The organism is Prescottella equi (assembly GCF_020171745.1).
Lineage (GTDB): Bacteria > Actinomycetota > Actinomycetes > Mycobacteriales > Mycobacteriaceae > Prescottella > Prescottella equi_A.
Window position 1 is genome coordinate 1 of record NZ_JAIVAH010000007.1, and the last position, 57,671, is coordinate 57,671.

Here is a 57,671-nt window from a genome sequence, read left to right on the forward strand (position 1 = left end):
GTTTTGCGCACTTATCGCGCGTCCCGGCCCCTCCGGGCCGCGATAAGTGCGCAAAACGCGGGGGGACCGAGGTTCCCGACGGGCGTGAACCGATTCGCGCCATACCCGGCGCAGACCAGCCGGTTGTGTTTGGCTTGACGGGTCGATCCCGCCGCCGAACCGAGGTTGGTGAGCCGCTGTGACCAGCATGGACGAACACGCCGGGTTCTCGGAGCCCGTCAGTCCCGCACTCGCCGTGCGCGCGGACGGGCTTACCCGCAGCGGTTCCCTGGGGCCGGTCTTCGGCCCCGTCGACCTGCGCATCCCGTTCGGCGGCCTCGCGGTGGTCCAGGGATTCGCCGGATCGGGCCGGACGTCGCTGCTGCTGACGCTGAGCGGGAGGATGCGGCCGTCGTCGGGCAAGCTACGGGTGCTCGGACGCACCAAACCGGCCGCGATCCGCGCCGTCTCCGCGATCGCCGGATTCGCGGGCATCGACACGATCTCCGAATCGGTGACCGTGCGCGACCTCATCACCGAGCAGATCCGGTGGGACGCCACGTGGTACCTGCTGATCCGCCGGGCCGGACAGCGTGAACTCGAGCAGGTGTGCGCGCCGGTCTTCGGAAACCGCCCGCTGCCGAAGCTGACCGACTACGTCAGTGATCTCGGTGAACTCGACAGCATGCTGCTGCGCATCGCCGTCGCGAACACGAAGGTGCCGCCGCTGCTGCTGATCGACGACCTCGAGCAGGTCCGTGAGGAGCAGGATCGGGCGCGACTCGTCGAACACCTCGCCATGCTCGGGGCACGGCAGACGGTGATCGCGTCCGCCGTCAATCCGCTGCCGCCGAATTCGCCTGCCCACGAATTCCACCCGCTCTCGGACGTCGCACCGGAAGGCGAGGAGTAGCCATGCTCGCAGGGATGTCGCTCGGCACCGAACTCAAGCGGTTCTCGCGCGGTCTGATGCCGCGGGTCGCGCTGGTGACGATCGTGCTGATGCCGCTGCTGTACGGCGCGCTGTACCTGTGGGCGTTCTGGGATCCGTTCAGTGCGGCGAACAAGATCCCCGTCGCCCTGGTCAACAGCGACCACGGCACCGTCGTCGACGGCAAACCCCTGAACGCCGGCGACCAGGTGGCGCAGGGCCTGATGGACTCCGGGGAACTCGACTTCCACGAGGTCACCGCGTACGAGGCGTCCACGGGCGTCGCGGACGGGCGTTACTACTTCTCGGTGACCCTGCCCGGCGACTTCAGCCAATCCGTGGCCTCCCCCACCGGGCCGGACCCGCAGAAGGCCCGAATCATCTTCACGTACAACGACGCCAACAACTACCTCGGCACGATCATCGGACAGAACGCCGCCCAGCAGATCCTCAACGTGGTGGGCGCGCAGATCGGCGAACAGTCGGTGGACCAGGTGCTCGTCGGACTCGGGGCGGCCGGCGACGGCCTGCGCAAGGCCGCCGACGGCGCCGGACAGCTCTCCACCGGCGCGCAGGCCGCCGATGCCGGTGCCCAGCAACTCGCGGGCGGATCCCGCACCCTCGCCGACGGCCTCGGGACCGCGAAGGCCGGTTCTACCGCCCTCGCCGACGGCACCGCGCAGCTGTCGGCGGGCATCGACACCGCATCCGGCGGCGCGTCAGCGCTCGCCGGTGGCCTCGACCAGCTCTCCGGGGCGACCACCCAACTCGGGGACGGGGCGGGGCAGGTCAGCGCCGGGGTGAACCAGCTCGTCGACCAGGTGACCGGCGCGCTCGGCGCGGTGCTCGACCCGGCCACCCGGGCGCAGCTCACCCAATTGCGGGACGGCGCCCAGCAACTCGCCTTCCAGCTCGGGGACCCGTCGAGCCCGTACCGGGCCGGGATGACGCAGGCCGTCGGCGGCGCCGGACAACTGCGCGACGGACTGACCCAGCTGCAGGGAGGCGGCCAGCAGGCGGCGTCCGGCGCCCGCACCCTCGACGACGGCCTGGGCCAGTTGTCGAGCGGCGGTGAGACGCTGGCGCAGGGCGCCGGGCAGCTCGCCGACGGTACGACCCAGCTGAAGGACGGCTCGGGAGAACTGGCGTCGCAGTTGAAGGAGGGCAGCGAGCAGGTGCCGCAGTGGGATCCGCAACAGCGCACCGCCGTCGCGCAGACACTGGCGGCGCCCGTCGCACTGGATCAGCAGCACGACAACCGCGCCAAGACGTTCGGGACCGGGTTCGCGCCGTTCTTCCTCCCGCTGGCCCTGTTCGTCGGCGGCATCATCACCTGGATGCTGTTGCGGCCCATCCAGAACCGCCCGATCTCGACCGGGCTGGGCGCGCTGCGGGTGGTGCTCGCGTCGTACTGGCCGGCCGCGCTCATCGCGATCGCGCAGGTGCTGGTGATGTACGTCGTGGTGCACTTCGGCGTCGGCCTGGTCCCGGTCTACGTGTTCGGCACCATCGCCTTCCTCGGCCTTGTGGGCCTCACTTACATGGCGCTGATCCAGGCATTCAACGCGATCTTCGGCCCCGCCGTGGGCCGCGTCGTGACGCTCGCGTTCCTGATGCTGCAACTGGTGTCGGCGGGCGGCATCTACCCCGTGGAGACCACCGCGAAACCGTTCCAGATCCTGCACCCGTTCGACCCGATGACCTACGCCGTCAACGGACTACGACAGCTCACCGTCGGCGGCATCGACTCGCGGCTGTGGGTCTCGATCGCGGTGCTGCTGGGCCTGCTGCTCGCATCCCTGGGCGCGAGCGCCCTCGCGGTGCGGCGGGACCGGACCTGGACACTGATCCGGTTGCACCCGCCGATCGAGGTGTGACCGGGGACGCTACCCGCCGGGGGTGGGCGACGGCGGCGTGCTCGCGCCCTCCGACGGCTTGGGCGCCGGTTCGTTCGACACGCACTTGACGATCGGCACCGGGTCGTAGCGGACGGTCCGGGTGTTGCGGGAGATCTCCGCGCCGGTGTTCGCGTCGGTGATGATCCGGGTGTCACTCGTGGTGAATCCCGGTGCGCCGCTGGACGGCACGCAGTGCGGCCCGGCCGGCAGCGTGATCGTGTTGGGAGAGGTCTGGTTGCTCCGGCCACCGGTGACGGATTCGACGTCGACGGTCTTGGTGCCCCAGACGCGCACCGTGATGTTGGAGTTCGTGCCGATGGTCTGGATCATGACGCCCGTCTTCGACGGGTTCTTGAACTTGAGGTCGATCGCGCCCTCGAACACCGTCGCCTCGCGCGCTGCCGGGTAGCGCGAGATGTAGTAGCTGTGCTCGGTGTGCTCGACGTCCTCCATGCCCGCGAAGTACGTCGCGTTGTAGAGGGTGGTCGCGAGCTGGCTGATGCCGCCGCCGACCGCCTTGTCCGGACGGCCGTTGTTGATGATGCCCGAGTCGACGTAGCCCTGCGCCGAGCCGCGGGGTCCGGTCTCGGCATCGAACGAGAACGTCTCCCCCGGCTTGACGATGACGCCGTTGATCGCGCTCGCCGCGAGCCGGATGTTCACGCCCGACGCGTATTCGAAGCCGCCGGTGGTGAACTCGCCGATCACCTCGCGGATGCCGAGCGCCTTCGCGCCGTCGGTCGTGAGCGCGGGCTCGGCCGGCTCGTAGATCGCGGGCGTGGTCCGCGGCCCCGACGCCGCCAACAGCGTGGGCAGCGGCTCGAGGGTCTTGGGCCACTGCACCATCTCACCGGTGACCGACGGGATCACCTCGGGCGACCCACTCGCCACGCTGATCTGGGCATCCTTGGGCTTGGTCTCGGTGCTCGCGAGCTGCGGCGACAGGATCGCGGTGGCCGCCTCGACGTTGTACTGCGGCGTCAGTCCGCCGCTGCCGTCGGGCACGAAGCTCAGGACCTTGCCGACCTGGTCGCGCGGCAGCGTCGCGACGACACCGTTCTTGCCGGTCACCTCGACGTTCGCCGACACGGCGGGCGTCGCGACGTCGCGGACCGCGGTGTCGACGCCGGCCTGTGTCACGGTGACGTCGACGACGTCCACCGGCAGATCGACCGTGGTGCCGTTGGCCCAGTCCGCGACGAAGGTGTCCTTGGCGGGCTCCACCTGTAGGTTCTGCCCGGGCTGCGGCGCGATCGGCACCACCTCGGTGCCCTCGAACACGACGTTGCCCTCGCGCGGCGCGCGATCGGACTGCTGCTGCACGCCGACGATCGCGCCCGTCAGCGCGGCATCGTCGACCGTGGACACCACACCGATCTCCTGGTTGGTGAACAGCGACGACAACCGGGTGAACGGGTTGATCGGCTGCTCGCCCGCGCGCTCGACGGTCGCGGACCAGTCGATGCCCACGCCGGCCTGCGCCGGAACGATCGAACTGTCGGTGGTCCCGGCGCGCACCGGTACCGGCTGATCGACGCGGGGACCGAGCGCCGCCCGCAGCGTCGCCTCGGCGTCCTGCGGATCCTGCCCACCGATCTCGACACCGGCGACGGTGACCCCGCGGGGCACCCGATCCGACGACACCGCGAAGTCGACGGCGTACGCGACGACCGCCACGGCCGCGACACCGCCCGCGACGGCGGCGTACTTCACCCAGCGTCGCCCACCGGACGCATCCGGGGAAGCACCCGCCTCGGCTCCCGCTTCCGGCGCCGACTCGGGTTCCGGCTCGTCAGCGGCGAGAGGTGCCGGCTCGTCACCGGCGGGAGGTTCCGGGTCGGTGGGGGTGGCCGCGAAGACCTCGGTGGGCGCGTCGGAAGAGTCCGCAGAGGCGTCGTCCGATGCGTCGTCCGATGCCGCCGCGGGCACCGCGGGGAGGATCTCGGTGGGGTTGTCGTCGGGCTGGGGGCCGTTCGGACCGTTCTCCCGGCCGTCTCCCTGGTCGTTGACGCGGTCGCGCTCGTCGCTCATGAAGGGCCCTCCTGCCGAACCGACACCGTGCTGGGCCGTCGCATTACGTGTTCTCCCGTGAGGATAGTCGCGGTGACACGAACGCCCGGTCGGGATTTCCACCTGACGGCGGCGGAAGAATCATTCCACGTGGTCTGCCGACCCTCGAACGCAGAGTGGCTCCGCGTCGTTGCCAGGTCGGGGGTCAGGCAACAACGCGGAGCCAACTGGATTATCGAACCCGTACCGGGAGCGTTACAACTCACTTTGCGAGTCGTTCGGTTTCCCGGACGAACGCGGCGGTCAGACCTCGACGATGGCCGTGACGCCCTGACCACCGGCCGCGCAGATGGAGATCAGGCCGCGGCCCGAACCCTTCTCTGCCAGCATCTTCGCGAGCGAGGCGACGATCCGGCCGCCCGTGGCCGCGAACGGGTGCCCGGCCGCGAGCGACGACCCGTTGACGTTGAGCTTGGACCGGTCGATCGACCCGAGGGCGCCGTCGAGACCCAGGCGCTCCTTGCAGTACTCGTCGGACTCGAACGCCTGCAGCGTCGCGAGCACGACGGAGGCGAACGCCTCGTGGAACTCGTAGAAGTCGAAGTCCTGCAGAGTGAGACCGTTGCGCTCGAGCAGGCGCGGGATCGCATACGTCGGCGCCATCAGCAGGCCGTCGCCGCCGTGGATGTAGTCGACGGCCGCGGTCTCGGAGTCGACGAGATGCGCGAGCACCGGCAGGTTCCGCTCGGCCGCCCACTCGTCGGTGGACAGCAGCACCGCGGACGCGCCGTCGGTCAGCGGCGTCGAGTTGCCGGCCGTCATGGTCGCGTCGCCCAGCTTGGTGCCGAACACCGGCTTGAGCGTCGCCAGCTTGTCGACGTTCGAATCGGGACGCAGGTTGTCGTCGCGGGTCAGCCCCAGGAACGGGGTGACGAGGTCGTCGAAGAAGCCCCGGTCGTAGGCGGCGGCCATGTTGCGGTGGCTCGCGGCGGCCAATTCGTCCTGGTCCTCGCGGCGGACACCGAACTCCTTCGCGGTGATCGCGGCATGATCGCCCATCGACAGCCCGGTGCGCGGCTCCCCGTTGCGCGGGATCTCGATACCGAGCATCGACGGGCGCACCTGGCCGAGCAGCTTCACGCGGTCCGCCGCGGTCCGGGCGCGGTTCATCGACAGCAGGAACTCGCGCAGTTCGTTGTTCACGCCGATCGGCGCGTCCGACGTGGTGTCCACGCCGCCACCGACGCCCGCGTCGATCCGCCCGGACGCGATGGCGTCACCGACCGCGATGATCGACTGCAGGCCGGTGCCGCACGCCTGCTGCAGGTCGTAGGCCGGGGTGTAGGGGCTCAGCGCGCTGCCGAGGACACACTCGCGCATGAGGTTGAAATCGCGGCTGTGCTTGAGGACGGCGCCGCCGACGACCATGCCGAGCCGCTCGTCCTGCAGCCCGAAGCGGCTGACCAGCCCGTCGAGCGTCGCCGTGAACATGTCCTGGTTGGACGCGTGGGCGTAGGCCCGGTCCGAACGCGCGAACGGAATGCGGTTGCCGCCGACGATGGCGACGGGGCGAAGCTGCCGACCACCGGACTGCGGTGCGGATGCCGGCTTGGCGTTGCGGTTACGGGCTCTGCTGGTCACGTCGGTCTCCATGTAGCTGGGGGATCTGCTCGAGATCCGCATGTCGATCCGCCTCGGCGGTGGTTCCTACACTCGACATCTAACTTACTGCAGAGTAAGTTCAATGTCGACACCGCACCCGGATGCACGGGTGCCCGATTGCGACAAAGAAGGTGGACCGTGGCAGCCAGCAAGGGCGCTCCCGACCTCTACTCACAGTTCCTCTCGTCCGCGCCGGGCGCGTTCATCGCCAAGCAGGCCGGGTTGCCGCAGCCGGAGAAGCTGCGCCGCTACAAGGCCGGCGAGCCCGCACTGGCCGGCCCGATCCTCATCGGCGGCAAGGGCCGCCTGGTGGAGCCGATCCGGGAACTGCTGTCGGACTACCCTGCCGCGCAGCCGCACGACGACCGCTACGGCGCACTCGTGTTCGACGCGACCGGCATCGGCCAGGTCACCGAACTGGTGCAGCTGTTCGAGTTCTTCCAGCCCGTCATCCGCAATCTCGCGTCGTGCGCCCGCGTCGTCGTGCTCGGTACCACCCCCGAGCTGACGTCCGGCGTCGACGAGCAGATCGCCCAGCGCGCGCTCGAGGGCTTCACCCGCAGCGTCGGCAAGGAGATCAAGCGCGGATCGACCGCTCAGCTGGTCTACGTCTCCCCCGACGCCGCACCGGGCCTGTCCGGCCTCGAGTCGACGCTGCGCTTCCTGCTGTCCGCCAAGTCCGCGTTCGTCGACGCCCAGGTCATCCGCGTCGGCGCCGACGACTCCGTCGCCCCCGCCAGCTGGGACCGCCCGCTCGAGGGCAAGGTCGCGGTCGTGACCGGCGCCGCCCGCGGCATCGGCGCCACCATCGCCGAGGTGCTCTCCCGCGACGGCGCGCACGTCGTGTGCGCCGACATCCCGGCCGCCGGCCAGGCGCTGTCGGAGACCGCGAACAGGGTCGGCGGCACGTCGCTGGCCCTCGACGTCACCGCCCCCGACGCGGCCGACAAGCTGGCCGAGCACCTCACCGAGCGCCACGGCGGCGTCGACATCATCGTGCACAACGCCGGCATCACCCGCGACAAGACGCTCGCCAACATGGACGAGGCCCGCTGGAACAGCGTCCTCGGCGTCAATCTCCTTGCCCCGCAGAAGATCACCGACGCCCTCGTCGCCAAGGGCCTGCTGCGCGAGGGCGGCCGCGTGATCGACGTGTCGTCCATCGCCGGCATCGCGGGCAACCGCGGCCAGACCAACTACGGCACCTCGAAGGCCGGCGTCATCGGCCTGGTCCAGGCCACCGCGCCGGTGCTCGCCGAGAAGAAGATCACCATCAACGCCGTCGCCCCGGGCTTCATCGAGACCGCGATGACCGCCGCCATCCCGTTCGCGACCCGCGAGGCCGGACGCCGGATGAGCTCGCTGCTGCAGGGCGGCCAGACGGTGGACGTCGCCGAACTGGTGTCGTACTTCGCGAGCCCCGCCTCCAACGCCGTCACCGGCCAGATCGTCCGGGTGTGCGGCCAGTCCCTGCTGGGCGCGTGATGGCGGGCCGCAAGAGCACCCTCGTGCAGCTGCGCGAGCAGCCCGGCGCCCTCGACAACTACGCCCGCGCCGCCCTCGGTGCGCTGCCGTTCGTCAAGCCGTCCGGGCGGCGCAGCCTGCCGCAGGAGACGCTGGCACTGTCGGGTCTGCGCGTCGACCCGGACAACCTGGCCGCGTACGCGAAGGTGTGCGGGCTGCGGTTCGGCGACACCCTGCCGATCACGTACCCGTTCACGCTCGTGTTCCCGACCGTGATGCGTCTACTCACTGCACGCGAGTTCCCCTTCCCGGCAATCGGTTCCGTGCACACCGACAACGTGATCGAGCAGCTGCGCCCGATCTCGGTGAGCGAGCCACTGGACCTGAAGGTCCGCGCCGAGAACCTGCGCCCGCACACCAAGGGCACGCAGGTGGATTTCGTCAGCGAGATCTCGGTGGGCCGCGAACTCGTGTGGCGTCAGGTCAGCACGTTCCTCAAGATGCACCCCACGGGCGCGCCGAAGGAACCCCGGACCGAGCACAAGGCCGAGGTGCCGCCTCCGCCGACCCGCACCCTGCGGGTGGACCAGAAGACCATCAGCCGGTACGCGGCGGTGTCGGGCGACCGTAACCCGATCCACGTCTCGTCGCTGGGGGCCAAGGCATTCGGCTTCCCCGGCACGATCGCGCACGGCATGTGGAGCGCCGCCGCGGCACTGCAGCCGCTCGAGGGCCGAGTGCCCGACGCGGTCACCTACAGCGTCCGCTTCGGCAAGCCGATCGTGCTGCCGGCCACGGTGAACGTGTACGCCGACCGGACCGCCGACGGCTGGGATCTGGCACTGAAGAACCCCAAGAAGGGCTACCCGCACCTGAGCGCGACCCTGCGCTGACACAGCCGACGCCCGGGCGCCCCCGCATCACCGCGAGGGCACCCGGGCGTCGTCGTTCCCACTGCCCGATTTGCGCTACTGCCCGAGTTCCGTTCGCAGACGCTCGTTCTCGGTGGCCAGTTCCGCGTTGGCCGCCTCCAGGTCGAGGATCTGCCGGATACCCGTGAGATTGACGCCCGCCTCGACCAGTTCCGACACCCGGGACAGCCGGTAGATGTCGTCCTCGCTGTAGCGTCGCGTGCCACCGCCGGTGCGCGACGGGTTGATCAGCCCACGCCGCTCGTACAACCGGAGAGTCTGCGGACCGATTCCGGTCAGTTCCGAGGTGACCGAAATTCCGTAGACTCCGCGGGTCGAGCGGGGCGGAGACTGTTGCGTCATCGTGGCCTTCATATCGCGTCGAGTTCGGTCGCGCGGGAACGCGCGTGCGGGCAGTTCACCCAGCCCTGTCCAGAAATCCAGGGCCTCGTCTTCGCACCGTCCGCGAGCTTGTGCTGACAACTCACCGTAGCACCGACCCCGCATCTAATGTGCGGCGGTGGACGAAGATTCCCTGTGCTGCGGATTAGGGGGAACCGGCGTCGGGAATCACACGTCGTTCGGGGTGCTCAGCTCGCCGAGTTCCATGTCCGCCTCGATCCGATTGCCGGTGCGGCCGAGTTCGGCGATCGCCCGGTCGAAGGCGTCCACCAACCACTGATGCTCCGCCGAGACGAGCTCGTCGGCACCGCCGTCCGCGACCGCCTGGAAGAACCGCACGGTCCAGTGATCGGCGGCGGCGTGGTCGTCCGAAAGCCCGTCGACCTCGTGATTGGTCGCCAGCAGGAAGCGGTTGTACTCGAAATCCACGCGGATCGCGTAGCCGGCGCCGGTGTTGACCACGCTCGCGGGACGATGCGTCGCCGCCGCGAGCACGGTGAGCGCGTCGGCGTAGTGATCGGCGTGTTCGCGGGTTCGTGGCACTTCTGTCACCTCTGTCGGAAAGACCACCGCAAGGGATGCGGCGGCTGGGGACGAGGTACCGCGGCCCGAAAGCCCTCGCGATCACATCCCCGCAACGAACGTTACGCGTCCACCGGACCGCAACGGTGCGCCAGCCGTCGCAAATCTCGCCGATCCGACACGCGCGAACAATCCCCTCCCACCAGCGACGAAGATCCGATCCACGCGTTGTTTCAATTAATCTGCTTTGACGGACACAGATTTTGTTGTACGGTTCAGGAGTCAAAGCTTCCAGATGCAAGCGAAGAAGAGTGAGACGGAGCTGTCAGACCAGGCCGCACCAGCGGCGGACGGATGCACTCCCCCCACCGGTCTTCCGAACCCGGGCAGCGAGCCGAGAGGCCTCGCCCCCACACCGGGTGGGCCGTATCAGAAGAAAGGATGACCACACGTGAGTGCACACCGCTCGGCCGCCGCAGGCCGCTCCTCGGCGACCTGGTCGCTCAGCACCGAGGAACTCAAGCGTCGACTCGACAGCATGTTCGCCGACGTCCCCCACATGGACGACACACCCGAACTCAGCGCCGCCTGACGGCACCAGACGCGATCGACAGTCCACGAAGAATCACGAGGAGCATTCGATGACCGGAATCAGCCCGAACCTCGCACCCCTGGCCGACACCTGGGAATGGCAGCAGAACGGCAACTGCCAGGGCATGGACGAATCGATCTTCTTCCCCCCGACCGGCGAGCGCGGCAACGCCCGCATGATGCGTGAGCGGCGCGCGAAGGCGATCTGCGCGACCTGCCCCGTCATGAAGGCCTGCCTCGAGCACTCGCTCACCCTCCCCGAACCGTTCGGCGTGTGGGGCGGCATGGGCGAGTCCGAGCGCGCTATCGCCCTGCGCGGACGGCGCATCCGGCAGCGCCCCGCGGCCTGACCGGCATCGAGCTTCTCCCCTACCGAAAGAACGCCCCCTACCAGAGCAACGTCCCCTACCAGAGCACCGCTCCCCTACCGAAAGCGCAAGGTACGCAACATGATCACTCTCGGCATCATCCTGCTCGTCATCGGCCTGCTCATCAAGATCCCGATCCTGTGGACGCTGGGCGTCATCGCACTCGTCGTCGGCGCGGTACTACTGATCCTGGGTGCCGCGGGCCGCGCGGTCGGTGGCCGCAAACACTGGTACTGATCGAGAGAAACGAGTGGCCCCGGGCAGCAAGCCCGGGGCCACTCGCACGTTCGGCAGGTTCTACTTCTTCTTGGTCGGGCCCGCCAGACCACGCCACGCGAGACTGTCGAGCAGGTCGACGGCCGCGTCCACGTCGATCTCACCACCGGCCACCCGGTCCGCGACCGCCTCGCCGGCGCCGACCAGTGCGACCGCCATGATGGAGAAGTCCGTCCCGGCGTCGGGATCCTTGGTGCTCGACTCGAGCAACTTCGCCGTCAGTTCGATCAACCGATCGCGACTGCTCCCGACCTGCGACGCGAACGTCTGCTGACCGATCGCCTGCCGGTACAGCACCATCCACGAGCGCCGGTTCGCGTCGACGAAGCCGAGGAAGCCGGTGAGCGCGGCGCGCAACTGTTCGCGCGGGGGAAGGTTGGGATCGCCCGCCGGCGAGATGGCCTCGACGAACCGCACACCCTCACGATGGATGCACGCGGCGAACAACTCGTCCTTGGACCCGTAGTAGAGGTACAGCATCGGCTTCGAGATGTTCGCCTTGGCGGCGATCGCATCCATCGAGGCGTCGTGGAAGCCGTTGTCGGAGAAGACCTCGATCGCAGCGTCGAGCATCTGCTGCTCGCGCACAGCCCTCGGCAGCCGCTTGGTGCCTCCAGCCATCATTCCTCCAACCACAGGTAAGAGATGCCATCTTACTCTAGGGTAAGAAGATCAACGGTCACCCCATTGTGACCCAGGCGATCCTCAGCAGCTCACAGCGCCCTTCGCGCGCGCGACGGTGAGTACCGACGCGTCCACCTGAGACTGCGGCAGCCGTCCCTTCGCGACCGCGTCCTCGAGATGGTCCAGTACCCGGGGGACGTCGTTCGTCGTGAGCCACAGCGCCGACGTAACGCCGGACTTCAGTGCCTGCTCCACCGCGTCGGCGATGTCGAACCGATCGGTGATCGCCTTCATGCCGCTCAGATCATCGGTGAAGATCACGCCGGTGAACGGCGGCGCGTCATAGCCGGTCCCTTCGCGGAGCAGTTCGACGGCCTGCGGGCTCAGGCTCGCGGGTAGCCCGTCGGTGGTCAGACCCGGAACACTGAGGTGCCCCAGCATCACACCGACCTCGGTGTCCACCAGATTCCGGAACGGCACCAGGTCGGTGTCCTGCAACTGGTCGAGCGGCGGGGTGGTGACGGCACCGGTGTGCGAGTCCCCGGACGCCGACCCGTGACCCGGGAAGTGCTTGAGCACGGGCAGGATTCCGGCGTCCCGCATGCCACGTGCGTAGGCGTCGGCGTACTTCGTCACCACGTCGGGGTCGTCCGAGAACGACCGGTCGCCGATCACCGAATCGTCCGGCTGGCTGCTGACGTCGACGTCGGGGGCGAAGTTGACGGTGATCCCGACGCTGCGCAGCTGACGGCCCCGTTCGAGCGCCATCTCGTAGGTCTGGTCCGTGGTCATGGTGCGCGCGACCTCGCGGGCCGACGGGTCCGGCCCGAACAACTGGTCCACGCGGGACACCCGGCCGCCCTCCTCGTCGATCGTGACCATCAGCGGCACCGCGCTGGCGTCCGCGACCTGCGCGACCTCACCGTTCGCGAGCATCGACTCGTCGGTCCAGCTGCCGATGAAGATGCCGCCGATGCCCTCGGACTTCACGACGTCCAGGGCGTCCGCGGTGCCCGTGACGCCCACCGTGAGCAACTGCGCGAGCTTCTGCCGCTCGGTCAGCGACTTCACGAAGGCCGGGCCGCACACCGCCGAGCCGAACGGCCCCGGCGCGGGAGGCGCCTGCCAGGTCGACGTCGCGGAAGTCGTCGCAGTCTCGGACGACGGCTGGGACGTCGCGGTGGTGTCGGTGCCGTTCCCCGACGAGCACCCGGCTGCGAGGCCGGCGCACAGGACGAGGGCGAACGCATGTCGGATTCGCATGGTTCCGACCGTAGTCGAGATCGATCCGCGCTGTTTCCGAGCCGCGCGGCAGGGGTAATGGCAAGGTAATCTTCAAGAACGGAAGCCGAAGGCCGCCACCGGCGGTCGACCCCGATTCCAGGAGGTCACAGTGCCTGCAGATCTCATGCTCATCGCTTACGACGGCTCCGACAACGCCAAGCGGGCGATCCAGTACGCCGGCCGATTCCTGGCCGCCGATCGCGCCGTGGTGGTCACCGCGTGGGAACCGATGGTCCGCCAGGCGGCGCGGATGTCCGGGCTGTCCGGGGTCATGCAGCCCGAGTGGGTGCCGGACGAGCAGTCCGAGGACGTCGCCCTCATCGACGCGCGCACCACCAACGACGAGGGCCTGGACCTCGCGCTGGCCGCCGGACTCAACGCGGAGGGCCGCTGTTGCGAGTCGTCGACCGCGATCTGGGCCGCGATCGTCGAATGCGCCGACGAACTGAACGCCGACATCATCGTCACCGGCACGCGCGGCACCACCGGGCTGCGCTCGCTGCTGCAGAGCAGCTGTGCCGACCACGTGCTGCGGCACAGTCACCGGCCCGTGCTCATCGTTCCGCCGGGTAAGTAGCGGCGCGAACCTGCGGGCGGCCGTCCCCGGTGCCCCGACTATCGTCGGCTGCATCATGGACGGCTTCCTGCTCTCGCGTTCCGATCGGACTCTCCGCACCGCCGGGACGCGCGACCACTTCGGCACCGTCGACGCCGCGGCCGCCGCGCTCGCCGACGGTCGCGCCGCGCTGGTGGTGGGCGCGCTGCCGTTCGATCCGTCCGCACCCGCCGCCCTCACGGCACCGGTGACCGCGTCGTGGACCGACGGGCCGTGGCGTCCGGACGCGGTCGCACCGCTGCCCCGGGTGACCATCGCCGGCGAGGTCCCGAGCCCGGCCGAGCACGTCGTCCGCGTGCGTCGGCTCGTCGAGCGGCTCCGCGGCGGCGAGTTCGACAAGGTCGTGGCGGCGCGGGCCGTGCGTCTGGTCGCCGACGCCCCGATCGACCCCGAGGCGCTCGCGGCCCGGATGATCGGGCGCCACGCCTCCGCCAACGGGTTCGCCGTCGACCTCTCCGCGGCAGGTGAGTCCTACCGCGGTCACACCCTCGTCGGGGCCAGCCCCGAGATCCTGCTCAGCCGCCGCGGCGACGTAGTGACGTGCCGGCCGCTCGCGGGTTCCGCGCCGCGCCGCGCCGACCCGGACGCCGACCGCGCGGAGGGCGCGGACCTGCTGGCGTCGGCGAAGAATCTCGCCGAACACGCGTACGTCGTCGAGTGGATCCGCGCCGTGCTCGCCCCGCTGTGCGCGGAGCTCGACGTGCCGGCCACCCCGGAACTGACCCGCACCGGCGAACTGTGGCACCTGGCCAGCCCGATCCGCGGACGGCTGCTCGACGCGTCGGTGACGGCGCTCGACCTGGCGCGGCGTCTGCATCCCACGCCAGCGGTGTGCGGCACCCCCACCGACCGGGCGCTGGACGCGATCCGGGACGTCGAGGGCGACCGCCGCTTCTACGGCGGCGCCGTGGGCTGGTGCGACGCCGCCGGCGACGGCGACTGGGTGGTCGCGATCCGCTGCGCCGAGATCGACGCCGACGGCACGTCGGCCCTCGCGTGGGCCGGCGGTGGGATCGTCGCGGCGTCGGATCCCGACACCGAACTCGACGAGACCACCACGAAACTCGGCACCCTGCTCGGGGCGCTCGGCGTGGACGCCCACGCCGCCGCCCCCGCAGGTGATACCTTGACCCGGACATCACGTACGCACGAGTAGTACTCGCGTACCCGGCGGCTTGACCATGGGAGATCCGAGATGGCGAAGTTCCTTGTCCCCGGCGTTGCCAGCGCTGTGATCGGCGCAGTCGTCGGCGCCGGTGCCGTTCTCGGGGTCACCGCGGCCGCCCAGGACAACACGCTCCCGGACATCGACCGCACCGGAAACGCCAACTCGTCGATCCTCAACCAGGTTGAGTACGGCAGCCGCTGAGCCCGCAGGCATCGCGCGTTCCCGCACGTCCCCCTCGTCCGGCGGTCCCGCCGACGGGGGGCTTTCCGTCGAACCCTCGACTGAACCACTGACCCGGCGCTGGCTCTACGGCGCCGGGTTCGTCGCGTCGATCCTGAGCCTGCTGCAGTCGCCGGGCCTGGTCGTCGCCGACACCAAGTACGACCTCACCGAGAATCCCATCGGATTCCTCACCCGCGCCGCCCACCAGTGGAGCAGCATCGCCCCGCTCGGCCAGGTGCAGAACCAGGCCTACGGCTACTTCTTCCCGCACGGCGCCTTCTTCGCGTTCGGCGAGTTCCTGCACATCCCGCCCTGGATCACGCAACGCGTGTGGTGGGCCCTGCTGATCGTCGCCGGATTCTGGGGTGTCATCCGCGTCGCCGAGGCTCTCGGGATCGGCAGCCGGTCGTCCCGCATCGTCGCGGCCGTCGCGTTCGCGCTGTCGCCGCGGGTGCTCACCACGATCGGCTCCATCTCGTCCGAGTCGCTGCCGATGATGCTGGCGCCGTGGGTGCTGCTGCCGGTGATCCTCGCGACCTCCCCGACCTGGCGCGCCGACCGGACGCACAGCCTGGGCCGGCTCGCCGCGCAGTCCGCGCTCGCGGTCGCCCTCATGGGCGCGGTCAACGCCGTCGCCACCGCGGCCGCCTGCCTGGTCGCCGGCCTGTGGTGGATCGCCCACCGGCCCAACCGGCGCTGGTGGGTGTTCACGGCGTGGTGGATCCCGTCGCTGCTGCTGGCGACGCTGTGGTGGATCGTCCCGTTGCTGCTGCTCGGCCGGGTGAGCCCACCGTTCCTCGACTACATCGAATCGTCCGGCGTCACGACGCAGTGGACGTCGCTGACCGAGGTGCTGCGCGGCACCGACAGCTGGACGCCGTTCGTCTCCCCCGAACGCGTCGCCGGCACGGTCCTGGTGACGCAGCCCGTCGCGGTCGTCGCCACCGGCCTGATCGCCGCGGCCGGCCTGGCCGGGCTGTGCATGCGCCGGATGCCCGCGAAGGGACGGTTGACGCTGATCCTGCTGGTCGGCATCGCCGGACTCGGCGCCGGCTACATCGGCGAGCTGGGATCCCCGATCGCCGACCAGGTCCGGGCGTTCCTCGACGGCACCGGCGCCCCGCTGCGCAACGTGCACAAGCTCGAGCCGCTGGTCCGGCTGCCGCTGGTCCTGGGACTGGCGCACCTGCTCGCGAAGGTGCCGCTGCCCGGATCGGTGCCGGTGCGCCGCTGGCGCAGCGCGTTCGCGCACCCCGAACGCGAACCGATGGTCGCGGTGACGACGCTGCTGCTCGTCGCGCTCACCCTCACGACGTCGCTCGCGTGGTCCGGCCGGCTCGCCCCCCGCGGCGCATACGACGAGGTGCCGTCGTACTGGCACGACGCCGCACAGTGGCTGGCCGACAACGCCGCCGGAACCGGCACCGGCGCGGACGCCGAACGCGCGCTCGTGGTGCCCGGCGCCCCGTTCGGCGCACAGGTGTGGGGCCTCACCCGCGACGAACCGCTGCAGGCCCTCGCCTCCACACCGTGGGCGGTGCGCGACGCCGTCCCGCTCGTGCCGCCCGGCGCGATCCGCGCACTCGACTCGGTGCAGCGGATCATCTCCGACGGCCGGCCCTCCGCCGGGCTCGCCGACACCCTGCTCGGGCAGGGCATCCGCTACGTCGTCGTGCGCAACGACCTGGACCCCGAGACGTCCCGGTCGGCGCGCCCACTGCTGGTCCACCAGACCGTCGACGGATCGCCCGGTCTCGAGAAGGTGGCCGAGTTCGGCGACGAGATCGTCCCGGACACCGTCGACGACGTCGTGATCGACAGCGACCTGCGCCCCGGCTACCCGGCCATCGAGATCTACCGCGTCACCTCGCCCGACGGCACGACGCCGGCCGCCGGACCGTACGCCGTCGACCTGGACCGGGTGCCCGTCGTGCAGGGCGGCTCGGAGTCGCTGCTGCGGCTCGCCGAGAACGGCACCGTGACCGGGCCGGCGCTGCTCGCGTCGGATGCGGCGCGCGCCGGCATCGACGCCGGATCGGTGACGGTCACCGACACCCCCACGAACCGGGAGACCGACTTCGGGCAGGTCGACAACCACAGTTCCGCGCTGCGCGGCCCCGACGACGAGCGCCGCACCTACAACGCGGTGCCCGACTACCCGGTCCCGGGCGCCGCGCTGGTGCAGGGCGAATGGTCCGGCGCGACGATCAGCGTGTCGAGCGCCGCGTCCGACGCCACCCAGTTGGGCGGCACCGCCCCCGGCAGCGGACCCGCGGCGACCGTGGACGGCGACCCGGCGACGGCGTGGCTGAGCAACGGCCTCGAGACCGCCCGCGGGCAGTGGCTGCGCCTCGACTTCGACACCCCGATCACGCGCGGCATGCTGCACCTGACCACCAGTCCCGCCGCGTTCGGCCCGCCCGTCAAGTGGATCCGGGTGGAGACCCCCAACGGCTCGACGTCGGTCCGAGTCGACGAGCCCGGCAAGCCCGTCGACGTGTCGCTGCCGTCGGGCACGACGCCGTGGCTGCGGATCCTGGCGACCTACACCGAGGACGGCTCCCCCGGCTACCAGTTCGGCCTCAGCGAGATCTCCGTCGACGACTATTCCACCGGCACCGCGCTGCCCGTCCCGATCGTCCACCGCACCGTGCTGCCGGCGACGCCGGCGGGTGCGCAGGTGCGTGGCTGGGACCTGGGACAGGAACTGCCCGGACGCGCGGGCTGCGCCGACGGCCCGGACCGCGTGCACTGCAGCGGCTCGCTGGTCCTGCCGCCCGAGGAGCCCGGCACCTTCAGCCGGACCCTGTCGGTGCCCGAATCGACCACCGTCGCACCGCAACTGACCCTGCGTCCGCGCCCCGGCGCCGCCCTCGAGGGCCTCGTCACCGACCCGGCCGCGGTGTCCGCGACCGGTGCCGCCGACGGCGTCGAACTGCGCGGCACCGCCGCCGCGGCCGTCGACGGGGACGTCGCGACGTCGTGGACGGCGCCCACCGACAGCGCCCAGCGCAAGGGCGGGCTGCCGACGCTGACGATCCGGCTGCCGCAACCCCGGTTGGTGACCGGGCTGCGGCTCACCCCCAGTCCCGGCAGCCTGCCCGCCGCGCCCAGCCGGGTCGCGGTCAACCTCGGCAACGGACCGCAGACCCGCGACCTCGACACCGAAGACGGTGCGCCGCAGACCGTCTCGCTCGAGCCGCACGTCACCGACACGATCGTGCTGAGCCTCGTGCGATGGGACGACGTCCTCGACCGCACCGGGCTCGGCTTCCTGCAACTCCAGCCGCCCGGACTGTCCGAGGCGGTCGTGCTCGGCGATGGCGGCCAGCCGGTGCCGGGGAGCGCGACCGCGCCGTCCACCCGCACCGTCACCGTCGGCTGCGACGTCGGCCCGACGATCTCCGTCGGCGGCACCCTCGTCCGGATGTCCGTCACCGCGACCGCGCAGCAGCTGGCGTCGGGACAGCCGGTGACCGCGACCGTGTGCGACCCGGCGCCCGTCCCCCTGGCGGCGGGCCGTCAGGACGTCGTGGTGGCGCCCGGCCCCGCGTTCACCGTCGACAACCTGCGTCTCGATGCGGCGCCCGCGCCCCCGGCCGCCCCGGTGTCGTCGCCGGCCGTCGGCCGCTGGACCGAGAACCTGCGCGAACTCGACGTCGCGGCCTCCGGCACCGATCAACTGCTGGTGGTGCCCGAGAGCACCAACATCGGCTGGGTGGCGACGGCGCCGGACGGCACCGAACTGCAACCCGTCGTCGTCGGTGGCTGGCAGCAGGGCTGGATCGTGCCCGCCGGCACCGACGGAGTCGTGACGCTGACGTTCCCGTCGGACCGCTGGTACCGCGCGGGCATCGCGTTCGGCCTGCTGCTGTTGATCCCGCTCGCGCTGCTGGCGCTGGTGCCGCGACGCCGGGAGCGTGACAGCGGACCTGCGCCGCGCCCGTGGCACAGCGTGGTCGCGGCATTCGTCGGCGTGACCGCGGTGGCGACCCTCGTCGCGGGACTGGTCGGGACGGGTGTCACGGTGCTGATCGCCGCGGCATCGTTCGGGCTGGCCCGGTGGCGCGGCGACGCCTTCGCGGCCCGGTTCCTCGTCGGAACCGCCGGGGTGTCACTCGTGATCGCAGCGGCGCTGCTGTCCACCGGGCCGTGGCGCGCCGCCGACGGCTATGTCGGGCACTCGTTCCTGATTCAGCTGTTCGCGCTGATCGGCGTCGTCTGTGTCGGCGTCGCCGCGTTGCCGCTGACCCGCTCACCGATGTGGCGGCGCTTCTCCCAGCGGTGGACGGCCCGTCGGGCCGGTTCCTCGACCAGCGCGTAGCTGGCCGACGCCACCGCGATGCTCAGCACCGTGGTGACGGCGAGGACGAACCAGAAGTTCCCGTTGAACGGCGCGATACCGAACATCGGGAACACGATCGTCAGCACCGCGAGGTGCCAGATGAACAGGCTGTACGACCAGCGTCCGACGGCCAGCGCCACCGGGCTCGCGAGGATCCGGTGCCGGTGACCGGCGAGGACCAGCGGCGCCAGCAGCGCGAAACTCATCACCGCACCGAGCGCGATCTTGGTGGCGTACTGCCACGGCTCGGCGCGGACGAGCCCCTCCGGGCCGGCCAGCCACGTCGTCGACAACCCGAACGCCACCACCGCGATCGCACCCATCCACACCCGGCGCTCGGCCAGGCGGTGCACCCATGTCCCGCCCACCATCGCGAGTTCGGCGAGCAGCATGCCGACGGCGAACCATGGGATGTAGCCGGGCAACCAGTTGTCGTGGTGGATGCCGTCCGGCGCCGGGACCGGCAGGAACGCCCAGGTGAGACTGATGATCGCCAGGGCCAGGAGAACTGGGACCCGGAACCGGGCGCTGCCGCCCCGCAGCTTGACCAACGCCAGCGCGATGATCGGCAGCAGCAGGTAGAACGCCACCTCGACCGACAGACTCCACATCTGCGTCAGGCCCTCGGTGAGCGTGAGCGGGACGAACACCTGGAGCAGCGCCAGGTTCGACATCCACACCTTCCAGCCGCCGCCGGCCGCGGGCAGGAACGCCAGCACCAGGACCACCAGCACCCAGTACGCGGGCAGGATGCGCGCCGCCCTGTTGAGCCAGTACCTGGCGATGCCCGGGGGTTGCCCGAGACCGCGGGCCGCGGCGGCGTGCGGGCGCCACAGCAGGAAGCCGGAGAGCGCGAAGAATACCGCGACCGCCAGATCGAACCGCCCCCAGATCCGGCCGATCACCAGATCACCGGTGGCACCGGTCTGGAACGCGACGTGCGTGACGAGCACACCGAGAGCGGCGAACCCGCGCATCCCCTCGAGCGCCGGAACGAACGCCCGCGGATTGCCGACGGGCGCGGGCGTGGCGAGGTGTGCGCTGTTCATCGCCGTCAAGTGTGCCCGGGTCGTTGCGGAACCGAAAGAGCGACGTGAACGTTCCAGAACCCCGGTGCTGACGCAAATGGGACAACGAGACTGTTAGTGTCTGGGCTCACGTGGTGTCGCGAAACGTCAGGCACCGTGCGACCCGTGCAGCGGGCACGCTGCCGGTGGGGGTATCTCAATTCAAGAACATTGAGTTAGGAGACAGCATGGCCGAGCGCTCAGGCCCGAGCCGGATACTCGCGTGCATTCTGGTGGGCCTCGGGACCTTCCTGCTCGCCGTAGCGGTCCTCATTCCCGCGTACACCGTCGACAAGCTCAAGAAGACGCCGCTGGATCTCGAGGTCACCACCGTCGCCACCGGTAACGGCGACGTTCTCGACTCCAAGGCGCTGCTCGCGGGCAAGGCCGAGGTCAACACCAACGTGCCGATCGTCGCGCAGCGGTACGTCATCACCGAGCAGCCGTCCGACGCCGAGGTCATCTCGCTGCAGGCCGGCCAGACGCTGATCCGCACCGACAAGCAGGGCGAGAGCGGCCTGCTGACCGCGACCGTGGACCGGCTCACCGCCGACCGCGTCAGCTCGATGCCGGTGGAGCCGCCCGTCGGCACCATCCAGACGTCGTCGACCGAGCCGGCCGAAGAGGTCTCGCACACCGGCCTGCAGTACAAGTGGCCGTTCGATGCGGAGAAGAAGAGCTACCCCTACTTCGACCTGAACTCGCGCACCACGCAGGACATCAATTTCGTTGAGGAAACCGAGATCAACGGAATGAAGGTGTACCACTACAACCAGAAGATCGAGCCGGTCGACCTGTCGAAGGTCGTGCCGTCGGCGCCCACCAACAAGCTGACGCTGCCCGCCAAGACGTGGGGCGTGCCCGGTGAGGACCAGCCGGTCACGATGATCCGCTGGTACACCAACGAGCGCGACGTCTGGGTCGACCCGGTCACCGGTGTCGTCATCAAGGGCCAGGAGAAGCTGTACCAGTACTACGCCCGCGACAAGGCCAAGCCCGAGGTCACCGTCCTCAAGGCCACGCTGCCGTTCGACGAGAACACCATCGAGTACCAGATCGGCCAGGCCAAGGACGGCCAGGACAAGCTGTCGCTGTTCGGCCGCACCCTGCCGATCGTCGCCGGCATCCTCGGCGTGATCTCGCTGATCGCCGGCATCTTCCTCGGCCTGCGCGGTGGACGCGGCAACAAGGGCGCGACCGCCGGTGGCCCGGCGAACCCGCCCGCCGGATCCGGTAGCAACGACTGGACCTCCGACAAGACCGAGGAATTCCCCACGGTCAACATGGACAAGGGTGGTTTCACCGAACCGCCGCGCCAGCAGTAGTCGGCGCAGCCCGACGCTCTGACAGACCACGAACCCCCGCACGGATCACCGTGCGGGGGTTCGTCGTTGTGGGTGGGGTCGGTCGCACCGCGGCCCCCTCCCCTCTCGCGTTTCGCGCACTTATCGCGGGATTCCGGGCCGCCCCTCGCGCTTTGCGCACTTATCGCGAGGGGTGGGACCTCAGGCGCCGCGCTTTGCGCACTTATCGCGAACTAGGCCGACGAGGGAGCCCCCGCCGTGCGCTGCGTCCACACCTTCCACAGCGCGTACGTCCCGGCGAGGCTGATCAGTACGAACGGCGCGCCGAAGACGACCTCGCCTGCGGCCGACAGCCGCGGCGCCCACGACGTGCCGTCGTCGGGCCACTCCGGGCGGTCGGTGATCTCGGCGACCGCGAAGTCGGCGGCGCCGAGGAGGCCGGGCGCCGCCAGCACGACGAGCCCGACCGTCGCGACGATCTGGCCGAATCGTGTCGGCTGGGGAAGGCAGTATCCGCCGTACGCGGCGAGCATCATCGCGGGCACGAGCGCGACCGAGCCGAAGGCCAGCACGAGCATCCAGTTGGCCGCGACGTCGTAGAGATGGTGGCTCGAGTCCGCGAGGGCCTCGATGCTGATCACCGCGACGACGAACAACACCAACGGGGCCGCCGCCACCCCGTAGGTCCATCGCTGGGCAGTGCGCATCCGCCCAGCGTCACACGGGATTCACAGCAACCGGGACAACTCGCCCACAACGGCGATCCCTACCCTCGCGCTTTGCGCACTTATCGCGGGATTCCGGGCCCACCCCTCGCGTTTCGCGCACTTATCGCGAGGGGTGGGACCTCAGCGGCGCGAGTTGCGCACTTATCGCGCGACGGGGGCCGAGCGGGTGCTGCGGACGGCCAGCACCGCGGCCGTCGCGGCGGTCACCGTGGCCACGCACATCGCGACGGTGACGAACTCGCGGACCGTGTCGGCGACGGTGAAGAACAGCACCACCTCGACGACGAGACCCACCCACGCGACGATCGCGAGATGCGTGCGTTCCCCCGCGATCGCGGACAGCAACGCGCCCTGCAGCACCGCGAGCGCGGCGCCGTTCCACGCGAACATCCACAGCATCCCCTGGACGGACGCGTAGTCGTCACCGAACAGGATCGGCGCGAGCGGGGCCGCCAGGGCCGCACCGACGACGAGCACAGCGCCGAGTGCGACCAGCACACCGAGCGCCGACCGGACGGCCGCGGCCGAGTGCTCCGGGTTCGCCATCTTGGGATAGAGCACGACGCCGATCGCCTGCGGGAGCCAGAACGCGGCCTTCGTCGCGACGGCCCCCGCCGCGTACAGGCCGGCGTCGTGGGAGTCGAGCACCATGCGGGCAACCACGAGGTCCACCGACGTCAGCGCGATGAGCGCCAACTGCACCTGCGACGCCCGCAGGACCGTCGCGACCCCGATCGTCGTCGCGTCCGACGGCTCGCCGGCGCCGGACGGTCGTCGGCTCGCGATCAGGTGCGCCACGAACGCCATCACCCCGGTGCCGGCCGCGCCCGCCAACAGCGTCGGGCCCGGCCCGCCGCCCACGGCCAGCACCGCGACGGCGGGTGCCACCCGCACGACGCCGGCGCCCGCCAACACCACGCTCAGTTCCGCGAACCGCCCGGCGCCCTGCAGCAGTCCCTGTTCGGTGCCGAGCAGCACCAGCAGCGGCGCCGCGACGAGTGCCGACGCCGTCGCGGCGAGGCTCGTGTCGAGCGCCCACGACATGACCGGGACGAGCGCGAGTGCCACCACCGCGACGATCGCGGCGCAGCGGTAGCCGAGCGCCCGCAGGACCGGAACCGGCTTGCCGTGCACCACTTCCCGGGCCACTACGGTCTGCAACGCCAGCGCCGGCACCGCGAGCACCAACTGGGCCGCGAGCAGCGCCGCGAACTCGCCGTATCCGGCGGGGCCGAGCCACCGCACGGCGGGCAGCGCAAGCAGGTAGGCCGCGATGTTCGCCGTCATCGACCCGGCGGTCACCATCGTCATCCCGGCGACCGTGGAACCGGTCAGCGATTGGCGTGGCATCCGCTCATGATGCACCACGTAAGGTGCCGCTCATGACGCCACGGCACCCGAGTCTCGCGCGCGCCGCGCCGTCGTTGTACAGCCTGGTGCTGACCACGCTGATCCTCGGCCCGCTGCTCGGCCCCGGCTATCTGCTGCTCCGCGACGCGGTGAGCACGCCGCGGTCGTACGTCACCGACTCCGCGCTGGGGCTCACCGACGCCGCGGCCCGCGCGGTGCCGCAGGACTGGTTGATCGCGGTGCTCAGTTCCGGCGTCGACGGCGGGGTCGTGGTGAAGGCGATCCTGGTCGCGGCGCTGTGGCTGGCCGGGTGGGGAGCTGCCCGCATGGTCGCGGCCCTGCTGCCCGGCGTCGGGCTGGGGCCGCAGCTGGTGGCATCGACGGTGATGCTGTGGAACCCGTACGTCGCCGAACGTCTGCTGCAAGGACATTGGAGCCTGCTCACCGGGTACGCGGCACTGCCGTGGGTCGCGTGCGCGGCCGTCGCGATCCGGCGCGGACGCCCGGGCGGCTGGGCGACGCTGACGCTGTGCCTCGCGGCCGCGGGTCTGACGCCGACCGGCGCGATCCTGGCGGCCGTCGTCGCCCTCGCAATCTTGGCGTGCCCCGGCGGGCACGGCGCGGTCGCGACCCGACTGCTCGGGACCGTCGCGCTGTTCCTGGCCGCGTCGGCGCCGTGGCTGACGGCGACCGCGCTGTCCGGGGGCGGCGGGACGTCGGACCCTGCGGGCGTCGCGGCGTTCGCGGCCCGCGCCGAGCCCGGGCTCGGCACCATCGGCAGCCTCGCCGGATTGGGCGGGGTGTGGAACTCCACCGCGGTCCCGGGATCGCGGACGTCGCTGTGGGCACTGGCCGGCACAGTACTGCTGCTCGCCGTCGTCGCGTGCGGGCTGCCCGCGCTGTGGCGCCGACGCCGCCACCCGGTAATCGCCGCGCTCGTGGTCCTCGCCGGGCTCGCGGTGCTGCTGCCCGCGCTCGGCGCGACCGGGTGGGGGCTGGCGGCCGGCGAATGGGCCGTCGTGCACGTGCCCGGCGCCGGGCTGCTGCGCGACAGCCAGAAGTGGGTGGCCCTCGCCGCGCCGCTGTACGCACTGGCCGCGGCCGCCGGGGTGCGGGCGTTGTCGAAGCGGGTGTCGTTGCCGGGTGCGGTTCCGGTCGCGGCGATCGTCGCGGTCGTGCTGGCGCTGCCGGACCTGGTGTGGGGCGTCGGCGGCGCGCTGAAGCCCGTGCAGTACCCGGCGGCCTGGCAGCAGGTCGCGCAGCATCTGGCGCTGTCGAAGGAGGCGGGCGACGTCGCGGTGCTGCCCGCCGGCATGTTCCGCAAGTTCCCGTACAGCGGCGACGCGCCCGTTCTGGACCCCGCGCCGCGGATGTTGCCGCGGGACGTGCTGCAGACCGGGCAGCTCGTCGTCGGGCAGGCGGCGACCGTCGGCGGTGAGGGGGCGCGCGCGACCCGCGTCGAGAACCTGCTGCTGTCGGGCAGTGACCCGCGGTCGCTCGTCGACGAACACGTGCGCTGGGTGCTCGTCGAGCGCACCACCCCGGGCCCGCTCGGGGATTCGCAGCGCACCCTCGACCAGCTCGAGCCGGTCTACGCGGACAATGAACTGGCGCTGTACCGGGTGCCGGGGGGCATACCGCCGGATCTCCGCGAAGGGCGGGGCGAGGCCATCGCGGCGCACCTGCTGTGGGCGGCGCTGCTGGTGGGCGGCGGGTCAGGCGTCCTGCAGGCCCGGCGACGGGGTCGCCGCGGCTTCGGCGCCGGAGATCAGCCCCGACACGTGCCGTCCCGCGGCTGACGACGCCAGCACCGCGTGCACGCCGGCCGCGGTCTGCTCCCACGAGAACTCGTTGGCCCGCAGCCGCGCCTTGCGGCCGAGGTCGGCGCGCAGATCGGCGTCGAGCAGCAGCGATTCGACGGCCGACGCCAGCGCCGGGACCGCGGCGGCCTGGTCGGCGACGGCCTCGCCACCGACCAGCAGCCCGGTCACCCCGTCGATGATCGAATCGGTGAGGCCCTTGGAGCTGCGGTAGCCGACGGTGGGGACGCCGTGCTGCGCGGCCTCGATGACCGCGAGCCCCCAGCCCTCCTTGCGGGACGGCATCACGTGCACCCAGGACCGGGCGAGCAGTTCGTGCTTACGGTCCTCCGGGACGTGGCCGTGGAAGGTGACCGCGTCGCCGATGCCGAGTTCGTGGGCACGCTCGCGCAGGTTCTGCTCCCACCAGCCGCCACCGATGACGTCGAGGTGCAGTTCGGGGATGGTCCGGCGCAGCTGCGCGACGGCGGCGAGGGCGTCCTCGATCTGCTTGTGCGGCACCAGCCGCGACAGCACGCACACGCTCGGGTGCGTCGTGCGGGTCGCGTCGTCGCCGGGCTCGACACCGGCCGGGATCGCGTCGGCACCGTTGCGCACCACGGCAATCCGGTCCCGTTCGACGCCGAGGTCGGTGAGTTCGTCGGCCGACGGCAACGACACCGTCAGGTACTGGCTCTCGCGATGCACGCGCGGCGACAGCCACGATTCGATCCACCAGCCGACGTGCCCCATCAGCCGGCCGGCGACCGGCCACTGCTCGCGGTGGCAGTGGTGGACCAGCACCGTGACCGGCGCACCCGCGACCGTGCGGGAGAAGAACGGGATGCCGTTCTGGGTGTCGATGACGGCGTCGGGGCGCAGTCCGGCGAGCGGGCCCAACCCGAGCCGTCCGGCGACGATCGCACCGAGCGCCCGCGGATACACCGTGAGCCGGCCGCCGCCGCGCACGATCCGGATGCCGTCGACCGTCTCCTCGCGCGGGGCGCCGGGATACCCGGCGGTGCGGAGGGTGACCTTGATGCCGCGACGTGCGAGACCGGCCCCGACTTCCTCGAGGTACCGCTCGCTGCCGCCGCCTTGGGGATGACCCGTGTCGCGCCAGCACAGCAGGAGAACCTCTCGCACGTGCGTGCCCCCTCACTGGCTCGGCTCGGACGGTCGCCTGCGACACACCTTATCGGCTGGGCCCGCCGCGCCCTACCGTCAAGTAGCGGAAACCGGCGAACGCGGCCGCGATATGTCCGATCGCTAAGGTTCCTCCCGTGACCAGCGCCCGATCACCCCGCGTGACCCGCTACTTCGCCCGCCGCGCGACCCTGAAACGGTCGGTCGGACTCCTGAGCGACTTCCGGTACGAGCAGACCGACCCCGACCTGTTCTACGGCGCGCTCGCCCGCGACTCCGTCGAGCTGATCGGCGACCTGTACCGCGGGCACACCGAGCGGGATCTCACCGGCACCACGGTCCTCGACGTCGGCGGCGGCCCCGGCTACTTCGCCGACGCGTTCTCCCGCGCGGGCGCCCGATACGTCCCCGTCGAACCGGACCCGTCGGAGATGCACGCGGCCGGACTGAGCGTCGGCGACTCGATCCGCGGATCCGGGCTGGCGCTGCCGATCCGCTCCGACGCCGTGGACGTGTGCTTCTCGTCGAACGTCGCCGAGCACGTCGCGCAGCCGTGGGTGATGGCCGAGGAGATGCTGCGGGTGACCAAGCCCGGCGGGCTGATGGTGCTGTCGTACACGCTGTGGTGGGGCCCGTTCGGCGGCCACGAGACCGGGCCGTGGCACTACCTCGGCGGCGAGTACGCGGCCCGCCGCTACAAGCGCAAGCTCGGGAAGGAGCCGAAGAACCGGTTCGGCGTCTCCCTTTTCGACATCGGCGCGAAGGACGGTCTGCGCTGGGCGAAGGCGCAGACCGGCGGCGACGTCCTCGCCGCGTTCCCCCGCTACCACCCGCGCTGGGCGTGGTGGATGGTGAAGATCCCGGTGCTGAGGGAACTACTGGTCAGCAACCTCGTCCTGGTAGTCCGCAAGCGCTGAGCGCGTCGGCGAGCGCGACGGCACCGGCCTCGCTGTCGTCTGCCTCGACGTGTTCACTCGGCGAGTGGGAAATCCCCGTGGGGTTGCGGACGAAGAGCATCGCGGTGGGGACGTGGTCCTTGAGCACACCCGCATCGTGGCCCGCGCCGGTGCCCAGCACCGGGGCATCCGACAGGGTGGCTGCCAGGACGTCCCGGAGTGCGGGGTCGAAGTCGACGGTCGGGCTGAACGACTCCTCGACCAGCACCGCGTCGCAGCCTTCCTCCGCGGCGAGCAGAACCGCCGCCTGACGGATCTGCTCCACCAGGACGGTCGTGACGGTGTCGTCGGGATGGCGCACGTCGACCCACAGGTCCACGCGGGAGGCGATGACATTGGTTCCGCCCGGCGTGGGCACCAGCCGGCCGACCGTCGCCCGGGCAGCGGACTGCCCACGAGCAAGATCCCGGATCCGTGACACCAGCCGGCCGGCCGCCACCATCGGATCACTGCGATCACACATCAGCGTGGTCCCGGCATGGTTGCCCTCACCGGCGATCGTCACCCGCCACCGGCCGTGACCGAGGATCGACGACGCCACTGCGATCGGCCGGTCCAGGTCGATCAGACCGCGCCCCTGCTCCACATGCAGTTCCACGAACACCGACATCCGCGCCAGCGCCTCGGGGTCGGGGCCGAGGTGGGCCGGATCGAGCCCGCCGCGGGCGACGATGTCCGCGAAGGTGTTTCCGTCGACGTCGGTCAGTGCCCGGGCCCGATCGGGGTCGATCGCGCCGGTCATCAACCGGGATCCGAGGCAGGCCACCCCGAATCGCGACCCTTCCTCCTCGGGAAACACCACGATGGCGAGCGGCCGCGACCCCAGCGTGCCGCGGTCGCGGAGCACGTCGAACGCCACCAGTGCCGACGCGACCCCGAGTGGTCCGTCGAACGCGCCGCCGCCGGGCACCGAGTCCAGGTGGCTGCCGGTCACGACCGCATCGTCGCGGGACCCGTCGGGTGCGTGCCAGGCCCAGATCGCGCCGTTGCGATCGACCTCCACCTCCAGGCCACGCTTCTCCGCGTGCGCGATGAACCACTCCCGCAGTTCGTGTTCGGCCGACGAGTGCACCGGTCGGGAGTAGCCGCCACGCTGCGGGTCCCGTCCGATGTCCTCGATCTCCGCCAGCAGACCGGAGACCGTGTCGCCCTCGACCGCTGCAACCTTGTCGCTCATCGCATCTCACCCGCGCCCACGTACGGGTGCAGGCTGGACAGCGGCCGCCCCTCGGCGAACCGTTCGAGCCGGAAGTCCGTCGCCGGGACGTCCGGGTCCCGGCTGTCGCCGTCGACGATCAGGTCGGCCATCAGATCGCCTACGGCAGGGCTGATCTTGAATCCGTGACCGCTGAACCCGGCGGCAAGGAACAGTCCGTCGATCGCGACGGGGGCGATGACGGGATTCCAGTCCGGGGTGATGTCGTAGCAGCCCGCGTAGGTGTGTGCCACCGATGCGTCCGGGAAGTCGAAGCGGTGCAACATCTTTGTTGCCGCCCTTTCGATCCCCGCATCACTGGCCTGGTTGGAGTACGCGTCCGGGTCGGCGAACTTGGGCGTGCTGTGGTCGCTGTTGCCGACCAGCAACTGGCCGGAGCCTTCGATTCGCACGTACTGCAGGCTCACCAGATCCGACAGCGCAGGCAGGTCGTGTAGCGGTTCACCGGCGTCGACCATCAGCAGTTCCGAGCGCAGCGAGTCGATCGGCAGGTCCAGTCCGACGTCCGCCATCAATTCGCCGGACCACCAACCGGCAGCGACGACGACGGTGTCCGCCTCGAGGATCTCGCCGCTCGCCAGCTCCACGCCAGTGGCGCGGCCACCGGAGGTCAGCACCCGCGCGACAGGGGTGTTCTGCCGAACCTTCGCGCCTGCCGAACGCGCCACCGCCCCGAAGTGCAGGGCCAGCTGTGACGCGTCCGCGTACCCACCGCGAGCCTCGTAGGAGAGGGCCGCGATGTCCTCGAGGTTGAGATGGGGCCACAGGGCAGCCGCCCGATCGTGGTCGATCATCTCCGCGTCGATGCCCAGCGACCGGTGCACTGCGGTGTTGGCGCGCAACGCATCCTCGTTCTCGGCCCCGACGGCGACCATGTAACCCACCTGGCGGAAGCCGACGTCGTCGCCCAGACGCTCGAACGTCGGCAGACTCCGCCACGCCATCGCCGCGATCGACGGAACGCCGTAGTGGCAACGCACGATCCCACTCGACTTTCCGGTCCCCCCGCCGGCGAGGCTGTTGCGTTCGAGCACCAGCACCTCGCTGACGCCTCGTTCGGTGAGGGCGCGGGCGATCGAGAGTCCGATCAACCCACCTCCCACCACGATCACACGCCGACCGGTCATGACAGGGCTCCTTCGGGTGATGCTGAACCGGCGGCACTCGCCGGTGCGGATCGGTCGCCGGGGTTCGGCGTCCGGGAAACGAGGTCGCGGACGTCGCCGGCGAGGTACACGAGCGGTTCGCGATCCGTGTCCACGTCGAGCCCGAGCACCCGGAGCAGGACGATGGTGTGATCACCTGCGGGCAGCAGGGTCTGGACCTCGCACTCGAGCCACACGCCGGCACCGCGCACGAACACCGCGCCCTCCGGCGTCACCGCCGTGTCGATGCCCGCGAACCGATCCACTCGCCTCGCACCGATGGCGCCGCACACCGCCCCCTGGTCCGCCGCCAGCACGCTGACGCCGAGCCGCGGCGCATGCTGCAGGCGCCGCCAGGTCCGCGAGCCGTTCATCACGCACACCGACACGAGCGGCGGATCGAGCGACACCGCGGTGAACGAGCTCACGGCCATGCCGACCACCTCCCCGTCCAGCTCCGCGCACACGGCCGTCACCCCGGAGGGGAAGTTCGCGAACGCGGCCTTGAGTATCGTGGGGTCGGTGCCGGTCGTCATCGATTGCATGAGCGTGCTCCCGTGGTCGTCATGGGCCGAATGTGGTGGTGCGGACGAGTGGTCAGGTCCGGGCGGCGATCAGACCTCGGCGGGCGTCAGGCCGCCGTTGCCGTTGACCGAGAACCCCTCGGCGAGCAGAGTCGCCCCGAGGTTGCGGGTGTAGTTGTCCACCCGGTAGTGCAGCGAGAATGCGCGGGTGTCGCGGTAGAAGCGCTCGAGCGGGTAGGTCTTGAACATCGAGCGCGAACCGCAGACGTCGAGGCAGCGCCCGGTGACCTCGAGGGCGACCTGCTTCGCGACCGTGAGGGCATGGACTCCGCGGAACTCGCCCTCCGACCGGCGGCCCGCATCCCACACCGCGGCGGCGTCGAACAGTCCCGCGCGGGCCGACGAGAGCTTGGCCGCCAGCTCGCCCAGCTGGAACTGGATCAGTTCGCTGGCGGCCAGCTCCGGCCGCGCGCGCACCCAGTCCACCGTGAAGTCGAAGGCTCCCCGAGCGGCCCCGAGATGGTTGGCCGCGAACGCCAGCGTGAACGTGCGGGTGTCGTCGGTCTCCCACCAACCCGGCTCGCCGAAGATCGCGTCGTCGGGCAGCACGTAGTCGGTGACCTTCACGGCCCAGCTCACCGTGGAACGCATGCCGAGCACGTCCCAGTTGTCGATCAACTCGACCTCGGGGACGTCGCGCGGCACGAGCACGGCGACGGTGCGGTGGTCGTAGTGTTCGGTGCCCGGCAGCGCCAACCAGATGATGTAGTGCGACGCGCCGGGGCCGAGGGAGGCAAAGTGCTTGGTGCAGTTGAGCACCCACTGGCCCTGTTCGTTGCGGACCAGCTGGCTGCTGGAGGTGCCGACGTTGGTCTTGCCGGGCGTCGCCTCGCTGCCCACCGAGGCGACCAGCTCGCCGGCCTTGGCGATCGGGACGACGTACTTCTCCATCTGCGCATCGGTGGCCGCGTGCGACAACATGCCGAGAGCGTGGGAGTGAACCTGGAACAGCTGCGCCGTCGGAGCGTCGACGGCCGCGAGATGCTCGATGAGCGCGTAGTACTCGGCGAAGCCGCCCTCACTCCACAGACCGGCGCCGCCCCACTTCTCGGGGAGTGTCAGCGCAAGGAGGTCCGCCTCGTACAGTTCGGCGAAGTTCTCGGTCGGAAAGATCGCCTCGTCGTCGTAGCGACGGGCGCGGTCGCGGAAGCCCTGGGCGAGGGCGTCGATGGCTGCGAGGCGCTTGGTCTGCTCGGGGGAGTTCATGTTTTCTCCTTGGGTGGTGGAAAGCGGATAAGTCAACGCGGACAGTGGATCTACGGCAGTGAGGTCGCGGGTCGAAGAAGTCAGGGGCTCGGCGTCGAAGGCGGCCCAGTGTTCGTCGGGGACGGCGGGGAACTTGGCGCGCACCACATCCTCCCAGTGCGGATCGTCCGCGTTCCCGGCCGCGGTGCACGGCCCGCTGTCGATCGTGCGGCCGTCGGCGAGCGTCACCGTGAGCCTGCTGCGGCGGACCGCGGGGAACCCGGCCTCGAAGTCGGGATCGACGACTACCTCGACGAGGCCCGCCATCCGCGCGATCACTGGATCGCCGAGATCGCTTGTGACGGAATCGAGTCCGAAACCGCCCGAGGTCAGGTAAGCGGCCAGCGGCCAGAGCAGATTGAACTGCGCCTCCTCGCTGGTGGACGGCACCATCCGCGCCAGGTCGGCCGCGGCCTGGAAGGTGCGCACCCGCACGCCCGTCACCTCGGCAGGATCGAGCCGCTCGCGGCCGAGGGTGCGCAGCACCTGCTCGGCGCCGGCCAGGGCCGGATGCACCCAGCGACAGCACGGGAAGGGCTTGACGTACGTGTGCATCACCTGCCACTCGGCGCCCAGGTCCGCGGCGCCGTGGCGCAGCCGGTCGGCGACGAACTCGGAGCGGTGAGCAGTGAAGCCCGCCGCGGCGAGCTGGGCGCTGGTGACACCGACGTGCGCGCCCCAGCCCATCGCGTCCTTGGCCATGGTGGGCTCGGCTACCGCCCGCATGATCAGGTCGACCGGCGCGTGGTACTCCGCCAGCCCGATCGCGGCGTCCACCTGCTCGGGGGACAGCTTCAGCAGCCTGGCGCTCGCGGCGGCGGCGCCGACGGCACCCCAGGTGCCGCTGCTGTGGAAGAGCGGCCAGCGGTCGTGCTGCGCCATCCCGGCACGGATACCCACCTCGTAGCCGATGAGCATGGCCAGGAGGAACTCCTCGTGGCTTGCGCCCGTCGCCTCGGCCACCGCGAGCGCAGCCGGGATGATCACCGCTCCCGGGTGCCCCTTGGCCAAGGGGTGCCCGTCGTCGTAGTCGACGGCGTTCATCACGGTGCCGTTCGCGAGCGCGGCACCGGGTGCCGAGACGCGGCGCCCGTCGAGCACGCAGGTGGCCTCGTCGCCACTCATCGCGGTGGCGACATAGTCGGTCATGATGCGCGCCGAGCTCAGAAGAGTTCCGGCGCGGGCCGCGACCGAGGCATCGAGCGTCAGCATGCCCAGGCGGCGTCGCACCTCGGACGGCACCTGCTGCCATGTGAGTCCCACGACGAACTTCAGGACGTCGCCGACCTGACTAGTTGCGTTATCCACAACTGGCGTCGTCATATTTGCAACACCCGGAAGACAAGTGGGTGCGTCGAGCGTCATCGATGGTCCTCCTGGTTCGGCAGGTGAGCGGAAAGCCGGCCGGCATGGCCGATCAGGGCGGCGAGCAGCGCCGTGCGCGGGACGACCGAGTCGCGCTCCACCGTCTCGGCGCGGCTGCACTGATCGAAGGCAGTGGGTCCCAGACCGTCGAGGACGAACGGCGCGAACTGTCCGACGAGGCTGGCGTCCGAGCCGCCCATCTCGTCGATCCGGCGCATCGCCAGTCCGGCCGGGGCCGCCAGGTCCTCGGCGAGTGTGTAGACAGGATCGGTGACCGCCCGCGGGAGCGCGGGCCTGGTGATGCCGCCGGAGATCTCGACGGTGACGCCGCCTCCTGCCCGCGCCTCCGCGCGTCGACGGACCTCGGCCACCAGCGCCGCACCCGCCTCGTCGTCCGGGGCCCGCAAGTCGACGTGGATCTCCGCACGGTCGGGGACCACTTGACGCGCCGTGCCGCCACGCAGAATGCCGACGCTGCACAGCGTGCGGCGTGCACGGTCGGTGAGCGACTCGAGTTCCTCGACGAGCGGTGCGAGCGCATGCAGGGCACTCGCACCGGTGTCGTCGGTGCAGTGCGCCGTGCGCCCGCGCGCTGTGATGATCATGGCCCCGACCGCGCCGCGGGACACGATCACTCCCCCGCCCGCCAGTCCTGCTTCGAGCGCGAGGCACACGTCCGTGCGCCGCCCCAGGTCCGCCAGCCAGTCGCGGCTGCCGACGCTGCCCAGTTCCTCGTCCGGCACCAGCGCGTAGGTGATCGACTCGACGCCCGGTACCGAGGTCTCGAGCGCGGCCTCGATCGCGTGGACCGCCATGGACAGAGCGCATTTCATGTCACCGAGACCGGGCCCGGACATGATCGGCTCCTCGGTCACGATCGGCCAGTCTGCGGACGTTCCCTCGGGCCACACCGTGTCTGCGTGACCGAGCACGAGGAGGCGGAGCCCGGGTTCGCCGGTCTCGAGCGTCGCCTCGAACGCCTGGCCCCGGCACGAGGCGATCGGGTGCCGGCGTGAGGTGAATCCCAGCGCTTCGAGCCGCTCGGCAATCAGGTCATTCACTCGGTCGACGCCCGCGGGAAGGAATGATCCGCTCTCGACCTCGGTGAGTCGGGTGGCCAGGTCGAGAATGCTCGGCAGCCGCGGCTCGAGCATCGCGCTGAGTTCGACGACGGAGGCAGGTGCGGGTGTCAGCTCAGACATCGACTTCCTCCCCTCCGGGAGCCACACCGCGTGCGCTTTCGGGATCGATTGCACGGCTGACGTACTCACCGGCGGACGGACCGTACAGATTCCACAGCCGACGGAGCTCGCGCAGCGGTTCCGGATGCTCGTCGACGCGCAGGTCGACGAGAGGGAACTGCTCGCTGCCGTGCACGCGCAGACAGGCCGACCGGAGCGGGTCCGGCTCGCCGCCGGCTCTCAGACCTGCCTCCAGCGCGCGGACCAGCCGCTCGCCCAGCTCGAGTCCGGCGCTGCCGTCGAAGGCCACGCTCGCAGCCTTGCCGACGACGTCGCCGACGAGGATGTTGCCGGCGACGACGTGGTCGGCGGCAGTGACGACGGACACCCCGGACGGGTCGACATACGCACCCGTCCAAGCGATTCCGGGTCCCGTGATACCGACGGCCGCGAGCTGACGCCAGTCCGCGTGGACGCTGGAGTGGCGCACTCCGTGGACGGCCTCGGTCGCGGTTGCTCCGCGGGCCATCAGGTCGAGCATCCGGGGCCCGAGGCGGGGATCGGTGCGATGCTGGGTGACGACGGCGCCGACCCCGGTGCGCAACCACGGCACCCTGGCTCCCACGGCGACGTCGGAGGTGGCGGTCGCGACCCCGAGCTGACCGGTGCGCTCGCACCGGGCGACGATGGAATAGGTCATCGGGTCACCACCCACATGTCGGTACTGCGCCACGAAACTCGGCACGGCGCACCGACGGTGACGTCGGCGGGCAGTGTGCGACTGGCAAGATCGGCGGTGATCACACGGCCGTCGGCAAGCTCGACCCGCACCGAGGTGCGCGCGCCGAGGAAGGCGATGTCCCGCGCGATACCCGCTACCGAGAAATCTGCGGCCGCAACACCCTTTTCGGACTGGAGGCCGACCACCTCCGGGCGCAGGATCAGCGTGACGTTCTTGTCGGCCGGCACCTCACCGACCCCGTCGACGCGGCCCTCGCCGACGCCGGGCACCACCACGTCGTACCAACCCGGGCCGGTTCCGGTCACGACGCCGTCCAAACTGTTGGAGGCGCCGACGAATCCGGCGGCGAAGCGGGTCGCCGGCTGGTGGTAGACCTCGGCGGGCGTCGCCACCTGCACCAGGTCACCGTTCTGCATGAGACCGACCCGGTCCGACATCGCGAACGCCTCCTCCTGGTCGTGGGTGACGTAGACGAAGGTGATGCCCAGTTCGTGCTGCACCGACTTGAGCAGTACCTGCATCTGGCGGCGCATCCGCAGATCCAGCGCGCCGAGCGGCTCGTCCAGCAGAAGGACCCGGGGACCGAGAACGAGGGACCTCGCCAACGCGACGCGCTGCTGCATGCCACCGCTGAGCTGGCGCGGCCGGTGATTCTCCTTTCCACTCAACTCGACCAGGTCGAGGAAACGGGACACCTTCTCCGCGACGACCTGCTTGCTCTCCTTGCGCTCACGGAGCCCGAAGGCGACGTTCTCGAAGACCGTCAGGTGCGGGAACAGCGCGTAGTTCTGGAAAACGGTGTGCACCGGCCGCTTGTGCGGCGGCACACCCTGGATCTCCTTGTCGTCCACGAGAATACGACCCGCGTTGGACTGCTCGAGACCGGCGATCATTCGCAGCGTGGTCGTCTTGCCGCAGCCGCTGGGGCCGAGGAGCGAGAAGAACTCGCCACCCTTGATGTCGAGGTCGATGCCCTTGACGACGTGGTGGTCGCCGAAGGAACACGCGAGGTTCTCGAGTCTGAGCGAGGCGGGGCTGTAACCCGGTTCGGCGGTGGTTGTCATGACAGTTCTTCTTCCGAGGTGACGCGACGCGCCTGCTTCGAAGGCCAGAGGGAGGCCAACGCGACCAGACACATCAGGACGAGCGAGACGAACATGAAGGCCACGGCGATCGCGTTGATCTCCGGCGACGTGCCGTGCCGCGACAGGCTGAGGATGAGCACCGGCAGCGTCTCGGTCTCCGGCCCGGCCAGGAAGACGGTGCTGACGACGTCGTCGAAGGAGAACGTGAAGGACAGCAGCGCCGCGATGACGACCGCAGGCATCATCATCGGCCACAGGACCCGCAGGAATACCCGACGCGGCGGAGCACCCAGGTCTGCGGCGGCCTCGTCGTACGTACCCGTCAAGGTCGCGAAGCGGGACTGGAGCACCAATGTCGCGTAGGCGGAACAGAAGACGATGTGCCCGGCCACGACCGACCAGGTACCGGTACTGAGCCCGAGACGCTGGATGACCACCAGGATGCCCGCGGCGATCACGACCTCGGGGATCATCAACCGGGCATACGTGAGGGTCTGCAACACCGCGCCGGCCCGCTTGGGCAGGCGGGAGACCGCCATCACCGCAGCCAACGACAACGCGACCGCGACCACGGTGGACAACAACGCGATCAGACAACTGGTGAGGAAGTCCTGACGAACCCGTTCGTCGGCGAACGCGCCGGTGATCCACTCGAGCGTCGCGCCGCCCCAGCCGACGAGGCTCTCGTCGGCGTTGAACGCGTTGACGATCACCATGCCGATAGGCAGGTAGAGGAAGGCGAGGACGGCAACTGTCACAGCCGCCGCGGGACTGATCCGGCGCTTCATGTGATGTCCCCCAATCGATCCAAGCGCTTGCGTGAGGCGAACAGCACGGCGAGCATGACGACCATCAGCGTCGTAGCGATGGCGGCACCGAACGGATAGTTGCCGGTCGCGAGGAACTGCTCGGCCTCGACGTTGCCGACCATGAGGGTCTTGGAACCGCCGAGGATGGCCGGGATGGTGTATTCCCCGGTCGCCGGGATCCCTACCAGCAGCACGCCCGCGATACTGCCGGGCATGGCCAGCTTCACGGTGATCTTCCAGAACGCCCGGCGCCGGCTGAGCCCCATGTCTGCGGCCGCTTCCTGCAGCGCCGGGTCGATCCGGTCCAGCGCCATGAACATCGGCAGGATCATCAGCGGCAGGTAGCCGGCAACCATCCCGACGCCGATCGCGAAGGTGGAGTAGCCGAGTTGGGTGCCCTCCGGAACGACTCCGAAGAACGCAGCCACCTTCGAGACGAAGCCGGTCGGCGACAGCAGTTCGAGCCAGGCGTAGGTGCGCACGACGAAGCTGATCCAGTACGGCACGATCACCGCGACCAGGAGCAGGGCCTTGACCCGGCCACTGGCGCGGGCGATGGTGAGCGCGACCGGGAATCCGAGGACCACGCACACCGCGGTCATGACGACCGTCATTGCCAGCGACCGCAACACTGCGCCGACGTAGGTGCCGCTGAAGAGCTCTCGGTAGTTCTCGAGAGTGAACCCCGACCGCACCTGGAAGGTGAGTAGATCGAATTTCATGACGCTGTACACCGCGAGGAGCACGAGCGGGGCGACGAAGAAGACCACGACGTAGGCCGTCATCGGCGCCGCGAGCAGGATCCCGGACCAGCGCCGGCCGCGTCGGGCCACGCCTCGGTCATTCGATGCGGGCTCCGCCCCCTCGCTCCGGCGTACCGGAGCGTCTGGGCGGGCCACTGGTGGTGCCTGGGTCATCAGGAGGCCTTGATCCGGTTCCACATCTTGGCCCGCGCCTCGGTCGCCTCAGCCGACAGGAATCTCTCGGCCACGAACTGCGACCCGGTGTTCTGCTGGAGCGCAGGGTTTTCCAGGAGTCTGGGCTCGATGAACTGCTCGGCCGACGGCATCAGGTAGGAGGCACCGGTGTTGTTGATGAACCCGCCGTAGGTCTGCGGTTCGAGGCGGAAGTCGAGGAACTTCAGCGCTTCCTCGGTGTGCTTGCTCCCAGGCAGGAGCGCGACACCCTCGATGTAGCCCGGCGTGCCCTCCGTCGGCGACACCCATCCCAGCGAGGTGTCGTCCGCGCCCGTGAAGGCGTAGTCGTAGCCGACCGCGATGAGTGCCGAGCCGTCGGTCACCGATTTCGCCTGGCCCGTGCGCTGGAACGCGAGCAGGTGCGGCTTGATCTCCTTGATCTTCGCCTCGGCCTCGTCGAGTTCGCCGCCGTCGGTGGTGTTGATGTCGTAGCCGAGTGCCAGCAGTGCGATCGCCTGGACGTCGAGGTCGTAGTCCGGCAGCACGATCTTGCCCGTCCACTGGTCGGCGTTGTCGAAGAGTTCCTTCCACGACGTCGGCGGATTCGGGACCTTCTCCTTGTCGTAGATGATCCCGACCTTGCCGAGGTCGGTGGGGATCCCCCACGGGAACTCGTCGCGGTACTCCTGCGGCATGTTCGCCAGGTTCGGGACCGATGCGGGGTCGAAGTCGGCGAGCAGATTGCCCGCCTCCAGTCGGGCCGCCGTGGCGTTGCCCACCGCGACGAGGTCGTACACGCCCTTGTCCTTGGCCAACTGGGCCGCCAGGGCCGACGAGCCACCGTCCGGCAGAGCGAACTGCTCGATCTCGATCCCGGGGTTGGCGGCCTCGAAATCCGCGATCTCCGTTTCCCCGACCCAGTCGCCGTAATTGAGGAACTTCAGGGTCACGGTGCCGGAATCGCCGGATCCTCCACCACACGCCGACAGTGCGGCCCCGAGCACCACACACGCGCCGGCAGCGGAAAGTACTCGCCAGGTCTTGCCACGCATGACCCCTCATCTCTGTTGTCATTATCGCAACCACAGTTGCCGTATGGACACTTGAAGTATTCGGCGGCGGTATGCCCGACCGGTGTCGTCACCGTTACAAGTTCGTTTCCTATGTTGCGAATAAGCCAATTCATGTTGTGCTCACTGCAATTCATGACCGAAGCTCGTGGCATGCCACCCACACGCGACACCAGCATTCGCCGGGGTCTGGAAGTCCTGATGACCCTCCAGACCCGCCGCGCCCGCGAGAGCGGCGGACTCGGCGTCACCCAACTCGCCGAGATCCTCGACATGGACAAGAGTCAGATCTCCCGCAGCCTCAAGGTCCTCACCGAGTACGGCATGGTCGACCGGGACCCCAAGACACGCGCCTTCCGCCTCGGATGGCGAATCTTCAACATGGCGCAGGTCAGCGGCGACCAGCGCCTGCTGGAGTGCGCGGGCGGGGTCCTCGATGGGTTGCTCAACCGGTTGAACGAATCGGTGTACCTCTCGGTGCGTTCCGGCTACGACGCGCTGACCGTGGCCGAGCGGACCGCCAACCACTCGATCCAGGCGATGCCGGCGCACTGGTCGCTGTACTCGACATCGGTGGGTCGCGTTCTCCTCACCGACAAGACATCCGCCGAGATCCGCGAGATGTACGCCGGCCAGAAGCTCAGCAGTGCGCGTGTGGGCGGCGTCGGGTCCGTCGACGACCTGGTGGAGTCCGTCGCCCGAACCCGGGAGGACGGGCACTCCATCGTCGTGGACGAGTTCGAGGTGGGACTGGCTGCCGTCGGTGTGCCGGTGCGTGACTATCGCGGCGTCCTCATCGCCGCCCTCGGGGTCTCGGGCCCCACCTTCCGCCTGGAACCCAAGATCGATCAGTCGGTGTCCGACCTGAAGGAAGCCGCGCACGAACTCGAGGACCTCCTCGCCCTCCGCAACGGTGAGCGCTTCCCCCTCGGGCGGGACGCATGACCGAGCAGGCGCACGTGGTCGTGGCCCAACTGGATCCCCGACTTCTCGACTTCGACGCCAACGCCGAAATGACTTCGACCGCAATCACATCTGCGCGGTCCAGCGGAGCCGACATCATCGTCCTGCCCGAGTTGTGCCTGAGCGGCTACATGTTCGAGACAGTCGACGAAGCCCGTTCCTGCGCAGTCACACCCACGCATCCGATCTTCTCGGAGTGGGCGCATGCGCTCGGCGGTTCGTCCGGTCTCGTCGTGGGCGGCTTCGCGGAACGCTCGGGTCCCGACCTGTACATCAGCGCAGCCATGGTCGGCGCCCAGGGAATCCGAGCCGTCTACCGCAAGACCCATCTCTGGAACAGGGAGAAGCGCTTCTTCACCCCGGGCAGCGACGCGCCTCCGGTGGTCGACACCGCATTCGGGAGGGTGGGCGCGCTGATCTGCTACGACCTGGAATTCCCGGAGATGGCGCGCAGTCTGGCGATGCGGGGCGCCGACCTGATCGCCGTACCGACTAACTGGGCTCTCGATCCTCGCCCGTACGGGGACGAACCCCCACAGGTCATGCTGGCGCGCGCCGCCGCACGGGCCAACCACGTCCATGTCGCGTGCGCGGACCGCTCAGGAGTGGAACGGGACCAGGAGTTCACGGGCGGCTCGGCAATCATCGACACGGCCGGGTGGGTGCTCGACTTGCCCGACGCCGACGGGGTCGTGCACGCCACCCTGACCCTGTCGTCGGCGCGCGATCGGCAGATCTCCGACGTCAACCACGTCTTCGGGGACCGCCGTCCCGAGCTGTACACCGGCATGTTCGAGGTCGCGGGCACGGTGTGAGCTCACCGCTTCGTCGACGCGGACGGCAACCGGCATCGACATGACGAGGTTGCGACGAGCCGGACCCGTCACGGAGGCGGCCACTAACCTCGAACCATGACCGCACTCGCGCTCGACGTCGGCGGCACCAAGATGGCGTCGTCGCTCGTCGGCGACGACGGCCGACCCCGGGGCGCGGTGACCGTCCAGACACCCGAGTCGGGCGTGTGGGACGCGTGCTCGGCGCTGCTGCTCGAGGTCGCCGGCGATGCGACGGTGACCAGCATCGGCATCGCCTCGGCCGGCCCGGTCGACACCACCACGGGCACGGCCGCCCCGGTCAACATCGGCGAGTGGCGCGGCGGCTTCCCCATCGTCGACGCGGTCCGCTCGCTGTTCCCGTCGGCGACCGTGCACCTCGCCCTGGACGGCGCGGCGGCCGCCTTCGCCGAACACCGCCTGGGCGCGGGTCGCGGGGTCCCCGACCTGCTGGGCGCCGTGGTGTCGACCGGCGTGGGCGGCGGACTGATCCGCGGCGGCCGCATCGTGGGCGGACGCACCGGCAATGCGGGCCACATCGGGCACATGGTGGTCGCGGGCGCCGACGAGCACTGCGGATGCGGGGCCGTCGGCTGCCTCGAGACCGTCGCGAGCGGGTCCGCGGCACTGCGCTGGGCGCGGGCCAACGGCTGGACCGGCGCGACGGGCGCCGACCTCGCCTTCGACGCCGAACTGGGCGAACCCACCGCGGCCGCGGCGCTCGAGCGGGCCGGGGTAGCGCTCGGGCAGGCATTCGCGTCGGCGGCGGCCCTGCTCGACGTCGACCTCGTCGTGGTCGGCGGCGGCTTCGCGCAGGCCGGGCCCGCGCTGTGGGGGCCGATGACGGCGACGGCGTCCGAGCACGCCCGGCTGTCGTTCCTGCGCGAGCTGCGGTTGGCCCCCGCGGAACTCAGCGTGCTGGGCACACTCACCGGCGCCGGACTACTCGCGATCGAGGCCGTCTGACCGGGCGATGGAGCCTCGCCTATTCCAACTCGCTGTAACGTGTTCTAGTGTGACCCAGGGCACTCCACAAGAGCGAGGATGAATTGATGACCGACTACGACAAACTCTTCATCGGCGGACGATGGGTCGCGCCGGCCACCGACCAGCGGTTGGAGGTGTTCTCCCCCGCCACCGAGGAGCGCGTCGGCAGTGTTCCCGTCGCGGCGCCCGCGGACATCGACGCCGCCGTCGCCGCGGCCCGCGCCGCACTCGAGTCCGGCCCCTGGGCCGAGACCACGCCCGCACAGCGCGGCGAGATCCTCTCCAAGGTCGCCAAGCTCATCGAGGAGCGCAGCGCCGAACTGGTCTCCACCATCTCCGACGAGATGGGCGCGCCGGCGTCGGGCGTCGAGACGATGCAGAAGATCATGTCGCTGGCGACGCTCAACTACTACGCCGGTCTCGCCACCGAGTTCGCGTGGGAGGAGACCCGCAACGGCGCGTTCGGCCAGACCAAGGTCTACCGCGAGCCGGTCGGTGTCGTCGGTGCCGTCATCGCGTGGAACGTCCCGCTGTTCCTCGCCGTGAACAAGCTGGCCCCGGCCCTGCTCGCCGGTTGCGCCGTGGTGCTCAAGCCGGCGCCGGAGACCCCGCTCAACGCGAACATGCTGGCCGAGATCTTCACCGAGGCGGGCCTGCCCGAGGGCGTGCTGTCGATCGTGCCGGGCGGCGCCGAGACCGGCGAGTACCTCGTCTCGCACCCCGACGTCGACAAGGTCACCTTCACCGGTAGCACCGCGGTCGGCCGCAAGATCGGCGCCATCGCCGCGGAGCAGCTCAAGCGCTGCTCGCTCGAGCTCGGCGGCAAGTCGGCCGCGATCCTGCTCGAGGACATGGACGTCGCCGCGACCACGCCGATGCTGGTGATGTCGGGCCTGATGAACTCCGGTCAGGCGTGCGTCGGCCAGACCCGCATCCTGGCGCCGCGCTCGCGCTACGACGAGATCATCGAGGCGATGATCCAGTTCGCCGGCTTCATGCCCGTCGGCATGCCGGACGACCCGGGCGCCCAGCTGGGCCCGATCATCACCGAGAAGCAGCGCGACAAGGTCCTCGGTTACATCGAGAAGGGCAAGGCCGAGGGCGCGCGCGTCGTGCTCGGCGGCGGCGTCCCGGCCGGGCTGGAGAAGGGCTGGTTCGTCGAGCCGACCATCTTCGCCGACGTCGACAACTCGATGACGATCGCCCGCGAGGAGATCTTCGGACCCGTCCTGTCGGTGATCCCCTACGACACCGTCGAAGAGGCCATCGCGATCGCCAACGACTCGGACTACGGCCTCGCCGGTTCGGTGCACACCACCGACATCGAGAAGGGCATCGAGATCGCCAAGCAGATCCGCACCGGCACGTACGCCATCAACTGGTACGCGTTCGATCCGGGTTCGCCGTTCGGTGGCTACAAGAACTCGGGCATCGGCCGCGAGAGCGGACCGGAGGGCCTCGAGGCGTACTGCGAGCTCAAGTCCGTCCTGATGCCCCCCGGCTACACCGGCTAGGCGTCACAGTTCTCCGTCAGGCGCGGCTCTCGATCACCTCGGGGGCCGCGCCCGACGCGTTCGTGGGGACTTCCCGCGACCTGGCCCGGTCACAGCAACCGCAGCACCGCCGCCCGCCGCACCGCGTCGTCACGCGAATGCACGTCGAGCTTGCGGAACAGCGAACGCACCTGCGACCTCACCGTGTTCTGTGAGACGAACAGATCGGCCGCGATCTCCGGCACCGACAGCCCGTCCGCCAGTGCCGCGAGCACCACCTGTTCACGATTCGTCAGGTCCACCAACGCAACGGTGTCGGGGAACACCGCCCCACGGTCGGTGTGCCCGGATTCGGCCCACCCACGCGGGAACGACGCTCCGGCCGCGACGAGTTCCTTCGCAACCGCGGGCGGCAACAGCGCGAACGGCCGCATCGCTCCATTCGTCTGGGCCTGCACCATGGCTCGGCGGCAAGCCTCGACCGCGTCCGACTCCGAACCGAGCCGAATGGAAGCGGCAGCCTGGACGAGCAGCGCGTCGACCAGCGCTCGTTGTTCGTCGCGTCCGGCCACGGCCGTGATCCGGACCGACGCCGTGAGCGCCGCCTCCTCGTTCCCGGTCAACAATTCGAGCCTTGCCCGCGAAACCGCCACCAACGGGTGGGCATCCGAACGACCGTTCAGCGCGGTTCGTGCGTTGTTGCCTCGACCGAGTGCACAGTGCAGGTCGACCGACACCGACCGCAGCAGGTCCTCCGCATCCGATCCCGGTGTGCACCAACGCGAATTGACCGTGGTCAGCTGATCGACCCGATCGATCGCCTCCTGCGCGTACCCCGACAGCAGCCCGTACTGGGCGCGCGCGAACAGCGCGTAGGCCCACAGTTCTTCGTTGTCCCCGAGCTCGCCGAGCGTGTCCGACGCTTCTTTCGCGGCCGGTAGATCGAGTTCTTCGAGCGCGATCAGCATGCGCGCCACCAGCCCCGACACCCGGACTCGCGATTCGAGCATCACAGCCCCCGGATCCGTCTCCTCCCAGAGCGTGAGCCACTTGCGGGCGGCCGGCAGGTCGCCCGACAGCACATGGCTCATCGCGAGGCTTCCCGCCGCGTTGCGGACCACGAAGTCGATGCCGACGGCCCGCGCGCCGGCGTATGCCAGCCTCAGGAGGGTGATCGCGTCGTGATGACGTCCCGCAAGCTGACACGTGATCGCCCACTGCAGACGCACGATGGGTACCGCGGCAGCGACGACGTCGGGTTGTGCGCTCACCGCGCTCGACGCGACACGTTCGAGTCGGTAGGCCAACTCCGCTGCCTGCGTGAACATTCCGGAGAATCGCAGCAGGCATGCCTGCACCGTGCCGATGACGAGTACGTCGGAGACCCTCGCCGATGCGCCCAGATCCGCCAGTTCGTCGGCCCGGGACGGCAGCGGGCCGGGGAACTGCCCACTGGCGCCCCAGCCGACGATCACCTCGCGGGCGGCTCTGAGGACCGGCTTGGCCTCGATCACCGACTCCGGGAAGGCGACGAGCGCGTCGCGCACCCTGTCCATGTGATTCCCGACCAGGAACGCCCAGTCGTCCTCGAGGATCTCCGTCGCGGAGTTCCAGTCTTCGTTCGCCAGCGCGACGCGGAGTCCTGCCAAACTCTTCGTTGTAGAGCGACTCATCGGTACCAGGCTCCTCCGTGCGGTAACGCGCCGACTTCCCCGCACGAATTGTCGCCAGCGGCCACTCGTTAGTCAAAGCAATGGTAAAGCGGGCGTTTCTCATTCGCAGTCCCACTCGTCCGCGCCTAGCCTGAGGCGATGGCGACGTCCCCCGAACAGACCGGCGGCGAGAGCACCCTCACCGTCGTCGTGGCATTCGTGGCGAATGCCTTGATCGCACTGGCGAAGTCGGTGGCCGCGGTGGTCACCGGGTCGGCGTCGATGGTCGCGGAGGCCACGCACTCGTGGGCCGACACGGGCAACGAGATCCTGCTGCTCGTCGCCGACCGCCGCGCCCGCAAGGCACCCGACCGCGCGCATCCGCTGGGGTTCGGCCGCGAGGCCTACATCTGGTCGCTGTTCGCGGCGCTCGGGCTGTTCGCGGTGGGCGCCGGGGTGTCGATCACGCACGGCATCCAGGAGCTCGCGAACCCGCAGCCGGCGAGCGACTTCGGCGTCGCGTACACGGTGCTCGGCATCGCGTTCGTCCTCGAGGCGATCTCGTTCCGGCAGGCGTTCAAGCAGTTGCGCGGCGAGGCACACGACGCGCACCGCGACGTCCTCGAGCACGCGCTGTTGACGTCGGATCCGACGGTGCGGGCCGTGTTCGCCGAGGACGCGGCCGCCCTGATCGGCCTGGTCATCGCGTTCGCGGGCGTCCTCGCGCACCAGCTCACGGGCTCGCCGATCCCCGACGCGATCGGCTCCATCGCGGTCGGGATCCTGCTCGGCGTCATCGCGCTCGTGCTGCTCGACCGCAACCGCCGCTTCCTCGTCGGCGAGCCCGGCACGCCGGAACTGCGCGCGCAGGCGATCAGGAAACTGCTCACCTACGACGAGGTCGACCGGGTCACGTACCTGCGCATGGAATTCCTGGGCCCGCACCAGGTGTATCTGGTGGCGAGCGTCGACCTGGTCGGCGACTACGCCGAGTCCCGGGTCGCGCACACGTTGCGGGCCCTCGAGGCTCGGATCACCGGCGAGACCGCCGCGGTGCGGAAGGCGGTGCTGACGCTGTCGACCGCCGAGGAACCGAGCCTGACGGCCTGATTCGTCTGACGGCCCCTCCTCCGGCGAGTAGAACTGGAAGGAGTGCGGCCGACGCGGACGGAGCAGCCGTGGACCCTCCCGACAGTGCGGCCTCCCGGGACGCGGGGACGAGCGCACGACCCGAGCCCGTTCTGCCCGAGAGGCTCGGTTACCGGATCAAGTGTCGACTCCTCGGTCCGCCGCTGACCAGTGCGCGGCTGCACCAGGAGCGCCTGTCGAAGACAACCGCGCTGGGAGTGCTCTCGCCCGACTGCATCTCGTCGTCCGCGTACGGCCCGGAACAGGTGCTGATCGAACTGCTGCCGTTCGCCGCGCTCGCCGCGTTCACGCTGCTGCTGCCGATCACCGGGGTCATCCTCGTCATCCTGCTGCTGCTGACGCTCTCGTACCGGCAGGTGGTGATGCTCTACACGCACGCCGGTGGGTCGTACGTCGTCGCGCGCGACAACTTCGGGCCCAAGGCCGCGCAGATCGCGGCGGTCGCTCTGCTCATCGACTACGTCGTGACGGTCGCGGTGCAGTCGGCGGCCGGCACCGTCGCCGTGGTGTCCGCGGTCCCGGCACTGGGCCCGTACAGCCTCGAGATCACGATCGGCGCGGTGCTGCTGCTCGCGTACGGCAACCTGCGCGGGCTCAAGGAGGCGGGCCGCGCGTTCGCGTTCCCGATGTACTTCTTCGCCGGATCGATGGCGGTGGTGATCGTCGTCGGCGTGATCCAGGCGCTCACCGGCAATCTCGATCGGATCGACCCCACGTCGCTCGACGGCACCGTCGACATCGCGCACGGCGACGGCCTCGTCATGGGGGCGACCATCCTGGTGGTGCTGCGGGCCTTCGCGAACGGCGGCACATCGCTCACGGGACTCGAGGCGATCAGCAACGGCGTGAGCGCATTCCAGAAACCCGAGGGCCCCAATGCCCGACGCGCGCTCGTGATCATGGCGTCGATCCTGGCGTTCCTCGTCTCCGGCGTCGCGTTGCTCGCGTACCTCACCCGCGCCACCCCGTACGCGGCGGGCTACCCGTCGGTGATCAGCCAGGAGGCTCGGATCGTCTTCGGCTCGGGGACACTCGGCGACGTCCTGTTCATCGTCGTGCAGACCGCGACCGCACTGATCCTGTTCACCGGGGCCAACACGAGTTTCAACGGATTCCCGTTCCTCGCGAGCTTCGTCGCGGACGACGCCTTCCTCCCGCGTCAACTGCGCCGTCGCGGCCACCGACTGGTCTTCTCGAACGCCATCATCACGCTCACCGCGATCGCGATCGTGCTGCTGATCGCGACCGACGCCAAGGTCAATGCGCTCGTGCCGTTCTATGCGATCGGCGTGTTCACCGGCTTCACGATGGCCGGGCTGGGCATGGCCCGGCACTACCAACGGGTCAAGGGTCGGGGCTGGCAGCGGAACGTGGCGCTCAACCTCGCGGCCGGGATCACCTCGCTGATCGTGGTGGCAATATTCGCGATCGCCAAGTTCACCGAGGGCGCGTGGGTGGTGGTGCTCGTGTTCCCGACGCTGGTGTTCGTACTGATCCGGCTCAACCGCGAGTACCGGGACGAAGCGGTCGAACTACGCGAACTCGGTGACGCCGAGGCCGATTCGGAGGCGGTGTACTCCCACCACATCGTCATCGTGATGGTCGACGCCTACGATCTGGCGACCATCGAGGCACTGCGGTACGGACGCAGCCTGCGCCCCAGCGAACTGCATGCGGTGCACTTCGTCCTCGACAGCGAGCACGCTGCCGCGCTCAAACGCCAGTGGGAGGCCAGCGACCTCGAGGTCCCGCTCGAACTGGTCGAATGCCCGGACCGGCGGCTCGGTCACGCGACGCTCGAGATGATCGCCCGCGCCAGCGCGCCCCGCACCGAGATCAGCATCCTGCTGCCCCGGCGCATCTACCGATCGGTCCTCGGCCGGCTCCTGCACGACCGCACCGCCGACCACATCGCCCGGATCGTCAGCGACCTACCGCACGCCGTGGCGATCATCGTCCCGTTCGACACGTCGAGCCGGCGCGGCGTCCTGCGCGCCGCGCCGCCGCCCCCGGCGTCCACAGGCTGATGGGGCCGTTCGTGCGCCGGCAGCGCATGAACGGCCCCTTCAGGTCTCGTGCCGAGTGTGGCTAGCTGCCCGCCCCGGCGAGCGACCCGAGCATCGGGAGCAGGCTCGCCAGGTCGACGCCCGCCTCGAGCGCGGTACTACCGAAGGTCAGCGCCGGCGACAGGCTGCCGATGCCGTCGGGCACGATCACCAGCTGCATCGACACGCCGACGTTGCTGGGATCGAGCACCGAGTTCCAGCCGCCGCAGGTGCCCAGGTAGATGTAGACGCCGTCGTTCACCTGGAAGGTCTTGGAATCGCTGTTCGGCCCGGGAAAGAGCAGGTTGTTGCTGGCCGCCGGGCCGATCCGCAGACCGGGAGACGTGATGATCGAGATGAGTTCGGCGTAGTCCTTGGCGTTGTACGCGATGAACGCGTCGAGGCCCTGCTGACCGTCGAGCAGCGCCGAGGTACACGTGGTCTCGCTGAACGCGCCCTCTGCCTTCTTCGGGTTGGTGAGCGTCAGCTCGAGGTTCTTGCCGTTGAAGTCGCCCTGCTCGGCCTCCAGTGTGGGGCCGTCGTACCGGTCCGCGGCGGCCGCCGTTCCGGTCCCCGCCGCCGCGAGACCCAGGACCATCGCGGCCGACGCCACCACTCCCCCTGCAACCTTCTTCATCCTGCGCACGTTCACGTCGCCCCTCCCATGTCGGATGTGACACCCCCGACGCCGCACACAAATGCGGCGATCGGGCCCATCCTGACATCGAGAAACGCTGCGCTACAACGGAATCTGCTCGATGGAACGATTCGTCCGGATTCCGGCGTCAGTGGTTGCCGCGATACCGAAGGAACTTCCGGGCATAGGGGACGAGGCGGGTGATCGGCACCGTCCGGGGCCACGCGTCGGGGCGGAAGTACGCGTCCGAACCGCCGTCGACGAACACGACGCTGCCGCACAGGAAGCTCGCCGCGTCGGACAGCATGAACACCACCCAGTCGGCGAGTTGACCGGCATCGCCGAAGCCGCCCACCGGTACCGGGAAACGCTTGATCATCTTGGCCTCGGCGGGTGTCGCCAACTGCTTCTCGAGCAGCGGCGTCATGATCGCGCCGGGCGCCAGCACGTTGAGCCGGATCCCGGCACCCGCCCAGTCCCGGGTCACCGCGTTCCGGCGGACCCAGCGGGAGACGGCGATCTTCGATCCGGCGTACATCATCGGCGCGGCACCCTTGCCGAACAGTCGGACCGACCGCGCCGCCTTCGCGACGTCGCCGGACAGCAGCGCGCGCACCGTGCGGCCCGGCACGGCCGGCGTCGTGGTCGTCGAATTGCTACCGAAGACAACCACTTTCGCGCTGCCCGACGCGGCCAGCGCGGCACGCCAGCCGTCGAGCAGTTCGACGACGCCCAGGTAGTTGACCGACGCGATCAGCGGCAGCTTCTCGGCCCCGGGCAGCGGCCCGACGCCGGCGGCCAACACCGCACCGTCGAGCGTGCCGCCCGCGCGCGAGAGCACCTCGCGGATCGCGTGCCGGCGGCCGTCGGCGGTGGAGAGGTCCGCGACGACGTCGGCGTCCCGGATGTCGACGCCGATGACGGTGTGCCCCGCCCCCGTCAGCTTGTCCACGACCGCACGTCCCATGCCCGACGCCGAACCGGTGACCGCATAGACGCCCATGTACGCCCTCCCCACACGGCGGCGCACCGGCACCGAGGACGGTCCTCGTGGGGCTGCCACCAAGATCGACACGGTACGCGCCCGGCCCCGAAAGCTGAAGGGTCCGTTCGTGCGCTGTCAACGCACGAACGGACCCTTCGGCCGGAGAACTCGGCTCAGATGTACATCGCCGGGTCGATGTACGACGTCGGATCGACCAGCTGCTCGTGCTGCTTACGCGGCCGCACCGCCGCCGGGATGCCCGTCGCGATGTGGTCGGCCGGCACGTCCCGGGTGACCACGGCGTTCGCACCGATCGCACTGTCGTCGCCGATCACGAGCGGTCCGAGGACCTTCGCGCCGGCACCGATCGTGACTCGGTTGCCGATCGTCGGGTGCCGCTTGGCCTTCGCGAGCGACCGGCCGCCGAGCGTGACGCCGTGGTAGATCATCACGTCGTCGCCGATCTCGGTGGTCTCCCCGATCACGACGCCCATGCCGTGGTCGATGAAGAACCGCCGGCCGATCGTGGCGCCCGGATGGATCTCGACGCCCGTGAGGAACCGCGTGAACTGCGCCAGCACCCGGGCCGGCCCGCGCAGTGCGGGCTTGGCCCACATGCGGTGCGCCACCCGGTGTGACCAGATGGCGTGCAGGCCCGAGTACACGACGGCGTTCTCGGCGTTGCTGCGCGCGGCCGGATCCTGGCCCCTTGCTGCCTGGAGATCCTCCCGGATCGTGCGCAGGACACTCACAATGCTCAGCCTCGGATGTGCTCGAAGAGCGGGGTGGAGATGTAGCGCTCGCCGAAGTCCGGCACCACGACGACGATGGTCTTGCCGGCGTTCTCGGGACGCTTGGCCAGCTCGAGCGCGGCCCACACGTTGGCGCCGGACGAGATGCCGCCCAGGATGCCCTCGTCGGTGCCGAGGCTGCGCGCGACGCGGATCGCGTCCTCGAACTCGACGTCGATGATCTCGTCGTAGATCTCGCGATCGAGGACCTCGGGCACGAAGTTCGCGCCGATGCCCTGGATCTTGTGGGGGCCGGGCTGTCCGCCGTTGAGGATCGGCGAATCGGCCGGCTCGACGCCGACGATCGTGACGTCGGGGTTGTACTTGCGCAGCGTGCGGCCGGTACCGGTCAGGGTGCCACCGGTGCCGATGCCGGCGACGAAGATGTCGACGGTGCCGTCGGTGTCGGCCCAGATCTCCTCGCCCGTGGTGCGCTCGTGAACCTCCGGGTTGGCGGCGTTCGCGAACTGACGCGCCAGGACGGCGTTCTCGGCCTGTCCGACGAGTTCCTCGGCCTTCTTGACCGCACCGGCCATACCCTCGGAACCCGGGGTGAGGACGATCTCGGCGCCGAACGCACGGAGCATGACGCGACGCTCGACGGACATCGTCTCGGGCATCGTCAGGATGACCTTGTAGCCGCGGGCCGCGCCGACCATGGCGAGCGCGATGCCGGTGTTGCCCGACGTGCCCTCGACGATGGTGCCGCCCGGCTTCAGGTCACCGGACGCCTCGGCGGCGTCGATGATCGCGACACCGATGCGGTCCTTGACGCTGTTGGCCGGGTTGTAGAACTCGAGCTTCGCCACGACCTGGGCGCCGAGGCCCTCGGTGAGACGGTTCAGGCGCACCAGCGGGGTGCGGCCGACCAGCTCGGTGACGTTGTTGTAGATCCCCATGCCGGATCCTCCTCGCGGCCACGTCGGCAGCCGGGTCGATGTCTGTTTGCTGTCAGGTTGGTTTATTGCACCATCCTGCCGTGAACGGAACTCCACCGGGTCCACACAGGTACGAACGTATACGCACGTCGACAAAATTCCGAGTGTTCGCCCTCCGGCCGTCACCCCCGAAACGACGAATGTCACATCGGTTCAGTCGAACTGAACCGATGTGACATTCGGTCGAATCAAGAGGCGATCAGGCCAGGCGCTGCTTCAGGGCCTCGAACTCGTCGCGGACGCCCGAGGGCACCTTCTCGCCGAGGAACTCGAGCCACTCCTCGATGAGCGGGATCTCGGCCTTCCACTCCTCGACGTCGACGGCCAGGGCCTCGTCGACGTCAGCAGCCTCGACGTCCAGGCCGTCCAGGGTGAGGTCGGCAGCGGTCGGCACGAAACCGATCGGGGTGCTGACGGCGTCGGCCTTGTGCTCGATGCGGTCGATGATCCACTTGAGCACGCGGGAGTTCTCGCCGAAACCGGGCCACAGGAAGCGGCCGTCCTCGCCACGACGGAACCAGTTCACGTAGAAGATCTTGGGGAGCTTCTCCGAGTCGGCGTTCTTGCCGAGGTTGATCCAGTGGTTCAGGTAGTCGCCGGCGTTGTAGCCGAGGAACGGCAGCATCGCCATCGGGTCGCGGCGCACGGCGCCGACCTTGCCCTCGGCGGCCGCGGTCTGCTCGGACGACAGCGTCGCACCGAGGAAGGTTCCGTGCTGCCAGTCGAAGGACTCGCTGACCAGCGGAACCGTGGTCTTGCGACGTCCACCGAACAGGATCGCCGAGATCGGCACACCCTGCGGGTCGTCCCACTCGGGGGCCAGGATCGGGCACTGCGACATCGGGGTGCAGTAGCGCGAGTTCGGATGGGCGGCGTTGGTGCCGGACTCGGGGGTCCAGTCGTTGCCCTTCCAGTCGATCAGGTGCGCCGGGGTGTCCTCGAGACCCTCCCACCACACGTCACCGTCGTCGGTCAGGCCGACGTTGGTGTACAGGGTGTTGCCCGCCTCGACCGTCTTCATGGCGTTGGGGTTGGAGGCATGGTTGGTGCCCGGCGCGACGCCGAAGAAACCGAACTCCGGGTTGACCGCGTACAGGCGGCCGTCCTCGCCGAAACGCATCCACGCGATGTCGTCGCCGAGGGTCTCGGCACGCCAGCCCGGAATGGTCGGCTGGATCATCGCGAGGTTGGTCTTGCCACACGCCGACGGGAACGCGGCCGCGACGTAGTAGTTCTTGTTCTCCGGCGAGATCAGCTTGAGGATGAGCATGTGCTCGGCCAGCCAGCCCTCGTCGTGGGCCATCGCCGACGCGATGCGCAGCGAGTAGCACTTCTTGCCGAGCAGCGCGTTGCCGCCGTAGCCGGAGCCGTAGGACCAGATCTCACGGGTCTCGGGGAAGTGGGTGATGTACTTCGTGTCGTTGCAGGGCCACGCGACATCGGCCTGACCCTCGGCGAGCGGCGCGCCCACGGAGTGCAGGGCCTTCACGAACGGGCGGTCGGTGCCCAGCTTCTCGAGCGCGGCCTTGCCCATGCGGGTCATGATGCGCATGGAGACGACGACGTACTCGGAGTCGGTGATCTCGACGCCCAGCTTCGGGTCGTCGGCGCCGAGGGGGCCCATGCAGAACGGCACCACGTACATGGTGCGACCGCGCATGCTGCCGCGGTACAGGTCCGTCATGAGGGTCCGCATCTCGGCGGGGGCCATCCAGTTGTTGGTGGGGCCGGCATCGATCTGCTTCTCGGAGCAGATGTAGGTGCGGGACTCGACGCGCGCGACGTCGGACGGATCGGAATTGCCGAGGAACGAGTTCGGCTTCTTCTCCTCGTTGAGACGGGTGAACGTCCCGGCCTCGACGAGCTGATCCGTCAGGCGCTCCCACTCCTCGTCGGAGCCGTCGGCGAAGACGACCCGGTCGGGCTGGGTCAGCTCGGCAACCTCGCGAACCCAAGCGAGCAGCTCGCTGTGCTCCGTGGGGGGCGTGCCGTCAGTTCCGTTCAGACCGGGAATGGTCGCTGAGGTCATCAAACTCTCCTGGGGTGGGGCCGGGAACCGGAGCGACCACATCAGCCCCGCACAGTTGCGGGGCTGAGAGGTTGAACCGATTTCCCCCTCTCGGCGGGGTGCAGCCCGCCCACTCCGCCGCTGCTCACGTACGTCACCGTGGACAACGAACGAAGGACACGGGTGCCGGGTGTCCTAGCTATAGAGGTTAACGCCGGGCGTCGTGGTTGGGGGAACCGGGTGTCGTCGGTTAGGTCACAGGAACGATTCAGACGACACAGCCGGGTGGTACCCGGCGGGAACCTGCGGGTTTGCTACCCGCCGAGGGTGCCCGAATCGGTGCGTTCCCACCGTTCGCGGCCGTCCGCGTCCCGATGGAACTCCCAGGCCGAGAAGCCGCCGTCGCCTCCGACGATCGTGACGTGGTCGGCATCGCCGTCACCGTCGGTGTCCGTCGCGACGATCAGAGCGTCGTCCACCTCGAACGTCCGGGTGTCGAGCACCCCGTCGTCGTCGACGTCGAAGACGACGTCGGTCAGGTGCACCGCGCCCGAGTCGGCGCCGAACGTCTCGGGGTCGATCTCCGGTCCGGGCATTCCCTGCAGGTCCGCTGTGCTGATCACGCTGTCTCCCTCTGCAATGGCCGTACAACTGTCGTCACTGCGTTGGACGCGACGCCCGCCCGTTCGGTTCCCTCGTGGCGGTGACCGCCTCTCGGCCCTCGAGCACGGCGAGCGCCTCGACCAACACGGCCCGGTCCCGTTCGCACGACGCGAGCCGGCCGCTGCGCTCGGCCGCGAGCCGTCGGACCTCGGCATCGATGGCCGCGATCTCGTCGTCGACGGCCGCCGTCGCGGCGCGGCCGTCGGCCATCACCCGTGTCCCGACCGCGGCCTCCGTCTCGAGCAACCGGGCGAGCACCCGCTGTTCGAGCTGTGCCCGCAGTCCGGCGGTGGCATCCGACGCCCACTGCCGCAGGTGCGCCCGGTCGGCGACCAGACGGCGGGACCGGGCGAGCCACCACGCGGCCGCACCGCCCAGGGTGAGGGTGACGGGGATCGTGGCGATGTCGAGCGCCGGCACCATCGACAGCGGCGCCACGGCCAGCCGGCCGAGACCCACCCCGGCCGAGGCGCCGACGATCACCATCATCCGGTCCTCGACGCCACGGTGCCGCGGCGTCGGCGGCGGCACCGACGCGTCGGCCGGGCCCGCATCGGCGGGCGGATCCGTGAGCCCGGCACGCCCGACGAGATCGTCCAGCCGATGCCGCGCGGCCGTGTCCACCTCCACGGTGAGCGCGTCGGCGAGCTGCGCGAAGCGATCCGGGAACGCCGCCAGCTCGCGGCGGCCGGCCCGGTCGATTTCGGCACGGACGAGCGTCGACAGCTCCCGGGTGCGCACTCCCACCACGTGCACCAGGTCGATGCGGGCGCGCTGGACGTCGGACCGCACCAGCGCCGACAGTTCCGCCCGGCCGACGCCCCGGTCCGACGCCAGCCTGGCGCGGCGCTCCCGCAGCACGACGGCGTCGTCGGTGCGGACCGCCTCGGCGGTCGCGGTGATCATCCGGCACGTCTCCTCCACGAGGGAGGCCGTGGCGCGGCGCCGGTTCCGATCGACGATCGCGCCTGCGGGTCCGCCGAGCGCGTCCCGCACGGCCCGGAGCAACTCGGCCGGGCTCAGGATGCGGACTTCGGCGTAACGCGGCGAGTGCGCCCGCACCAGTGCCTCGTCGCGCTCGACCACGTCGGGTGCGTCTTCCGACGTCGTGAACAGGACGCACTCGACGTGCGCGGCGACGGCGTCGAGCGCGGACAGTTCGTCGCGGCCCAGCGCCGACAGCGCGTCGAGGACGAACACGACCACGGCCGCGTCGTCCGGCACGTCGGTGACCGGCACCTGCGCGGCCAGAGCGGCCCGGACACCATTCGGATCGATGCCGCGCACGGTGGCGATGTGGACGGACCCCGGCTCGACGCGACGTCGGTCCCGCCATCGGCCGATGCCGTCGGGGTTCCAGCGCTCGACGACCCGCTGCGCCTCAACGGTGAGCCCCGGAACGCTGCTCACTCGGAGGTTCCCGCCGCGACGGTCCGACGGGTGCGGGCCCGACGTTCCTCGACGTCACGCCGACGCCGGTCCCCCGCACTGTCCCCACCGAGCATCGCGGCGGACTCGGCGCCCCCGAACACGGCCGGGTCGCTCCGCAGGAAGTCCTCGATCCCGTCGCAGCGCGCGCCGCCGAGATCTGTCGCGGCCGCGGTCGCGAGCACGTCGAGCGCCTCCCGGATGCGGCGGGCCCGCGCCACCCGGACACAGTTCTCGACCGCCGACAGGACCGCGCCGGCATCGGTCCCGGCGCGCGCCGGAACCGTCCGCACCCCGGTCTCGGCGGCGGCCGCGTTCGCGATGCGCACGGCGTCCTCCCACGATCCGAGGGCGTCCGCCTTGGCGAGCACGGCGACGGTCGATCCACTGGGCGCCTGCGCCAGGACGCGGATGTCGGGGGTGCGCAGAGCCCCGGTGAACACGTAGACCACGACGTCGGGACCGATCTCCGGGTCGGGACGTCCCGGCGCATCGACGGCAGGCGTCTCGTCGACGTTCGCGAAGCCGGATCGTTCGAGGACCGAGACGAGCGTGCTGCGGCCGACGCCGGCGCGGCCGATCACCTGGATCCCGATCGGTCGGTGCAGCGTGTCGAGCACGCGGGCGGGTACGCCGACGACGTCGTCGACCGATCGTGTGAACGCCGCGAACTCGAACGCCCCGTATCCGTCCCCCACCGCGCATTCCTCCCCCTGCCGTCCCCCGACGCCGGATGCCGATTGTGTCAGCGCGCTATTTCGACGGCAAGGGTGCGTGAACTCACGGGATGCGGCCGCAGGGGAGCGACTACCAGCAGGAACGCGGCCACCGGTGACGGTGCGACACGGAAGTCGATCAAAGACTCCATAGTATCTTCCGACCGAGTCGGCCCGTGATCACGCCGATACGTGACAATGGTCGGGTGAACGACGCCGATCAGGACACTCCCGACACCTCGAACGACGACCTCGAGACCTCTGCCGCAGACGATTCTGCCGGTGCATCGAAGGGCTCGCGTCTGTACCCGCGGGTGACGAGTTTCCGCTCCCGCCGCGGTTCGCTGACCGAACCTCAGCAGGGTGCGTGGGATCGGATGTGGCCGAAGATCGGCCGCGACGTCGGCGACGATCTGATCGACACCACGGCATGGTTCGAGCGCGACGCGCCGCTGATCGTGGAGATCGGTTCCGGTACCGGCACCGCGACGGCCGCGATGGCGAAGGCCGAGCCGCACGTGAACCTGATCGCGGTCGAGGTCTACCGCCCCGGTCTGGCGCAACTGTTGCAACTCGTCGAGCGGAACGAACTCACGAACGTGCGCGTTCTGCGTGGCGACGCAGTCGAGGTGCTCGAGCACATGGTCGCCCCCGAATCGCTGACGGGCGTCCGCGTGTTCTTCCCGGACCCGTGGCCCAAGGCGCGCCACCACAAGCGCCGGCTGCTGCAGGGCCCGACGTTCGCGCTGATCGCGAGCCGGTTGAAGCCGGGCGGCGTGCTGCACGTGGCCACCGATCACGCCGAGTACGCCGAGGCGATCCGGGAAGCCGGCGACGCCGAGCCGCTGCTCACCGAGCTCGACTGGGAGTCGCCGATGACGCACGAGCGTCCGGTGACGAAGTTCGAGGACAAGGCACACAAGGTCGGAAGCACGATCACCGAACTCATCTGGGGGAAGATCAAGCCATGAGTCTCAGCGAAGGCACGTCCGACACCGATCTGACGCGCGGCTCCAACGACGGCAACGCGCGAGAGACCAAGCGCGTACTCCTGGTCTGGGACGCACCGAACCTCGACATGGGGCTCGGCGCGATCCTGGGCGGACGCCCGACGGCCGCCTACCGGCCCCGGTTCGACGCTCTGGGCCGCTGGCTGCTGTCGCGCACGGCCGAGCTGTCGGCCACCGAGAGCGCGACCCTCGAGCCCGAAGCCACCGTCTTCACCAACATCGCCCCTGGTAGCGCGGATGTTGTCCGCCCCTGGGTCGAGGCCTTGCGTAATGTGGGCTTCGCGGTGTTCGCCAAGCCGAAGGTGGAGGAGGACAGCGACGTCGATGCCGACATGCTCCACCACATCGAGCTCCGCCGTGGTGAGGGTCTGGCAGGCGTCATGGTCGCCTC

50 protein-coding genes and 1 pseudogene (1 of these 51 running past the window's edge) are annotated in these 57,671 nt (G+C 69.9%); 22 read left to right on the forward strand and 29 right to left on the reverse strand.

Annotation, left to right across the window (positions count from 1 at the left end):
* Positions 1-187 precede the first annotated feature (187 nt).
* A complete protein-coding gene (locus tag LCL87_RS05145) occupies positions 188-892 on the forward strand; it encodes a hypothetical protein (RefSeq protein WP_225017879.1) in 705 nt (234 codons plus the stop codon).
* Between the two features lie 2 nt (positions 893-894).
* Positions 895-2,787: a YhgE/Pip domain-containing protein gene (locus LCL87_RS05150; RefSeq protein ID WP_225017351.1), complete on the forward strand. Its 1,893-nt coding sequence runs from the start codon at positions 895-897 to the stop codon at positions 2,785-2,787.
* Between the two features lie 9 nt (positions 2,788-2,796).
* Here the strand turns inward: LCL87_RS05150 and LCL87_RS05155 are convergent, their stop codons facing one another.
* Together LCL87_RS05155 and LCL87_RS05160 are read right to left on the reverse strand one after the other, a co-directional pair.
* Positions 2,797-4,839 carry a VanW family protein gene (locus tag LCL87_RS05155; RefSeq protein WP_225017352.1) on the reverse strand — a complete coding sequence of 681 codons (2,043 nt, stop codon included), beginning with the start codon at positions 4,837-4,839 and terminating at the stop codon, positions 2,797-2,799.
* Between the two features lie 282 nt (positions 4,840-5,121).
* The gene (locus tag LCL87_RS05160) at positions 5,122-6,459 is read right to left on the reverse strand and encodes an acetyl-CoA C-acetyltransferase (protein ID WP_225017353.1); all 1,338 of its coding nucleotides are present in this window, start codon (positions 6,457-6,459) and stop codon (positions 5,122-5,124) included.
* Positions 6,460-6,618: 159 nt separating this feature from the next.
* Here LCL87_RS05160 and LCL87_RS05165 point away from each other — a divergent pair, with 159 nt between their 5' ends.
* Both LCL87_RS05165 and LCL87_RS05170 read left to right on the forward strand, forming a co-directional pair.
* Positions 6,619-7,965 carry a 3-oxoacyl-ACP reductase gene (locus LCL87_RS05165; RefSeq protein WP_225017354.1) on the forward strand — a complete coding sequence of 449 codons (1,347 nt, stop codon included), beginning with the start codon at positions 6,619-6,621 and terminating at the stop codon, positions 7,963-7,965.
* The gene (locus tag LCL87_RS05170) at positions 7,965-8,837 is read left to right on the forward strand and encodes a MaoC/PaaZ C-terminal domain-containing protein (RefSeq protein ID WP_225017355.1); all 873 of its coding nucleotides are present in this window, start codon (positions 7,965-7,967) and stop codon (positions 8,835-8,837) included. The genes LCL87_RS05165 and LCL87_RS05170 overlap by 1 nt, the downstream gene beginning before the upstream one ends.
* A gap of 75 nt (positions 8,838-8,912) precedes the next feature.
* On the opposite strand, the gene LCL87_RS05175 is transcribed toward LCL87_RS05170, so the two are convergent.
* Positions 8,913-9,218 (reverse strand): MerR family transcriptional regulator, encoded by a 306-nt coding sequence (locus tag LCL87_RS05175; protein ID WP_225017356.1) that lies wholly within the window; start codon positions 9,216-9,218, stop codon positions 8,913-8,915.
* A 207-nt stretch (positions 9,219-9,425) separates the two neighbouring features.
* A complete protein-coding gene (locus LCL87_RS05180) occupies positions 9,426-9,800 on the reverse strand; it encodes a hypothetical protein (protein ID WP_225017357.1) in 375 nt (124 codons plus the stop codon).
* A 430-nt stretch (positions 9,801-10,230) separates the two neighbouring features.
* Between LCL87_RS05180 and LCL87_RS05185 the strand changes: the two genes are divergently transcribed.
* The 3 genes from LCL87_RS05185 to LCL87_RS05195 all read left to right on the forward strand — a co-directional run bounded on the left by LCL87_RS05185 (position 10,231) and on the right by LCL87_RS05195 (position 10,975).
* Positions 10,231-10,371: a hypothetical protein gene (locus tag LCL87_RS05185; protein WP_225017359.1), complete on the forward strand. Its 141-nt coding sequence runs from the start codon at positions 10,231-10,233 to the stop codon at positions 10,369-10,371.
* A gap of 49 nt (positions 10,372-10,420) precedes the next feature.
* A complete protein-coding gene (locus LCL87_RS05190; protein ID WP_225017361.1) occupies positions 10,421-10,720 on the forward strand; it encodes a WhiB family transcriptional regulator in 300 nt (99 codons plus the stop codon).
* 99 nt (positions 10,721-10,819) lie between these two features.
* Positions 10,820-10,975 (forward strand): DUF6131 family protein, encoded by a 156-nt coding sequence (locus LCL87_RS05195; protein WP_164877538.1) that lies wholly within the window; start codon positions 10,820-10,822, stop codon positions 10,973-10,975.
* Between the two features lie 60 nt (positions 10,976-11,035).
* On the opposite strand, the gene LCL87_RS05200 is transcribed toward LCL87_RS05195, so the two are convergent.
* A complete protein-coding gene (locus tag LCL87_RS05200; RefSeq protein WP_225017362.1) occupies positions 11,036-11,635 on the reverse strand; it encodes a TetR/AcrR family transcriptional regulator in 600 nt (199 codons plus the stop codon).
* Positions 11,636-11,719: 84 nt separating this feature from the next.
* Positions 11,720-12,901, reverse strand: coding sequence for a glycoside hydrolase family 3 N-terminal domain-containing protein (locus LCL87_RS05205; RefSeq protein ID WP_225017364.1), 1,182 nt, complete (start codon positions 12,899-12,901; stop codon positions 11,720-11,722).
* Between the two features lie 130 nt (positions 12,902-13,031).
* Between LCL87_RS05205 and LCL87_RS05210 the strand changes: the two genes are divergently transcribed.
* From LCL87_RS05210 to LCL87_RS05225, 4 genes are read left to right on the forward strand one after another with little or no spacing between them, the layout of a single operon-like run.
* On the forward strand, positions 13,032-13,499 hold the full coding sequence (locus LCL87_RS05210; RefSeq protein ID WP_225017367.1) for a universal stress protein: 468 nt from the start codon (positions 13,032-13,034) through the stop codon (positions 13,497-13,499).
* 55 nt (positions 13,500-13,554) lie between these two features.
* On the forward strand, positions 13,555-14,694 hold the full coding sequence (locus LCL87_RS05215) for an isochorismate synthase (RefSeq protein ID WP_225017369.1): 1,140 nt from the start codon (positions 13,555-13,557) through the stop codon (positions 14,692-14,694).
* A gap of 39 nt (positions 14,695-14,733) precedes the next feature.
* Positions 14,734-14,907, forward strand: a complete 174-nt coding sequence (locus LCL87_RS05220; protein WP_225017371.1) for a DUF2613 domain-containing protein — start codon at positions 14,734-14,736, stop codon at positions 14,905-14,907.
* Positions 14,908-14,917: 10 nt separating this feature from the next.
* On the forward strand, positions 14,918-19,252 hold the full coding sequence (locus tag LCL87_RS05225) for a DUF3367 domain-containing protein (RefSeq protein WP_510850701.1): 4,335 nt from the start codon (positions 14,918-14,920) through the stop codon (positions 19,250-19,252).
* Between the two features lie 20 nt (positions 19,253-19,272).
* Here the strand turns inward: LCL87_RS05225 and LCL87_RS05230 are convergent.
* Positions 19,273-20,322, reverse strand: a pseudogene (locus LCL87_RS05230) (acyltransferase family protein); the annotation flags it as partial.
* A gap of 206 nt (positions 20,323-20,528) precedes the next feature.
* On the opposite strand from LCL87_RS05230, the gene pgfA reads away from it, so the two are divergent.
* Positions 20,529-21,665, forward strand: coding sequence for a cell envelope lipid trafficking protein PgfA (pgfA, locus tag LCL87_RS05235; RefSeq protein ID WP_225017373.1), 1,137 nt, complete (start codon positions 20,529-20,531; stop codon positions 21,663-21,665).
* Between the two features lie 212 nt (positions 21,666-21,877).
* Here the strand turns inward: pgfA and LCL87_RS05240 are convergent, their stop codons facing one another.
* Both LCL87_RS05240 and LCL87_RS05245 read right to left on the reverse strand, forming a co-directional pair.
* A complete protein-coding gene (locus tag LCL87_RS05240) occupies positions 21,878-22,351 on the reverse strand; it encodes a hypothetical protein (RefSeq protein ID WP_225017375.1) in 474 nt (157 codons plus the stop codon).
* 162 nt (positions 22,352-22,513) lie between these two features.
* Positions 22,514-23,722, reverse strand: a complete 1,209-nt coding sequence (locus tag LCL87_RS05245; protein WP_225017377.1) for a polysaccharide biosynthesis protein — start codon at positions 23,720-23,722, stop codon at positions 22,514-22,516.
* Between the two features lie 32 nt (positions 23,723-23,754).
* Here LCL87_RS05245 and LCL87_RS05250 point away from each other — a divergent pair, with 32 nt between their 5' ends.
* Entirely contained in the window at positions 23,755-25,521 is a 1,767-nt protein-coding gene (locus tag LCL87_RS05250; RefSeq protein ID WP_225017379.1) for an MmpA family trehalose lipid delivery protein, read from the forward strand.
* Here LCL87_RS05250 and LCL87_RS05255 read toward each other — a convergent pair.
* The gene (locus tag LCL87_RS05255) at positions 25,438-26,667 is read right to left on the reverse strand and encodes a glycosyltransferase family 4 protein (RefSeq protein WP_225017381.1); all 1,230 of its coding nucleotides are present in this window, start codon (positions 26,665-26,667) and stop codon (positions 25,438-25,440) included. The two genes, LCL87_RS05250 and LCL87_RS05255, sit on opposite strands and share 84 nt — an antisense overlap.
* 161 nt (positions 26,668-26,828) lie before the next feature.
* On the opposite strand from LCL87_RS05255, the gene LCL87_RS05260 reads away from it, so the two are divergent.
* Positions 26,829-27,584 carry a class I SAM-dependent methyltransferase gene (locus LCL87_RS05260; RefSeq protein WP_225017883.1) on the forward strand — a complete coding sequence of 252 codons (756 nt, stop codon included), beginning with the start codon at positions 26,829-26,831 and terminating at the stop codon, positions 27,582-27,584.
* On the opposite strand, the gene LCL87_RS05265 is transcribed toward LCL87_RS05260, so the two are convergent.
* From LCL87_RS05265 to LCL87_RS05310, 10 genes are all read right to left on the reverse strand, one after another.
* Entirely contained in the window at positions 27,550-28,800 is a 1,251-nt protein-coding gene (locus LCL87_RS05265) for an allantoate amidohydrolase (protein ID WP_225017382.1), read from the reverse strand. The two genes, LCL87_RS05260 and LCL87_RS05265, sit on opposite strands and share 35 nt — an antisense overlap.
* Positions 28,797-29,966, reverse strand: a complete 1,170-nt coding sequence (locus LCL87_RS05270; protein ID WP_225017384.1) for an FAD-dependent oxidoreductase — start codon at positions 29,964-29,966, stop codon at positions 28,797-28,799. Before LCL87_RS05270 ends, LCL87_RS05265 begins: the two co-directional genes overlap by 4 nt.
* The gene (locus LCL87_RS05275; protein WP_225017386.1) at positions 29,963-30,529 is read right to left on the reverse strand and encodes a flavin reductase family protein; all 567 of its coding nucleotides are present in this window, start codon (positions 30,527-30,529) and stop codon (positions 29,963-29,965) included. The genes LCL87_RS05270 and LCL87_RS05275 overlap by 4 nt, the downstream gene beginning before the upstream one ends.
* Positions 30,530-30,598: 69 nt before the next feature.
* Positions 30,599-33,121 carry an MmgE/PrpD family protein gene (locus LCL87_RS05280; protein WP_225017394.1) on the reverse strand — a complete coding sequence of 841 codons (2,523 nt, stop codon included), beginning with the start codon at positions 33,119-33,121 and terminating at the stop codon, positions 30,599-30,601.
* Positions 33,122-33,174: 53 nt separating this feature from the next.
* Complete coding sequence (locus LCL87_RS05285) at positions 33,175-34,380, reverse strand: M20/M25/M40 family metallo-hydrolase (protein ID WP_225017396.1); 1,206 nt, start codon at positions 34,378-34,380, stop codon at positions 33,175-33,177.
* Entirely contained in the window at positions 34,373-35,059 is a 687-nt protein-coding gene (locus LCL87_RS05290) for a DUF1028 domain-containing protein (protein ID WP_225017398.1), read from the reverse strand. Before LCL87_RS05290 ends, LCL87_RS05285 begins: the two co-directional genes overlap by 8 nt.
* Positions 35,056-36,165: an ABC transporter ATP-binding protein gene (locus LCL87_RS05295; protein ID WP_225017400.1), complete on the reverse strand. Its 1,110-nt coding sequence runs from the start codon at positions 36,163-36,165 to the stop codon at positions 35,056-35,058. The genes LCL87_RS05290 and LCL87_RS05295 overlap by 4 nt, the downstream gene beginning before the upstream one ends.
* Positions 36,162-36,974 (reverse strand): ABC transporter permease, encoded by an 813-nt coding sequence (locus LCL87_RS05300; RefSeq protein WP_225017402.1) that lies wholly within the window; start codon positions 36,972-36,974, stop codon positions 36,162-36,164. The genes LCL87_RS05295 and LCL87_RS05300 overlap by 4 nt, the downstream gene beginning before the upstream one ends.
* Complete coding sequence (locus LCL87_RS05305; RefSeq protein WP_225017404.1) at positions 36,971-37,828, reverse strand: ABC transporter permease; 858 nt, start codon at positions 37,826-37,828, stop codon at positions 36,971-36,973. Before LCL87_RS05305 ends, LCL87_RS05300 begins: the two co-directional genes overlap by 4 nt.
* 83 nt (positions 37,829-37,911) lie before the next feature.
* Positions 37,912-38,964, reverse strand: a complete 1,053-nt coding sequence (locus LCL87_RS05310) for a polyamine ABC transporter substrate-binding protein (RefSeq protein WP_225017406.1) — start codon at positions 38,962-38,964, stop codon at positions 37,912-37,914.
* 171 nt (positions 38,965-39,135) lie between these two features.
* Between LCL87_RS05310 and LCL87_RS05315 the strand changes: the two genes are divergently transcribed.
* The 4 genes from LCL87_RS05315 to LCL87_RS05330 all read left to right on the forward strand — a co-directional run bounded on the left by LCL87_RS05315 (position 39,136) and on the right by LCL87_RS05330 (position 43,279).
* Positions 39,136-39,927, forward strand: a complete 792-nt coding sequence (locus tag LCL87_RS05315) for an IclR family transcriptional regulator (protein WP_225017407.1) — start codon at positions 39,136-39,138, stop codon at positions 39,925-39,927.
* On the forward strand, positions 39,924-40,760 hold the full coding sequence (locus LCL87_RS05320) for a nitrilase-related carbon-nitrogen hydrolase (RefSeq protein WP_225017409.1): 837 nt from the start codon (positions 39,924-39,926) through the stop codon (positions 40,758-40,760). Before LCL87_RS05315 ends, LCL87_RS05320 begins: the two co-directional genes overlap by 4 nt.
* Before the next feature lie 96 nt (positions 40,761-40,856).
* Positions 40,857-41,744 carry an ROK family protein gene (locus tag LCL87_RS05325; RefSeq protein WP_225017411.1) on the forward strand — a complete coding sequence of 296 codons (888 nt, stop codon included), beginning with the start codon at positions 40,857-40,859 and terminating at the stop codon, positions 41,742-41,744.
* 86 nt (positions 41,745-41,830) lie between these two features.
* A complete protein-coding gene (locus LCL87_RS05330) occupies positions 41,831-43,279 on the forward strand; it encodes an aldehyde dehydrogenase (protein WP_225017413.1) in 1,449 nt (482 codons plus the stop codon).
* 89 nt (positions 43,280-43,368) lie between these two features.
* Here the strand turns inward: LCL87_RS05330 and LCL87_RS05335 are convergent, their stop codons facing one another.
* Positions 43,369-44,907, reverse strand: a complete 1,539-nt coding sequence (locus LCL87_RS05335) for a LuxR C-terminal-related transcriptional regulator (protein ID WP_225017415.1) — start codon at positions 44,905-44,907, stop codon at positions 43,369-43,371.
* A gap of 162 nt (positions 44,908-45,069) precedes the next feature.
* Between LCL87_RS05335 and LCL87_RS05340 the strand changes: the two genes are divergently transcribed.
* Together LCL87_RS05340 and LCL87_RS05345 are read left to right on the forward strand one after the other, a co-directional pair.
* A complete protein-coding gene (locus LCL87_RS05340; RefSeq protein ID WP_225017417.1) occupies positions 45,070-46,020 on the forward strand; it encodes a cation diffusion facilitator family transporter in 951 nt (316 codons plus the stop codon).
* Between the two features lie 68 nt (positions 46,021-46,088).
* Complete coding sequence (locus tag LCL87_RS05345; protein ID WP_510850694.1) at positions 46,089-48,086, forward strand: APC family permease; 1,998 nt, start codon at positions 46,089-46,091, stop codon at positions 48,084-48,086.
* Between the two features lie 61 nt (positions 48,087-48,147).
* Here the strand turns inward: LCL87_RS05345 and LCL87_RS05350 are convergent, their stop codons facing one another.
* From LCL87_RS05350 to LCL87_RS05385, 8 genes are all read right to left on the reverse strand, one after another.
* Positions 48,148-48,741: a hypothetical protein gene (locus LCL87_RS05350; RefSeq protein ID WP_225017419.1), complete on the reverse strand. Its 594-nt coding sequence runs from the start codon at positions 48,739-48,741 to the stop codon at positions 48,148-48,150.
* Positions 48,742-48,889: 148 nt separating this feature from the next.
* Positions 48,890-49,744: an SDR family oxidoreductase gene (locus tag LCL87_RS05355; protein WP_225017421.1), complete on the reverse strand. Its 855-nt coding sequence runs from the start codon at positions 49,742-49,744 to the stop codon at positions 48,890-48,892.
* A 155-nt stretch (positions 49,745-49,899) separates the two neighbouring features.
* Entirely contained in the window at positions 49,900-50,478 is a 579-nt protein-coding gene (epsC, locus tag LCL87_RS05360) for a serine O-acetyltransferase EpsC (RefSeq protein ID WP_225017423.1), read from the reverse strand.
* Positions 50,479-50,483: 5 nt separating this feature from the next.
* Positions 50,484-51,416 (reverse strand): cysteine synthase A, encoded by a 933-nt coding sequence (gene cysK, locus LCL87_RS05365; protein WP_225017425.1) that lies wholly within the window; start codon positions 51,414-51,416, stop codon positions 50,484-50,486.
* A 238-nt stretch (positions 51,417-51,654) separates the two neighbouring features.
* The gene (locus LCL87_RS05370; protein WP_225017427.1) at positions 51,655-53,484 is read right to left on the reverse strand and encodes a phosphoenolpyruvate carboxykinase (GTP); all 1,830 of its coding nucleotides are present in this window, start codon (positions 53,482-53,484) and stop codon (positions 51,655-51,657) included.
* Positions 53,485-53,777: 293 nt separating this feature from the next.
* Positions 53,778-54,086, reverse strand: coding sequence for a DUF6802 family protein (locus LCL87_RS05375; protein WP_225017429.1), 309 nt, complete (start codon positions 54,084-54,086; stop codon positions 53,778-53,780).
* A 34-nt stretch (positions 54,087-54,120) separates the two neighbouring features.
* Entirely contained in the window at positions 54,121-55,536 is a 1,416-nt protein-coding gene (locus tag LCL87_RS05380; RefSeq protein WP_225017431.1) for a hypothetical protein, read from the reverse strand.
* Positions 55,533-56,252, reverse strand: coding sequence for a hypothetical protein (locus LCL87_RS05385; RefSeq protein WP_225017433.1), 720 nt, complete (start codon positions 56,250-56,252; stop codon positions 55,533-55,535). Before LCL87_RS05385 ends, LCL87_RS05380 begins: the two co-directional genes overlap by 4 nt.
* Before the next feature lie 206 nt (positions 56,253-56,458).
* Here LCL87_RS05385 and trmB point away from each other — a divergent pair, with 206 nt between their 5' ends.
* Together trmB and LCL87_RS05395 are read left to right on the forward strand one after the other, a co-directional pair.
* Positions 56,459-57,241: a tRNA (guanosine(46)-N7)-methyltransferase TrmB gene (gene trmB, locus LCL87_RS05390; RefSeq protein ID WP_225017885.1), complete on the forward strand. Its 783-nt coding sequence runs from the start codon at positions 56,459-56,461 to the stop codon at positions 57,239-57,241.
* Positions 57,238-57,671, forward strand: partial view of an NYN domain-containing protein gene (locus tag LCL87_RS05395; RefSeq protein WP_225017435.1) — the 5' portion only. Its footprint extends 250 nt past the window's final position; 434 of the gene's 684 nt are visible here — the first part of the coding sequence; its start codon is at positions 57,238-57,240; its stop codon lies beyond the right edge, outside the window. The genes trmB and LCL87_RS05395 overlap by 4 nt, the downstream gene beginning before the upstream one ends.

Bases quoted from the DNA above. Each gene is read 5' to 3' on its own strand.
- LCL87_RS05150 (WP_225017351.1), top strand. From the start codon at position 895: ATGCTCGCAGGGATGTCGCTCGGCACCGAACTCAAGCGGTTCTCGCGC.
- LCL87_RS05295 (WP_225017400.1), bottom strand. From the start codon at position 36,165: ATGACAACCACCGCCGAACCGGGTTACAGCCCCGCCTCGCTCAGACTC.
- LCL87_RS05355 (WP_225017421.1), bottom strand. From the start codon at position 49,744: ATGGGCGTCTATGCGGTCACCGGTTCGGCGTCGGGCATGGGACGTGCG.
- LCL87_RS05300 (WP_225017402.1), bottom strand. From the start codon at position 36,974: ATGAAGCGCCGGATCAGTCCCGCGGCGGCTGTGACAGTTGCCGTCCTC.
- LCL87_RS05325 (WP_225017411.1), top strand. From the start codon at position 40,857: ATGACCGCACTCGCGCTCGACGTCGGCGGCACCAAGATGGCGTCGTCG.
- LCL87_RS05195 (WP_164877538.1), top strand. From the start codon at position 10,820: ATGATCACTCTCGGCATCATCCTGCTCGTCATCGGCCTGCTCATCAAG.
- LCL87_RS05170 (WP_225017355.1), top strand. From the start codon at position 7,965: ATGGCGGGCCGCAAGAGCACCCTCGTGCAGCTGCGCGAGCAGCCCGGC.
- LCL87_RS05330 (WP_225017413.1), top strand. From the start codon at position 41,831: ATGACCGACTACGACAAACTCTTCATCGGCGGACGATGGGTCGCGCCG.
- LCL87_RS05145 (WP_225017879.1), top strand. From the start codon at position 188: ATGGACGAACACGCCGGGTTCTCGGAGCCCGTCAGTCCCGCACTCGCC.
- cysK (WP_225017425.1), bottom strand. From the start codon at position 51,416: ATGGGGATCTACAACAACGTCACCGAGCTGGTCGGCCGCACCCCGCTG.
- LCL87_RS05190 (WP_225017361.1), top strand. From the start codon at position 10,421: ATGACCGGAATCAGCCCGAACCTCGCACCCCTGGCCGACACCTGGGAA.
- LCL87_RS05320 (WP_225017409.1), top strand. From the start codon at position 39,924: ATGACCGAGCAGGCGCACGTGGTCGTGGCCCAACTGGATCCCCGACTT.
- LCL87_RS05270 (WP_225017384.1), bottom strand. From the start codon at position 29,966: ATGACCGGTCGGCGTGTGATCGTGGTGGGAGGTGGGTTGATCGGACTC.
- pgfA (WP_225017373.1), top strand. From the start codon at position 20,529: ATGGCCGAGCGCTCAGGCCCGAGCCGGATACTCGCGTGCATTCTGGTG.
- LCL87_RS05250 (WP_225017379.1), top strand. From the start codon at position 23,755: ATGACGCCACGGCACCCGAGTCTCGCGCGCGCCGCGCCGTCGTTGTAC.
- LCL87_RS05215 (WP_225017369.1), top strand. From the start codon at position 13,555: ATGGACGGCTTCCTGCTCTCGCGTTCCGATCGGACTCTCCGCACCGCC.
- LCL87_RS05205 (WP_225017364.1), bottom strand. From the start codon at position 12,901: ATGCGAATCCGACATGCGTTCGCCCTCGTCCTGTGCGCCGGCCTCGCA.
- LCL87_RS05175 (WP_225017356.1), bottom strand. From the start codon at position 9,218: ATGACGCAACAGTCTCCGCCCCGCTCGACCCGCGGAGTCTACGGAATT.
- LCL87_RS05275 (WP_225017386.1), bottom strand. From the start codon at position 30,529: ATGCAATCGATGACGACCGGCACCGACCCCACGATACTCAAGGCCGCG.
- LCL87_RS05200 (WP_225017362.1), bottom strand. From the start codon at position 11,635: ATGGCTGGAGGCACCAAGCGGCTGCCGAGGGCTGTGCGCGAGCAGCAG.
- LCL87_RS05240 (WP_225017375.1), bottom strand. From the start codon at position 22,351: ATGCGCACTGCCCAGCGATGGACCTACGGGGTGGCGGCGGCCCCGTTG.
- LCL87_RS05155 (WP_225017352.1), bottom strand. From the start codon at position 4,839: ATGAGCGACGAGCGCGACCGCGTCAACGACCAGGGAGACGGCCGGGAG.
- LCL87_RS05370 (WP_225017427.1), bottom strand. From the start codon at position 53,484: ATGACCTCAGCGACCATTCCCGGTCTGAACGGAACTGACGGCACGCCC.
- LCL87_RS05265 (WP_225017382.1), bottom strand. From the start codon at position 28,800: ATGAGCGACAAGGTTGCAGCGGTCGAGGGCGACACGGTCTCCGGTCTG.
- LCL87_RS05340 (WP_225017417.1), top strand. From the start codon at position 45,070: ATGGCGACGTCCCCCGAACAGACCGGCGGCGAGAGCACCCTCACCGTC.
- LCL87_RS05290 (WP_225017398.1), bottom strand. From the start codon at position 35,059: ATGACCTATTCCATCGTCGCCCGGTGCGAGCGCACCGGTCAGCTCGGG.
- LCL87_RS05350 (WP_225017419.1), bottom strand. From the start codon at position 48,741: ATGAAGAAGGTTGCAGGGGGAGTGGTGGCGTCGGCCGCGATGGTCCTG.
- LCL87_RS05220 (WP_225017371.1), top strand. From the start codon at position 14,734: ATGGCGAAGTTCCTTGTCCCCGGCGTTGCCAGCGCTGTGATCGGCGCA.
- LCL87_RS05245 (WP_225017377.1), bottom strand. From the start codon at position 23,722: ATGCCACGCCAATCGCTGACCGGTTCCACGGTCGCCGGGATGACGATG.
- LCL87_RS05310 (WP_225017406.1), bottom strand. From the start codon at position 38,964: ATGCGTGGCAAGACCTGGCGAGTACTTTCCGCTGCCGGCGCGTGTGTG.
- LCL87_RS05315 (WP_225017407.1), top strand. From the start codon at position 39,136: ATGCCACCCACACGCGACACCAGCATTCGCCGGGGTCTGGAAGTCCTG.
- LCL87_RS05285 (WP_225017396.1), bottom strand. From the start codon at position 34,380: ATGTCTGAGCTGACACCCGCACCTGCCTCCGTCGTCGAACTCAGCGCG.